44 protein-coding genes (2 of these 44 only partly in view) are annotated in these 57,671 nt (G+C 49.3%); 16 read left to right on the top strand and 28 right to left on the bottom strand.

All coding sequences use genetic code 11. The annotated features are described in order from the left end of the window. Together Pan54_RS19385 and Pan54_RS19380 are read right to left on the bottom strand one after the other, a co-directional pair. Positions 1 to 423 carry the beginning of an alpha-2-macroglobulin family protein gene (locus Pan54_RS19385; protein WP_146505054.1) on the bottom strand. The gene continues 5,781 nt to the left of window position 1, outside the view, so 423 of the gene's 6,204 nt are visible here — the first part of the coding sequence; the start codon lies at positions 421 to 423; its stop codon lies beyond the left edge, outside the window. A gap of 297 nt (positions 424 to 720) precedes the next feature. Next, a complete protein-coding gene (locus Pan54_RS19380; protein WP_146505053.1) occupies positions 721 to 1,716 on the bottom strand; it encodes an acyl-CoA desaturase in 996 nt (331 codons plus the stop codon). Between the two features lie 953 nt (positions 1,717 to 2,669). On the opposite strand from Pan54_RS19380, the gene Pan54_RS19375 reads away from it, so the two are divergent. Further along, positions 2,670 to 3,713 carry a ferrochelatase gene (locus Pan54_RS19375; protein WP_146506500.1) on the top strand — a complete coding sequence of 348 codons (1,044 nt, stop codon included), beginning with the start codon at positions 2,670 to 2,672 and terminating at the stop codon, positions 3,711 to 3,713. A 261-nt stretch (positions 3,714 to 3,974) separates the two neighbouring features. Further along, positions 3,975 to 4,862, top strand: a complete 888-nt coding sequence (locus Pan54_RS19370) for a DUF1571 domain-containing protein (protein WP_146505052.1) — start codon at positions 3,975 to 3,977, stop codon at positions 4,860 to 4,862. 128 nt (positions 4,863 to 4,990) lie between these two features. On the opposite strand, the gene Pan54_RS19365 is transcribed toward Pan54_RS19370, so the two are convergent. Together Pan54_RS19365 and mutM are read right to left on the bottom strand one after the other, a co-directional pair. Then, positions 4,991 to 6,271 (bottom strand): adenylosuccinate synthase, encoded by a 1,281-nt coding sequence (locus Pan54_RS19365; RefSeq protein WP_146505051.1) that lies wholly within the window; start codon positions 6,269 to 6,271, stop codon positions 4,991 to 4,993. Positions 6,272 to 6,627: 356 nt separating this feature from the next. Then, positions 6,628 to 7,470 (bottom strand): DNA-formamidopyrimidine glycosylase, encoded by an 843-nt coding sequence (mutM, locus tag Pan54_RS19360; RefSeq protein WP_146505050.1) that lies wholly within the window; start codon positions 7,468 to 7,470, stop codon positions 6,628 to 6,630. 289 nt (positions 7,471 to 7,759) lie between these two features. Here mutM and Pan54_RS19355 point away from each other — a divergent pair, with 289 nt between their 5' ends. Continuing rightward, entirely contained in the window at positions 7,760 to 9,496 is a 1,737-nt protein-coding gene (locus Pan54_RS19355) for a DUF1598 domain-containing protein (protein ID WP_146505049.1), read from the top strand. Between the two features lie 388 nt (positions 9,497 to 9,884). On the opposite strand, the gene Pan54_RS19350 is transcribed toward Pan54_RS19355, so the two are convergent. From Pan54_RS19350 to Pan54_RS19320, 7 genes are all read right to left on the bottom strand, one after another. Then, positions 9,885 to 11,057: a GNAT family N-acetyltransferase gene (locus Pan54_RS19350; RefSeq protein ID WP_146505048.1), complete on the bottom strand. Its 1,173-nt coding sequence runs from the start codon at positions 11,055 to 11,057 to the stop codon at positions 9,885 to 9,887. Positions 11,058 to 11,381: 324 nt separating this feature from the next. Beyond that, entirely contained in the window at positions 11,382 to 12,392 is a 1,011-nt protein-coding gene (locus Pan54_RS19345) for a DUF1573 domain-containing protein (protein ID WP_242631371.1), read from the bottom strand. A gap of 532 nt (positions 12,393 to 12,924) precedes the next feature. Then, positions 12,925 to 13,971, bottom strand: coding sequence for a Gfo/Idh/MocA family protein (locus Pan54_RS19340; protein ID WP_146505047.1), 1,047 nt, complete (start codon positions 13,969 to 13,971; stop codon positions 12,925 to 12,927). Positions 13,972 to 14,627: 656 nt separating this feature from the next. Beyond that, positions 14,628 to 15,167 (bottom strand): PDZ domain-containing protein, encoded by a 540-nt coding sequence (locus Pan54_RS19335; RefSeq protein WP_146505046.1) that lies wholly within the window; start codon positions 15,165 to 15,167, stop codon positions 14,628 to 14,630. Positions 15,168 to 15,887: 720 nt separating this feature from the next. Further along, a complete protein-coding gene (locus tag Pan54_RS19330) occupies positions 15,888 to 16,514 on the bottom strand; it encodes a sigma-70 family RNA polymerase sigma factor (protein WP_146505045.1) in 627 nt (208 codons plus the stop codon). Next, positions 16,511 to 18,202, bottom strand: coding sequence for an NAD+ synthase (locus tag Pan54_RS19325; RefSeq protein ID WP_146505044.1), 1,692 nt, complete (start codon positions 18,200 to 18,202; stop codon positions 16,511 to 16,513). The genes Pan54_RS19330 and Pan54_RS19325 overlap by 4 nt, the downstream gene beginning before the upstream one ends. 126 nt (positions 18,203 to 18,328) lie before the next feature. Then, on the bottom strand, positions 18,329 to 19,834 hold the full coding sequence (locus Pan54_RS19320) for an endo-1,4-beta-xylanase (RefSeq protein ID WP_165441867.1): 1,506 nt from the start codon (positions 19,832 to 19,834) through the stop codon (positions 18,329 to 18,331). 432 nt (positions 19,835 to 20,266) lie between these two features. On the opposite strand from Pan54_RS19320, the gene Pan54_RS19315 reads away from it, so the two are divergent. After that, a complete protein-coding gene (locus Pan54_RS19315; protein ID WP_146505042.1) occupies positions 20,267 to 21,160 on the top strand; it encodes a phosphoribosylaminoimidazolesuccinocarboxamide synthase in 894 nt (297 codons plus the stop codon). Positions 21,161 to 21,472: 312 nt separating this feature from the next. After that, entirely contained in the window at positions 21,473 to 21,820 is a 348-nt protein-coding gene (locus Pan54_RS19310; protein WP_146505041.1) for a hypothetical protein, read from the top strand. Between the two features lie 46 nt (positions 21,821 to 21,866). Here Pan54_RS19310 and Pan54_RS19305 read toward each other — a convergent pair whose 3' ends face one another. Continuing rightward, positions 21,867 to 22,619, bottom strand: coding sequence for an ImmA/IrrE family metallo-endopeptidase (locus Pan54_RS19305; protein WP_146505040.1), 753 nt, complete (start codon positions 22,617 to 22,619; stop codon positions 21,867 to 21,869). A 551-nt stretch (positions 22,620 to 23,170) separates the two neighbouring features. Here Pan54_RS19305 and Pan54_RS19300 point away from each other — a divergent pair. Further along, positions 23,171 to 24,289 (top strand): HlyD family secretion protein, encoded by a 1,119-nt coding sequence (locus Pan54_RS19300; protein WP_146505039.1) that lies wholly within the window; start codon positions 23,171 to 23,173, stop codon positions 24,287 to 24,289. A 137-nt stretch (positions 24,290 to 24,426) separates the two neighbouring features. On the opposite strand, the gene Pan54_RS19295 is transcribed toward Pan54_RS19300, so the two are convergent. After that, entirely contained in the window at positions 24,427 to 25,317 is an 891-nt protein-coding gene (locus tag Pan54_RS19295) for a DUF502 domain-containing protein (RefSeq protein ID WP_207310180.1), read from the bottom strand. A 438-nt stretch (positions 25,318 to 25,755) separates the two neighbouring features. Here Pan54_RS19295 and Pan54_RS19290 point away from each other — a divergent pair, with 438 nt between their 5' ends. Further along, the gene (locus tag Pan54_RS19290) at positions 25,756 to 26,727 is read left to right on the top strand and encodes a ferredoxin--NADP reductase (RefSeq protein ID WP_146505038.1); all 972 of its coding nucleotides are present in this window, start codon (positions 25,756 to 25,758) and stop codon (positions 26,725 to 26,727) included. A 107-nt stretch (positions 26,728 to 26,834) separates the two neighbouring features. Here the strand turns inward: Pan54_RS19290 and Pan54_RS19285 are convergent, their stop codons facing one another. Together Pan54_RS19285 and Pan54_RS19280 are read right to left on the bottom strand one after the other, a co-directional pair. Beyond that, entirely contained in the window at positions 26,835 to 27,308 is a 474-nt protein-coding gene (locus Pan54_RS19285) for a Dps family protein (protein WP_146505037.1), read from the bottom strand. Positions 27,309 to 27,421: 113 nt separating this feature from the next. Beyond that, positions 27,422 to 28,417 (bottom strand): TRASH domain-containing protein, encoded by a 996-nt coding sequence (locus Pan54_RS19280; RefSeq protein ID WP_146505036.1) that lies wholly within the window; start codon positions 28,415 to 28,417, stop codon positions 27,422 to 27,424. 291 nt (positions 28,418 to 28,708) lie between these two features. Here Pan54_RS19280 and Pan54_RS19275 point away from each other — a divergent pair, with 291 nt between their 5' ends. Continuing rightward, complete coding sequence (locus Pan54_RS19275) at positions 28,709 to 29,194, top strand: hypothetical protein (protein WP_146505035.1); 486 nt, start codon at positions 28,709 to 28,711, stop codon at positions 29,192 to 29,194. A gap of 100 nt (positions 29,195 to 29,294) precedes the next feature. Here the strand turns inward: Pan54_RS19275 and Pan54_RS19270 are convergent, their stop codons facing one another. The 4 genes from Pan54_RS19270 to ypfJ all read right to left on the bottom strand — a co-directional run bounded on the left by Pan54_RS19270 (position 29,295) and on the right by ypfJ (position 35,167). Then, positions 29,295 to 31,160 carry a GTPase gene (locus Pan54_RS19270; RefSeq protein ID WP_165441866.1) on the bottom strand — a complete coding sequence of 622 codons (1,866 nt, stop codon included), beginning with the start codon at positions 31,158 to 31,160 and terminating at the stop codon, positions 29,295 to 29,297. A gap of 355 nt (positions 31,161 to 31,515) precedes the next feature. Beyond that, a complete protein-coding gene (locus Pan54_RS19265) occupies positions 31,516 to 33,546 on the bottom strand; it encodes a DUF11 domain-containing protein (RefSeq protein ID WP_146505033.1) in 2,031 nt (676 codons plus the stop codon). Between the two features lie 297 nt (positions 33,547 to 33,843). Continuing rightward, positions 33,844 to 34,089: a hypothetical protein gene (locus Pan54_RS19260; protein WP_146505032.1), complete on the bottom strand. Its 246-nt coding sequence runs from the start codon at positions 34,087 to 34,089 to the stop codon at positions 33,844 to 33,846. A gap of 199 nt (positions 34,090 to 34,288) precedes the next feature. Then, entirely contained in the window at positions 34,289 to 35,167 is an 879-nt protein-coding gene (gene ypfJ / locus Pan54_RS19255) for a KPN_02809 family neutral zinc metallopeptidase (protein WP_146505031.1), read from the bottom strand. Between the two features lie 555 nt (positions 35,168 to 35,722). Between ypfJ and Pan54_RS19250 the strand changes: the two genes are divergently transcribed. Then, positions 35,723 to 37,360: a hypothetical protein gene (locus Pan54_RS19250; RefSeq protein ID WP_146505030.1), complete on the top strand. Its 1,638-nt coding sequence runs from the start codon at positions 35,723 to 35,725 to the stop codon at positions 37,358 to 37,360. 83 nt (positions 37,361 to 37,443) lie between these two features. Here Pan54_RS19250 and Pan54_RS19245 read toward each other — a convergent pair whose 3' ends face one another. Beyond that, a complete protein-coding gene (locus tag Pan54_RS19245) occupies positions 37,444 to 38,607 on the bottom strand; it encodes an aminotransferase class V-fold PLP-dependent enzyme (RefSeq protein ID WP_146505029.1) in 1,164 nt (387 codons plus the stop codon). Positions 38,608 to 38,884: 277 nt separating this feature from the next. Between Pan54_RS19245 and treZ the strand changes: the two genes are divergently transcribed. Further along, complete coding sequence (treZ, locus tag Pan54_RS19240) at positions 38,885 to 40,717, top strand: malto-oligosyltrehalose trehalohydrolase (RefSeq protein ID WP_146505028.1); 1,833 nt, start codon at positions 38,885 to 38,887, stop codon at positions 40,715 to 40,717. 9 nt (positions 40,718 to 40,726) lie between these two features. Here treZ and Pan54_RS19235 read toward each other — a convergent pair whose 3' ends face one another. The 4 genes from Pan54_RS19235 to Pan54_RS19220 form a co-directional block, all read right to left on the bottom strand. Further along, the gene (locus tag Pan54_RS19235; protein WP_146505027.1) at positions 40,727 to 41,104 is read right to left on the bottom strand and encodes a hypothetical protein; all 378 of its coding nucleotides are present in this window, start codon (positions 41,102 to 41,104) and stop codon (positions 40,727 to 40,729) included. Between the two features lie 369 nt (positions 41,105 to 41,473). Next, positions 41,474 to 41,749 (bottom strand): cold-shock protein, encoded by a 276-nt coding sequence (locus Pan54_RS19230; protein ID WP_390621933.1) that lies wholly within the window; start codon positions 41,747 to 41,749, stop codon positions 41,474 to 41,476. 378 nt (positions 41,750 to 42,127) lie between these two features. Next, a complete protein-coding gene (locus tag Pan54_RS19225) occupies positions 42,128 to 43,192 on the bottom strand; it encodes a DUF3500 domain-containing protein (protein ID WP_146505026.1) in 1,065 nt (354 codons plus the stop codon). Between the two features lie 163 nt (positions 43,193 to 43,355). Beyond that, entirely contained in the window at positions 43,356 to 44,297 is a 942-nt protein-coding gene (locus tag Pan54_RS19220; protein WP_146505025.1) for a rhomboid family intramembrane serine protease, read from the bottom strand. Positions 44,298 to 44,563: 266 nt separating this feature from the next. On the opposite strand from Pan54_RS19220, the gene Pan54_RS19215 reads away from it, so the two are divergent. After that, entirely contained in the window at positions 44,564 to 45,781 is a 1,218-nt protein-coding gene (locus Pan54_RS19215; protein WP_165441865.1) for a hypothetical protein, read from the top strand. 70 nt (positions 45,782 to 45,851) lie between these two features. Here the strand turns inward: Pan54_RS19215 and Pan54_RS19210 are convergent, their stop codons facing one another. Together Pan54_RS19210 and Pan54_RS19205 are read right to left on the bottom strand one after the other, a co-directional pair. Next, the gene (locus Pan54_RS19210) at positions 45,852 to 50,441 is read right to left on the bottom strand and encodes an outer membrane protein assembly factor BamB family protein (protein ID WP_146505023.1); all 4,590 of its coding nucleotides are present in this window, start codon (positions 50,439 to 50,441) and stop codon (positions 45,852 to 45,854) included. A gap of 94 nt (positions 50,442 to 50,535) precedes the next feature. Then, the gene (locus Pan54_RS19205; RefSeq protein WP_146505022.1) at positions 50,536 to 51,531 is read right to left on the bottom strand and encodes a histone deacetylase family protein; all 996 of its coding nucleotides are present in this window, start codon (positions 51,529 to 51,531) and stop codon (positions 50,536 to 50,538) included. Positions 51,532 to 51,662: 131 nt separating this feature from the next. Between Pan54_RS19205 and Pan54_RS19200 the strand changes: the two genes are divergently transcribed. The 4 genes from Pan54_RS19200 to Pan54_RS19185 all read left to right on the top strand — a co-directional run bounded on the left by Pan54_RS19200 (position 51,663) and on the right by Pan54_RS19185 (position 55,312). Next, complete coding sequence (locus Pan54_RS19200; RefSeq protein ID WP_146505021.1) at positions 51,663 to 51,950, top strand: putative quinol monooxygenase; 288 nt, start codon at positions 51,663 to 51,665, stop codon at positions 51,948 to 51,950. Positions 51,951 to 52,639: 689 nt separating this feature from the next. Continuing rightward, the gene (lpxB, locus tag Pan54_RS19195; RefSeq protein WP_146505020.1) at positions 52,640 to 53,806 is read left to right on the top strand and encodes a lipid-A-disaccharide synthase; all 1,167 of its coding nucleotides are present in this window, start codon (positions 52,640 to 52,642) and stop codon (positions 53,804 to 53,806) included. A gap of 105 nt (positions 53,807 to 53,911) precedes the next feature. Then, entirely contained in the window at positions 53,912 to 54,637 is a 726-nt protein-coding gene (locus Pan54_RS19190) for an SDR family oxidoreductase (protein ID WP_146505019.1), read from the top strand. A gap of 291 nt (positions 54,638 to 54,928) precedes the next feature. After that, positions 54,929 to 55,312 (top strand): hypothetical protein, encoded by a 384-nt coding sequence (locus Pan54_RS19185; RefSeq protein ID WP_146505018.1) that lies wholly within the window; start codon positions 54,929 to 54,931, stop codon positions 55,310 to 55,312. Here the strand turns inward: Pan54_RS19185 and Pan54_RS19180 are convergent. Next, positions 55,306 to 56,694: a mechanosensitive ion channel family protein gene (locus Pan54_RS19180; RefSeq protein WP_146505017.1), complete on the bottom strand. Its 1,389-nt coding sequence runs from the start codon at positions 56,692 to 56,694 to the stop codon at positions 55,306 to 55,308. The two genes, Pan54_RS19185 and Pan54_RS19180, sit on opposite strands and share 7 nt — an antisense overlap. Before the next feature lie 518 nt (positions 56,695 to 57,212). On the opposite strand from Pan54_RS19180, the gene Pan54_RS19175 reads away from it, so the two are divergent. Further along, on the top strand, positions 57,213 to 57,440 hold the full coding sequence (locus tag Pan54_RS19175) for a hypothetical protein (protein WP_146505016.1): 228 nt from the start codon (positions 57,213 to 57,215) through the stop codon (positions 57,438 to 57,440). Positions 57,441 to 57,453: 13 nt separating this feature from the next. On the opposite strand, the gene Pan54_RS19170 is transcribed toward Pan54_RS19175, so the two are convergent. Then, positions 57,454 to 57,671: the end of an HYExAFE family protein gene (locus Pan54_RS19170; protein ID WP_146505015.1), read on the bottom strand. It continues 295 nt past the right edge of the window; the window shows 218 of its 513 coding nt (coding positions 296-513); its start codon lies beyond the right edge, outside the window — the gene reads right to left on this strand; it ends in the stop codon at positions 57,454 to 57,456.

Below are 57,671 nucleotides of genomic sequence, written 5' to 3'. Positions count from 1 at the left end.
TTCAAAGGCATTGACATATTCTGCCCCCTGAGAGCGACGACGATTCCCCCGCTGAAATTCGCCTTCAACAACGAATCCATAGTGAGGGATCCGTTGATAGGTTTCAGCGACATGGACTTTGACCTGCCAATTATCCGGATGAGTTTTCAAACAGGATTCCAATGCGAGATCAATCTCATCGATTCGCCCGAGTCGATTCAGACATTCGACGAAAGAATCCAGAGATTCATCGATCTGTTTTGGAGTCGCCTCTTTATTCATAAGCACCTTACGATAATTTTCCTGAGCATCGTTAAAGTTCCCCTCTTTCCTCAGTTTGTCGGCAGTGGATTTGAGATCATCTACCGACATCTCTGCTCCGTATAAGAAGAGTCCAAGAATGGAAACGCCCAAAAAGCCCAACAGAAATCCTGAAATACGCATCGCAACAATCCTTTTATTATCTGCAAGAGTACGACGGCCCGTGTCATACCTGATGTCAATCGGAATCATAACGCCTGAATTGCCCGAGTGGGAACTGAGAGAGCGTATTCGACAGAATAGTAGTAATGTCTGAACTCTCTCATCACTTGGACGTTATCCATGAGAGATTTGTTCCCGGAATTTCCGATCAATACCGCAGGCATTCGCATCATCAATAAAAAAGGAGCGTATTCGGTTTCCCCAAATACGCTCCTGAATATCAGAATCTGAATTCATGAGAACTCAGAAAGTTTCCAGTTAGGCTGCTTTCGCCTTGCTGGACTTATTGGATGGCACTTTGTCTTGAACCGCTTTGGCCAGACCAAGTTTTTTCATAGTCCAGATGACCGCATAGGTGATATCAATTTCCCAGGCACGGTGACCGTGTCGAGCCAGTCGCTGGTAGGCGTGGTGATTGTTGTGCCAGCCTTCGCCATAGCTGAGGAAGGCAACCCACCAGTTATTGCGGGACTGATCACGAGTTTTGTAATTCCGGTAACCCCAAACATGAGTGGCGGAGTTCACAAACCAGGTGCCGTGATACACCACAACCTGTCGCAGGCAGAAGCCCCATAGGAAGACAGAGAGACCTTGTCCGCCCACGACATATTCCCCAAACGCATAAATTGCCGCGCCGGAAGCAATCAGAATGATGGGATAAGTGTAGTGCAGGAACCGATGCATGGGGTCTTTCCACATGTCGGGAGCCCAGCGGGTGAGTAATTGCTGAACTTCTTCATTTGATTTCGCAGGCTGCAACCAGATGAAGTGCGCCCACCAGAAACCTTCGAGTGGAGAGTGGGGATCGCCTTCCTGATCGGAGAGGGCGTGGTGTTTGCGGTGTGTTGCGACCCAGAAAATCGGGCTGCCTTCTCCTGAGATAATTCCGCAGCAGGAGAAGAAGAATTCCAGGACACGTGGAACCTTAAAGCTGCCGTGAGTTAAAAGACGGTGATAGCCAAGCGTCACACCCAGACAAGCGGTTGCGAAGTGCAACACAAAGAAAGTGATGACACCCGCCCAACTGAAGTAGAAAAATGCAAAGATCGCCGCCACGTGCATCGCTGCCAACCACAGGGTTACACCCCAGTTGACACCATGCGGAAAGCGTTTTTTAAGTTGCTGCCATTTGGTTTTTGGTTGAGATTCGACAGGTTCCTCGTCAGCTTTGAGGAATTCTGCAGGAGGAACGATCGGTTCGTTCAGTGGGTCGCTATCCCTGTACTCCGTCGGATCGGTGGTGGTTGAACTCAATATCTGCTCCTTTATGAAACAACCAGAATTTACTGGTCGTCAGATTTCAATGGTTTTGGTGCCCTGTTCGGGCTGGGGATTCTGCAAGAAAGAGGTTACCGCCTGATCCTTAATAAACAGGGCGATTACATTCATCCTTTCTTGCGACTAACGTTCTGGCTCCGCACGGCTTTAATTGATACTGTTTAAATTCACACTGTGGGCAACCAGCTCTTTATCATGCCTGCGGCTTAGACAGGTCGTCCATTAATAGCGATCATCACAGTTAGAATGAACTTTCTCAGATGTCATACTCAAACAGCTGAGTTGAGTGAGGTTCGATTTCAAGAGAGTTTTCGAGGGAATGGTTACAGCTTCCAATAGGCTGATCAAGCATTGACTTCGGAGTATTGGCATTGCCGACACAGCCATCGAAACCGCCGTGACAAACCGAACTTCACAGTCCCGCTTTCTCAGCCCCCTAAGTAATTCAGTCAGAATTCTTGTGCCTCTGCACAAATAACGGCTCAAAAGCAATTGTCTCAAGCGTCTTGGCTACCAATTGTCTTTCCCGACAATTTTTGCATCACTGGAGACGAATGCCATGCATTTTAAGGTGTTCCATTAACAGCATCGTACCCAAAAGTGAAGATTTATCCAAACTCATTTCCTGACATAACGTTACAATGCGTCACAATGACGCATAAATCTTGATCAGACAATACAGATTTCGCCTGCGATTACTGTAAATATGCGAAGATCAGGCCTTCATTTCGATGAATACTCCTCCAGGTGGACCAATTCTCGATGATAGCAATTTCTGACATAAATGCCTTTCATAGTAGGAATTATGGATATTTCGTTTTCCACTGTTCCGGAATTGGGTTTCCACCAGTTTTGGGTACAATCAGGTATTTGTAGCTTTTGAGAATTGGTCAAATTGAGTGGAAAGAGATAGTGTTGTGGCGAGTCAAATCAATCAAGTCAATAATTACGATGCACTCCTGCTGGTCTCTTTTGGGGGACCGGAGGGGATGGACGATGTCATTCCTTTCCTCGAAAATGTCCTGCGGGGACGAAATGTGCCTCGTGAGCGGATGATGGAAGTTGCCCATCATTATGAGATGTTCGGAGGGGTCAGCCCGATCAATCAACAGATGCGGTATCTGCTGGATGCTCTCAAACCCGCGCTCAAAGAGGCAGGAATCGATTTGCCTGTCTACTGGGGAAATCGTAACTGGACACCTTATCTGACAGACGAAATCCAGCAGATGGCAGCGGATGGTGTCGAGTCTGCACTGGCTTTAATGGTCTCTGCCTACAGTTCCTATTCCGGCTGTCGGCAGTACCGGGAGAATGTCTACAAAGCTTGTGATCAGGTTGAATCCGGGGCTGCCCCTCATTTCGACAAATTACGTGTCTTTTACAATCATCCCCTGTTCATCAGTGCGAATCTGGACCGTCTCCAGTCTGCAATTGCGGCATTACCTGAGGATCAGCGAGAGAATGTCCGCATTGCCTACACAGCTCATAGCTTACCAATGAGCATGGCTCAATCGTGCGATTATGTTAAGCAATTGGAGGAGACCGCTCGTCTCATCTCAGAACAAGCCGGCCTGAGGGACGATCAGTGGGACCTTGTTTATCAGAGTCGCAGCGGACGACCACAGGATCCCTGGCTCGAACCCGATATTCTCGATCATCTTGAAACGCTCAAGAAGTCTGGCCACGAAGCCGTCGTGATCGCACCGATTGGATTTTTGTCCGATCACATGGAAGTCGTCTTCGATCTCGATGTCGAAGCCCGCGATTATTGTCAGGAACACAATCTTCATTTGAGCCGAGCCAAAACGGTTGGCATTCATCCCGATTTCATCGCTATGCTCGTCGAACTGATTCGCGAACGACTCGATCCCTCGGTGCCCAAACGAGCCATCGGCAAATATCCCCCCAATCACGATGTCTGCCCAGCCAACTGCTGCCCAGCCGCCATGCGGCCTGCTTCTGCTGTGAAATAACACCCAGTCATTTGTCAGGATCAGTTCTTACCAATACGTAAGAAGTGTATCCAATTCTTGCTGGATGACAGTCACACATTCTGATCGCGAATGACCCAGTCGATTGAAAATTGAGTTCTATTTGAATCAATTACAATCTTCACAACCCGATGATAGGTAGTAGGATACAAAAAGATTTCATTTTAGTGATGGTCAATTTGGCACAGACTTTGCATTTCCCAATATTCATTGTGGTTCAAAGTATCAACCAAGGAGACGATCATGATTGGCTATCATCATTTGTATTATAAATTGGGCGTAGCCCTGCTGGCGCAGGCGATAACCTTTTCATCAATCGGTGTTGTGACCATCAAAACATTGGATGGTCAGGAGCAAGTCACACTGGAAGATGCGGAGCAGGAATTTCAGGTGGCATCCGCGAGGTCACAAGGTCAACCCGAGAAGACTGAACCCGGACAACAGCCCGATTCGCTGGATGTCTTTATGACTCTTCTTCGTGAATCCGAAGATGCGATTCGCTCTATTGATAGCTACAAGGCGATCTTGGAGAAGCAGGTTCGTATCGATGGAGTGCTTCAGGATCCTGAAGAGATTGAATTGAAAGTTCGTCATAAACCCTACGCTGTATATATGCATTGGAAAGGTGACGGACAAGAGGCGCTTTATGTGGACGGCGAGCATGAAAATCATGTCCTGGCGAGAGCAAAAACTGGCCTGGCGGCCTTGAAGGGTGTCTGGAAGTTAGAACCGGACAGCAGTAAAGCGATGGAAGGTAATCGATACCCGATCACGGAAATTGGTGTCCAGAAATTAACGCAACGTGTTCGTGATTTTTTCGCGGAAGGTAAGCGGGCATGCGTTGTCTCTTGCACACATCAATTCGAGGATCTCGATGAAAATCCAACGATCATTGTGCAGATGTCATTTCCGACTCAGGAAGAATCGCAATACTCCACCTGTAAATATCTATTCGATGCGGAATCGAAATTGCTTTATGGCGTCGAATTGTGTGAGTGGGATTACAAGGGAGACCCAGCCGGGATCGCTGAGAAATATATCTATCACGAGATCAACTGTAGCGACTGTCCTGACGACGAAGAATTTGATTCAGAATACTCTGAGTATTCTCTGGCGATGGATGAAGGTTAATGACGATTTCCGTGAGCATAATATAAACAGGCGAGTGAATCTCCAATCGGGATCCACTCGCCTGTGTTTTGACATTCAAGTAGGCACGTCTGTTTCGTCAGGCGGTGCCTGATTTACTGGGGCACTACTTATTCAAGGATCGTCTGCTCTCGATCTGGTCCTACGGAAACAATCTCCACGGGCACGCCCACCATATCGGAAACCACTTTCACATATTCCATTGCTTCCGGCGGAAGGTCACTCATTGAGCGGACGCCGCAAATATCGGATTGCCAACCTTTGAGTGTGCGATAAATCGGCTTGGCTGCAGCCAGATCATCAATCTGGCTCGGGAATGTTTCTGTTCGCTTACCGTTAATTTCGTAGGCTTCGCAGATCTTCAGTTCTGGAAGTTTACTCAGCACATCGAGCAGCATAACTGCCAGACAATCGACGCCACTTACCTCGGCTCCATACTTGGTGGCAACAGCATCCAGCCAGCCACAACGACGCGGGCGGCCTGTTACGGTGCCGTATTCGTTGCCTTCATCGCGAATGTGCTGTCCGGTCTCATCCTTCAATTCGGTGGGACAGGGGCCACCACCAACTCGTGTGGTATAAGCTTTCACGATGCCGATCATCCGGCTGATATGTCGCTCCGGGACACCCGACCCCGAATGAATGCCCGCCCCAGAACTATTTGACGAGGTTACAAACGGGAATGTTCCGTGATCGATATCGAGCAGGCTACCTTGAGCACCTTCAAAGAGTAAGCGACGTCCTGCCTTAATTTGATGATGCAGATAAGCCGTGGTATCCGTAATGTGCTTTTCCAGTTTTTTACCGAGATCGACATACTGATCGATCAGTTCCTTGGCTTGGAAGGCAACGTGTTCAGGATCGAGAGCCGAGAGTAACTGATTTTTGAACGCGACAATCTCGGGCAATTTCTGCTTGAGGACATCGGGACGAATCAAATCACCGACGCGAATCGCATGTGTCCGACCGGCTTTTTCACGATAGCAATAGCCGATTCCCCGCATCGTTGTGCCGATCGCATCTTCCCCGCGGAGTTTTTCGTAGATGATTTCCTCAGCCATATGATAAGGGAAAATCACATGGGCACGATCGCTGATCAGTAGATCTTCGCCAATTTCCACACCTTGGGATTCCACTCCCGCAATTTCCTTCAGCAACGCTTCAGGATTAATGACAACCCCGTTCGCAATGACGGAGGTCACACCCGGACGCAGTACACCAGCGGGCAAGAGAGAGAGTTTAAATGTTTTGCCATCAAACTTGACGGTATGCCCGGCATTATTCCCGCCTAGATACCGCACGACTATTTCGTGCTGATCGGTTAAGAGATCAACAATTTTTCCCTTGGCTTCATCGCCCCACTGTAACCCAACCACAGCTGTTGCAGACACAAGAATCTTCCCGGTTTTGATATGAATTTCACGGCAAAATAAAAACGCCGGTCAGCATTCTGGAATGCCAAATCCGACGTCGCGAACTAACAGTCTAACCAGCCCATCCCTCAGACTCCAGCGTTTCCCCTGCGATAAATACAGAGCTTATGAAATCCGAATGTTAGAAAATTCACGAAATCGAATGAAAACAAGTGCATCAGAGCATTTCCCAATGAAATGCGCCTTCGAATGTGAGTCTTTTGCTCTGAAATGCTGTATTTGTTCAGGCGGAATGCAGAACACCAAATTTGGATCTGCTATCGAATAAAGACAAACATTACGGGTGTGTACACATGGCCACTGGTGGTGGCGGGTTATTGCAGCTGGCAGATGGGGCAAAAGAATGTTGAGCGTTGAGCCTGGACAATTCGCTGGATTTCTGAACTGTGGCATCGCGGGCAAAGAGTGTCCTTCTTCATATAGACGCGATGTTCATTTTGATAGCTGCCATCGCGATTGAGGGCGTTGCGATAGGTGCCATCAGAAAGAGTTGAGCCTTCATACTGAATCGCTTTCTTGAGAATGGACAACGTCGAATTACTCAGACGAGTGCATTCTGCAGATGATAATTGATTCGCTGATTTCTGTGGCGAGAGTTTCGCTCGAAATAAAATTTCGCTCGCATACAGATTTCCAATCCCGGCAACAAGTTTCTGATCGAGCATCGCAACTTTGAGTGGGCGTGAAGTTTTCTGAAGTTGATCTCTCCAGAGTTTGGGTGTCATCTCAAGGGCATCGGGACCGAGTTTCTTGGGGCCAAGCTGTTCGGAATACTCCTGTGCCGTGTACAGTCGAATGGTTCCCAGTCCCCGGCGATCCCAGAACCACAGGTCATGGGATTCGTTTTTTTGAGCAAGCGACCATTGAAATCGAAGATGGTCCTGCGTTGGAGCGTCTGACAGCAGCATCAATCCCGTCATACGGGGTTCAATGACAAACAGATCACCTGAGGAGAGGGTGAGTTTCACTCGCTTGGCTCGGCGGTCGACAGAATCGATTGTTGTTCCGATCACTCGCTTCCGGATATTGTTCAATCCGGGAATTATGGAAATCGGCTTACGAGAACATTTGGGAAGCGTGACTGCAGTAACTGTGCTCCCAACAACGGAGTCACGAATTCCCCGAACCATCGTCTCTACTTCTGGAAGTTCCGGCATAGTCGTGAAACTCGTTGAATAACTGTTAGAATCAGCATAACCGTCGAAAGAGGCTCATCTTCAATGAATTGCCTGAGCGGAGACTCATTCTAGCGGCTGTTCGGTTTCTTTCGAGTCCATCGATTCGGACTGCAGGAAACCGCCGGATTTTCCGGAAAGTGCTTGACGTTGCCCGACTTGTGGACGATCCTATGTGATACCGGTTACCGGTTTAACTCCTGAGCTTACATTCCGACTGAACTATGTTACTGTTTACGGTTGCTTCACGCGCCCGAAGAGGTCTCACATTATGAGCCAAGTCACGTTACCCAAAGTTAACCGCCGTGCGATCTGGATCGCGGCCTGTCTTTGTCTGTTTACCTTTTCCACAAGCGTCTCTCAGGCGGCTACTCCGTCTGAACAGATCGCCGCTCATCTGGAAGCAGGCGAGTTTCAGCCAGCCGTCGAGTTGGCGGCAACTGTGCAAGATGCCGACCTGAAAAGCGAACTGCTTTCTCAGATCGCCATGGCACAAACTGCCGATCAGCAATTTGAAGCCTCACGAGCAACTCTCAATCGTATGCCCTTGAATGCCGATCGAGCCAATGCAACCGCTGCTCAGGCTCGTCAGCAATCTCTCCAAGGTGGTGGAGCCGACTTTGAATCGCTGATCTCTCTGATCGAAACTGTTGTTTCACCACTCACATGGGAAGCAGTCGGCGGTTTGGGAACAATTAACGACTTCGACACCGGCGGCGGAATTTACGTCGATGCCAACGGCATGGTCGCAAAAATGACCACCACCGAACAGAACAATCGTCTGAAAGAACTGGCTCTCGAAGCTCGTCAGGCAAGCTTGAATAATGATATGGCTGCTCCAAGCAACCTGCGAATGGTTTCTTTGACTCGACTCGAAAAAGCAGTTCAGGACCGTATTGCCCAGGGACTGCCCGTAGCCGATTCCATGCAGAATCTGGCTGGGATTTACCATGTTCAACACATCTTTGTTTATCCTGAACAAGGTGAAATCGTCATTGCAGGTCCAGCAGCTGGCTGGGAATACACTGAAAGCGGATACACCGTCAGCTCACAGTCTGGCGTCCCAACTCTGCAACTTGATGATCTGGTCACGTTGCTGCGAACATTCGGTCCAGAAGGCGAACGCATCTTCGGCTGCTCAATCGATCCTCGTCCTGAAGGTTTGAAAGATCTCAAAGACTATGTGGCCAAGTCACAAGCAGGTGGAGCGATTTCTTCGCGAGCTGTCCGCAGCTGGACGAATCAGCTTCAACGCAAACTCGGCGAGCAGGATGTGACCATTTACGGAGTCCCTGTCAGCTCACGAGTTGCCCGGGTGATTGTCGAAGCCGACTTCCGGATGAAACTGATTGGAATTGGCAAGCTCGAAGGTGGCTCAAATGTTCCTGACTATTTCGAACTGATGACCGCTGCTCAAGCTGCAGACATGTCTAGCCTGGATGCCCTCCGCTGGTGGTTGTCACTCAAATGTGAATCGATCCTCATGAGCAACGATTCCGATGCTTTCGAATTGCGAGAGTCTTCAGTTCTGTGCCAGTCTGAAAATCAGTTCATCAACAAAGATGGAGAACGGGTTGCGACGGGAACTGCAGAGGCCAACAATCAGCAGTTCGCTAACAACTTCACGAATCACTATTCCGATCTGTCTCGCGACGATCTCGTGTTTGCCGATCTGCAAAATGTCTTTGATCTGGCTTTGATTTCCGCTCTGATCAATCAGCAGCAGTTGACTCATCAGGTCAACTGGGACATGGGCAGCTTTGCGGCTCACGGCGATTATCAGCCTGCCACTTACGAAGCTCCTCAGACTGTCGATTCCGTCGTGAATCACAAAGTCTTCAATGGCAAAAACATTGTCGTCCAGGTTGCCGGTGGTGTGCAGGTCGACGTCTCTGCCGCTTTATCCAAACTGACCGCGACTGATCGACTGGAAAACGCAGCCGAGCAGGCTCAGGCCGGAAACCTGCCAGCTGGCCGCTGGTGGTGGGATGCGAAAAACGCTCAGTAATCACTACTGAATACATCGATAAAAAGAGCCGGACGCGTTTGCATCCGGCTCTTTTTTTGTGGATTCAAATTTGTAGGACAGGCTTCCAGCCAGTCTTGAATCTATGGTCATCAACTATTTCCATCGAATAATACATCCGCTTAAATATTCGGTAAGCAATTGTCTAGAGCCTATTCAAAAATTACCTGCAGCGTTCAGCAGGAGCAAACTCAGTGTTTTACGGTTATTTGGAGTCCAAGCGACTGCAGAAACCATTTGAAAATGGTCTATTTTAATCGGATGCCGTCTCCTCGCTGACGCTTCGAGTTATGATCCATTGCCAAAATTCAATCGCTTCAGGAATTGTACGAATCAATCTGACAGAAAAGTTTTGAACTTTATTTCAAGTTTAATTCAAAGAGTCATCTGCCCCAAGAGTCGCAGTTTGAGTTAGATTCGCCGCCCAGCGTTTGAGGGATTGCAATTGAGAAATCACTTTCCCCGTACCACGAGCCAGCGTACTCATACTGAGCATTCCGGAACCGATGGCGACACGATCCGGCCATAACTTTTCCAGATAGGATCCCGCACTCGAACAACTGTCGATGCGATCATAAGGCAGTTTCCGAGTAATGATATGGTCGACCAGAGCGACTTCGTGGAGGATGCCGGGACTGCATTTTTCAAATTGATCATTCCAGGCAATTTTGAAGGCAAAGAGTTCTCTGCCGGAACGAAAATTTAAAGCCGTGGCGACGACATCTTCCCCGGTCAGCAGTTGACTGATCACCAGATAATCCGATTTCTTCGCCTGCTGAATGAGTTGACGGATGAATTTCAGATCATTTTGACTGGATTGCAAAGCCGTACCAAGATTTCCCTTCCAACTTGCTTCCTCCAGTCGTAGGAAATGATTGAGAGCAGCTTCAAATTCAGTTCGTTTTTCGACGAGCCGAAATTGAATTGGTCCGTATTTACTCAATCGATTCTGATTCTTGCGAATCGATTTGCGTCGCGAAGATGACCAGAGAGCCGATAAACCTTCTTCTGGCAGCAATTGCAAATCGACCGCTGGTGATTCCGATTCCGGCAGCAAACGAAACGAGCCCCCGTGTTCAGCCGTGTAATCTCGTAGTTCCCGTGCCCATTGGGATTTCAGTCTCAAATTTCGAAATTCGATTCCCAGTAGCTCATCCTGGTTTTGAGTCAGGAAGTTGGTTAATAGTTGGTAGAACTCTGTTCGAGAATTTTCTGCGACCAGCAAACCACTACGAAAAGAATGAGGGCAATGGATAGAAATCCAGTGTGGCAGAGGAAGGGCCTTGGTCGCTTTGACCTGATCAAAAACGCCCAGGCCAATCAGTCGATTCTGTCTTTGATTTCTACAAGCCAGAATGATTGGTTGGTTATGAGCTGGCCTGACATCTGCCATTGAAAGTACGAATTCAGGAGAGAGAAATGCATTCCCACTCAGGCTTTCCTGTTCAAGTTGCTTCCATTCTCTCTGGAAATCGGTTGAGCACAGATCGGGAGTTAATGTGAATAACTTTGTGTCCTGATTGGATTTGTAACGGAATGTCATCGTGCGTGGTTCTGATTTAGACCATTTTCAAATGGTATCTGCAGTCGCTTGGACCTCAAATGCACTGAAAACGCTGTGTTTACTCCTGCCGGACGCGGCAGGTAATTTTTGAATAGGCTCTAGAAGTGGATTCAGCATCGATAGAAGAATTCGTTATCAAGATAACACTATTATTACCTACTTCGAGATAGAGTTCCGTCAATTAAAAATAGATGGGTTCACTGGAAATGAACAGGGGAAACGAACAGATGAACCAATAAAAAAGGGGAAGCGATTTTAACGCTTCCCCTGATTGCAGGAATTAACTGCATTATGACACATGGATTATGTTCCGGCGACAACTTTGCAGAAGGCTTTGAAGGTGACCGGTTCATCGCGGCCATCAATTGTCAGCGTGAATTCTTCGACAATTGTGCCCGTTCCATTCGGAGTTAGGATGCTGATCGGAAGCACGTGAACGATTTTTTCGTCTTCAGGCAACTGGACTTTGAAGGCATTCAGATCGGAATCGCATTCCACTTTGCCGATTCGGAATGGTTTCTTGCCGCGAACAACAACATTGACAGTTTTCTGCTCGCCTGGTTTGAGCATTCCCATGGAAACCATGCCTGGATTGACAACAATATCTGAAGCGATATCGCCTTCGACCAGCATGGGAACTTTAGGATTGGAGCCATCGTCGGTAATTAGATTGACAAGACCACGGAAAGGTCCGACAGGAGCATTGTCAGCCAGAATCATCTTCAACTTGTAATTGGCTCCGGTGGCCGTCCGCGAAACTTCCTGCAATTCTGCAGTCAGATAGGCTGGAAGATTTTCAACATCTCGAATGTGCCAGTCAGCTCGTCCTGCATAAGAGATATCGATTATGCGTTCTGCAGCCATGCCTTTGTCGACAGTTCCGAAGTTAACCGAACCCGGTTCCAGAACGACATCGGTACGGATATAGGCGGAAATTGGGATGCGAACTTCTGCCCGTTGAGGAGCATCAATCGTGATGATGATTGAAGAATCCTTCTGACGAGTGAATTTCTTGGTATCCATCACCACTTCAATATAAGCAGATTCCAGAGACTGTAGCGTATTCTGGGAAGGCTTGGCCGCTGTGCAGCCACAGGAGGTTTTCACGTCGGCAATATGCACAGCTTCCTGATAGACGTTGGTAATTTTGATGCGATGCTGAACATCGCTTCCGCGTGCGACCACACCGAAATCGTGCGAGGATTCCTCGAACATTTTCAGTGCCCATTCGGTACTTTGTCCGAAGGCGGTCATTTGTGAACAGGTTACTAGGACGGCCAGGGCAGCCGCAAATTTCAAAGGATGCTTCGTCATCGGTTTCCTCACTCTGTGAATCACTCCATTCCACGAAACCGCTTGAGGCGATCAATCGCGGGAGTCCAATAGACTCGTAAAAATCAGATTCATCTCCCATGGATGATGAAGAGGAGAAGCGGACGGCTCAATCGGCGACATTTCTTCTCGAAATGCACAGAATACCAGCCTCAATTAAGATCCCTCCCACACACAGGATATTTCGATGTCGAAAATCCGTCAAACTGAATTTCCAGACAGGGAACGAAATTGATTGCTTTCCTCAGTTCAAATCTACCCCTTAAACATGAGTCCGCCAAATTGATTCCGACAATTATCAGGCAAGTAATTACCTATCTCTCCATAAATACTCCGTATTTTCTCTAAGTCACCACCAAATTAACCCCGTGAGCCCGACTTTAAGGAATCTGAAGAAAGTTATTAAAGAAATTTGTTGCAGATCAAAACAGGTAAATGACGCAAAACAGGCAGGGCACAAATGATGTGCCCTGCCTGTAAATTGTCGACTTGAGATTCAACTCCTGCTGCTCAGCTATTTCACGGAAACGATTTTGCCCGTTTCAATACTCTTCTGCTCGGCATGACAAAGTTTCAAGCCATTGACGGCATGCACAATAGAGAGATCGGGAGAGACCTCGCCAGTCTTGAGAGCCTGAGCAGCCGCTTTCATTTCCTCAGCGAAGGCACTGTACCACTCGCTGCCTCCTTTGAGGGTTGGTGTCTGGATGCGACCCGTTTTAGTGAGGACCGTCAAAGGTCGATTCACCACCCATTCCTTGCCATAGGTCCCGGCATCGAATTCAATCGTTGCCTCATCGAAAAACGCCTGAAAACCATGGGCAAACTCGAGTCCACTGGCGGCAATCGCTCCACTGACACAAGTAATGGCGGGCCCTTTGTCGTACACGTAGTTTGTCTGCGTATGATTCACATAGCCCGCTTCCAGCTTGCCGATGGAGAAAACCTTATCAGGCATGCCACAGGTGGCGGAGATAAAATGATTGTCGTGGATGTGCAAATCGATCCCGAATCCGCCGAGTGAGGCGAGATCGTCCGGCAGATTCAACCATTTGGGTGGACTGATAATACGGCGAATATTCAGCGCCTGCAGTTCTCCATATTTCTTCTGTCGCAGGCATTCCGCAAGAAAACGAAATTCGGGAAAGAAGGGGAGCACATGAGCGACCATCAAATGCTTCCCGGCTTTCTCAGCCGCCTTACTCATTCTCTGAGCGGCTGCCACTTCCACCGTAACAGGCTTTTCGACCAGCACATGCTTGCCGGCATTCAGAGCTTCAATGGCGACTTTTTCGTGCTGGGGAATCGGGAGGCAGATATCGACCAGATCAATTTCAGGGTCTTTTAGTAACTCCTGATAATCGGAGTAGATTTTGACATCACTCAAATCGACGTCTTTGCTGCCCCGGGGGCCGAAGTTGCCTTGGATTGAGGACCAGTTTCCCTTTTGCTTCTTGGGGTCTCTGGTTGATATGGCATGCACTTTCGCCGCTTTAACTGAATTGGCGGCTTCGAAATGAGTCATCCCCATAAAACCAAGCCCAATGATCCCAATATTCATATCGCTCCTTTATCGCCTGCAATGTGTCGTCATTCTAAGTTGAAATTCAGCTCTTCATATTTTGCACATCCTTCCCCGGAATTACTACCAAGCGGCGGAAACTGTGAAGAGAACATCATGAATTCCCGGAAGCTGCAAGCCATAGAGTGGATGACCTGCTGAGTGAAAGCCGAAGTCGGAAGGCGTAAAGCCGCAGGTTAATCTTAACCCGAAGCGTCAGCGAGGGGACGGAGTTCTAATTGCAATTCAGGTATTCATGGTTCAAGAGTGTCTTCAATCGCATTTTGAAAAACGTATTGTGAGAAGCATTTGGCATCAATCAGCAAGTCTTGCCTGCCCCTCGCTGACGCGTCGGGTTAAGATGACAAAAAAACGGGCGAGTCTTTTTCAGACTCGCCCGTTTTTGTTTTCGTTTGACGCTCTGCAGGAGCAACTTCAATCGTTTTTTTACCCAAATCGTTCAAGCGACTGCCCCCGGTGGAGCAGTTGTAGGGTGCGTCCTGACGCACCATGCTGCCGAGATGACTTCGCTATTGACTCTCAAATCCAAAATGAAACCTCCGCGATTCACTTATCGCTTTCGAATTGAATTCTACCCTGATTCCGGTGCGTCAGGACACACCCTACTATTCCGCCCCCGGTGGAGCAGAATGCTCCTAGTAAGCCAAGCCGGGGGCCAGTTGTGCGTGGAACTCAAGGATCGTGTGTTGTCCGCAGGGAATCACTTTGAGGCAGGCGACTTTGCCTGAGCACTTGAGTGCGTGAGTCCAGTCGTCTTCGCAGATGATGCGGATATCGTCGAACATTTTGATGACATCGCCAGGAGCAAGGCCCAGTCGGCACGCTTCGCTGTTCGGCTGGATTTCTTTGATCAGCATCCCTTCAGGACACATCACACCGAAAAAGCCGAGGGAAGGGAGTGGAGCCGGGCAGACAGGTTTTTCAATGATGACTTCATGAATGACTGGCTTTTCAATCACAACTTCGTGAACGATTGGCTTGGCGTATACAGGTTTCACATAGTGATCGTTGTGGTAAGTCTTTTTGTAGCCATAGTTTCCGCCGCCGTAGTGACCACCATAATTGCCGCCGTAACCTTTTTTGTAGCCCCCTTTTGAGCATCCACCCGCTTGAGCAGCAGTGGTGAAGGTTGTCAGAGCAGCCAGAGCGATCAGTGTGAGTGTGAAGCGTGACATGGTTTTGTTCCTTGGAGTGATGTTGTTTTTGTTGTGTTGAGGCCGCGTTGTGCTGCCTCTCACTCTTTAAAACGGAAAGTCGGCTCTGGAGGGGACAGGGGGATGGAAAGCCGAGGACAGAAAGCGGAAAGCCGCAGGTCAGGCTTTGGCACTTGTGGAATTCCAAAACATATTGCTGGATTCGCTGCAAAATGTAAGATGGTAGGAAAATCTGTAATTGAAAGAGAGCTAGTATTTCATGCCCAATCAGTACTCTCAGTTACAATGGAAATCATATTTATGCCCTCTGTTATTTTGGGGGACCTTCAGCCTCGTCCTGATGATTTACTGCTCTGCCTGGACTTCAGCACTGGATGAAGTGCTCTCTAAAATGTCAATTACTCTCTTCATGGCGATATTTCAATATGGTCCTTGGCTGGTTTTGTGCCTTAGTTTAATGGTTCTGATTGAAGGTCTCTCATTGAAAACCGCATTAAAAAAGGGAGAGTATCTGTACAGAGCATTGTATTGTCTGTTTAAAACCGTCATTCTTCTGAGTGTTTCCGCTTTGTTTTTCTTGCCATGGGTTTTTCTCGGTCTCTATTTTCTTCCTTGGTCTCATCCTGGACTTCAAGACTAGTGGATGGCAAGCTCTGAGCGTAACGAAGGGCGTGGTTGACGATGCTTGGAACTACGATTCCACACCCATCACTTCGTTCTGAGCGTGCCACAAATCCAGCCTTACCAGTCCATTTTGAATTCCGTGAGGGAATCCATGGCTGTTTTTAGTTTCTTGAGGGCTCGAATATAGCGGATGCTGGCTGCTTTGACGGAGATCTGCAGCGTTTCGGCCACTTCGTTATTGGTCAGTTCTTCGAAATGGCGCAGGGCGAGGACTTCTCGATCGGTCGCTTCCATTTGATTGAGTGCCTGCATGAGCCGGGTGTTCATTTCGTCGCGCTTCATCGACATACTCGGCGAACTGACCTGGGCAATCAAATGGCTGGCGATGCAGCCCGAAGTCCCGGGATCGGTGCGATCTGCCCGCACTTCTCGTTGCACATCCCGCCCTGCGGCTTTGACGTGTTTGCGATGCAGATCGACAATCGTCTGTTGCACAATCAATCGCAACCAGATGAAAACCGACTGAGCAGACGTCGTATCGCAATGCTCGAGTCGCTGAGCAGCAGCCAGATAGGCTTCCTGTAACACATCATCCGTATCCATCCGTGTGGAAAGTCGTGGATTCAGGCGAAAGGAAACGATTTGCCGCAACCGGGAACGGTACTCGTCAAAACATTGCGAGAGCGCCCGGTTATCCTGATTTCGCAATGCCGGCAGCCAGGCAGGTTGAGAGATCTCATTCACGAATCCTGCCCTCCGGGTTGAGGCTCGGCGATGGTTGTCATGCGGGCGGCCATCGGCATGCGGCGACCGCTGCCAAACGCACGGCGTGTCAGTTTGATACCGGGCGGCATTTGACGACGCTTGAACTCATTTCGATCCAGTTTCTGCAGCACCCAGCGAACGGTCTCTTCGGGATAATGTTCTGAAACCTCCTGCAACGAATGCTCCTGTTCAATCAGGAGTTCGAGAATGCCATCGAGCACAGGGTAGGCAGGGAGGGAGTCATGATCGTATTGATCGGGAGCCAGTTCTGCACTGGGGGCTTTGTCAATAATGTTGACAGGAATAATCTCACGCCCCGCCCGTTTGTTGATATATCTCGCGATGGCATAGACATCTTTTTTCAGCACATCACACAGGACTGCAAAGCCACCCGCCATGTCGCCATAAAGAGTGCAGTAGCCAACCGCTAATTCACTTTTGTTTCCAGTGGCCAGCGGCAACCAGCCGTGACGATTGCTGCGAATCATGACCAGGGCTCCCCGTATGCGGGCCTGTAGATTCTGATCGGCTAAGCCTGAAGGTTGACTGGACAGGTCTTCTTTAACGAAAGGAGTCTGTTCATAAGCCCGGTGAATATCGTCAATCGGCACGACAATCGCTTCGATTCCCAGATTCTTTGCCAGCAATTCGGAGTCGGCTACGGAATGATCGCTACTGTGACGTGAAGGCATCATTAAGGTGTGGACATTCTCCGGCCCGAAAGCCGTAGCGGCCAGACAACTGGCAACCGCGGAATCGATCCCTCCCGATAATCCCAGTACGCATTCGCGAAACCCAGACTTTAATCCATAATCCTGCAAACCGAGAACAAGGGCTTCATAAAGCTGTTGGGAACGCGAGTATTGTTTCCAGTCGATGGTTTTTTCGGTCAGTTTCTCAAGCTCAATGATCTCGACAAGTTCCTCGCAATTGGGAGACTGATGCAGTAATTCTCCCTGAGTCCCAAGCACAAAACTGGCACCATCAAAAACGAGATCATCATTTCCGCCGACTTGATTCACAAAGACGCTCGGAATTTTTCCTTTGCGGGAATGGGCTCCCATCAGACGATGACGACGCGTCAGTTTGTCGATTTCAAAGGGACTGGCAGACAGATTGATCAGAATTTCCGCTCCCTGTTCGATCAACCTTGCGACGGGATCAAATTCGCAGGCCGGCCGTTCGTGATAAAACGTTTCCGGTTGACCGAACCAGGCATCTTCACAGATATGCACGCCTATTTTTTTGCCCGCTAACTTCATCACTTCAATCGATTGGGCGGGTCGGAAATAGCGGCGCTCGTCGAAGACATCGTAATTCGGCAGCAGACCTTTGCTGATCGTCTGTTGAACTTTTCCCTGATACAGCAGGCTGGCTGCATTGGCACTCAAGCCGTCCGGTTGATTCCAGTGCGTGGGATGCCCGACCAATACTCCCAGTGAAGCAGGCAGTTGTCTGGCAAGGATTTCGACCGCTCGATCACATGCGGTCACAAATCCGGATCGGAGCAGAAGATCCTTTGGAGGATAGCCACAGACAATCAATTCGGGGCAGATCAGAAGTTCGGCATTCGCACGGGACGCAGCCTGGGCGGCATCGAGAATCTTTTCACAGTTTCCCTGTAAATCTCCCACAAGTGGGTTCAATTGTGCGATCGCAATTCGCATCCGGAAATCTCACTTCATTTCATTGATCAGAGTTAGACCATTTCAAATGGTTACCGCGTTTGTGGTGCAGCTCCTCTTTCTCGATCAAAGCCGTTTAATGATCAGAGAAAGGTTGCGTTGATCGTATTATCGACCACCGATCGCTTTGATATCATACCAAGTATCAGTCCCGGGCTCTCCCGTGAGACTATTCCACAAGGGCTTCGGTAGTTGATTGGCATCGAGTAATCCGGCATGGGCATAGCGATGCAGATAGGCATCACTCAAATTGCCCCAGAAGATGCCGACCACGGGTTGTTTGGCCATGATCATCGAAAGCAGATTTGTAATCCACTCGGCTTGATGGTCTTCCGTACCAACCTGTGAATTCGGGCTGGCATCGACTTTGAATTTCATGCGAGCCAGAGGGTCGACGCCAGAAGCCGAAGGGCAATTCAGTGTGATATGCAAAGGGACGCCGAATGTGCCCCAGGTATCGAGTAATTTGGAAAACCGGAGCAGTCGGCGGGAATCGTTTTCTCCCGGTTCATAACCGAGTGCCAACTCGAGATTAATCCCCGCCAGTCCCATGCCGGAGCGGAGCAATGCGTCGGCCACGTGCCAGGGAGTGAGTCGATGTTTTCCTTTGGCCTGATAATCTCCCCAGGGACGGTCGACGCGTACGAACACCTGGGAGTCATCATCCACCTGACGGGCCACATCGATCATCCGAGCCGTCAATGCGAGCATATTGTCTTCGGTGTAACCATATAGGCCGCCGGTATTCACGTGCGAGGCGACTTCCCACATCCGAATTTTCCCGGAGTATCGCGTGACGACCGTCTCGACATAATCGCTGAGAAAGCTTTGTAAATTGAGAATATCGTGTTTCCAGTTGCCGACCCAGTCGGGTAACCCATCTTCATGAAAATTGAGGAGTGGACCGCCCCTTAGAACCAGTTTGTTTTGTACCGCCCATTCGACCTGCTCATCGTGCACATCCCAGAGGTAAGTTCCTTCTTCAGATTCGATGGCTTTCCAGTCGAGGTAAATCGTCGCGGCTCGAAAGGCTTTCAGGTAGCCTTCAGGAATTTCTGAAACGGGAATTGTCCCGAGATCACATCCCATCAAAGCGGGAGGATGAGCGAACCGCTGCCGACGGACCTGCATCCGCTGTGTGACATAGGATTTGGTCAGGACGTCTTCGGCATGACAAATTTTAGCCAGCGCTATGTTGGCCATCTCCGTCGCGAGAGCAGGATTGTCCTGTTCAAAAGTCGACAGGACAAAATCGCGAAAGGCATCCTTATAAAGTGAATAATACTGTTCGGGCAACAACATGCCCGCATGTTCCCAGGAGGCTGCTTGATCTTTAATTTCGCAAATCTGTCCCCGGGCCAGTTCGACGGCCAGGACATAGGGCACGTCCCGTTCATTCAGCGAAGTGGTTCGCAGGATCGGAGTCCCAAAACCGGAAACGGGCCACGAGATATTCAACTTCCCGGAATCCGACTTTTTACGAATACAATGCAGATGCTGTCCGTGAATCTCGATTCGTGTCGGGAAAACAGCTCCATCATAATTGGTGACAAAAGCGTGCTCGAAGCGCTCTTTGTGCGCGAGTATGGCGTCCGAACCCAGATCGAACCGCATCAAGCCCATGGTCCGTATTCCCCGTCGACACCGCGAAGCGAAGTCTTAATGATCGATAAAATTCCAGAAATTGAAGAAGTGAACTTTCACCTCGCAACTGACAGTATAAACACCAGAAATGGATGAGGGGCCATTCATGAAGGTGATTTGTCAAAATTTCCACTCACAAATTACAATGGAGCAGCAATCAGAAATTGTAGTCTCAGGGTGAGCCTTGTTCAAGAAGGGCAGTGATCGATACGATGGGAATCGTTTTCAAACACTCATCTCGCACACAAAATTATTTCGCGGAATCGATCTGCTTTTAGGGCACACAGCACACAATATTCTTTCTCACAGGGGGAGAGTGTCCAAATGTCTGTATTTTCAGCACCAGCTTGATGAAGCGTTCAAAGTCTGTCTTTGTCAAAAGTATACTGTTCAGGGTTTATCATGACTGCGATTTTCGAAACGGACCTCCCCGGAATCCCGAAGCATCAGGGCAAAGTTCGTGATGTTTACGATTTTGGCGATCGACTCTTACTGGTGGCCACCGATCGCATCAGTGCGTTTGACTGGATATTGCCGACCGGAATTCCGGACAAAGGCCGTATTTTGACGCAATTGAGTCTGTTCTGGTTTGAACTGCTCGGTGGGGCCCATCATCTGTTGTCAACCGATCCCGATACGTTGCCGCTTCCACCGGACACTGACCTCAGCCAGTTTGCGGGGCGGAGTATGGTAGTCAAAAAGACAAATGTCATTCCCATTGAATGTGTTGTGCGGGGGTATCTTTCGGGTTCCGGGTGGGTGGACTATCAGAAAACGGGACTCGTCAGTGGAGTTCCCCTGCCTGCGGGTTTAACAGAAAGCGATCGGCTTTCCATTCCCATTTTTACACCCTCAACCAAAGCCGCCAGTGGTCACGATATGCCCATCTCTTTTGATGAGGTGATTTCAGAAATTGGCGAACAGACCGCCAATACCATTCGCTCCAAAAGTCTCGATCTTTATGAACGGGCCTCCGAATATGCTCGTAAACGAGGTTTGATCCTCGCGGATACAAAATTTGAATTTGGAATCTTCGCACCGGGAGAAAAAGAGGAAGAAATCATACTGATTGATGAAGTTCTCACTCCCGACAGTTCCCGCTACTGGCCGGCTGACGATTATGAACCGGGGCGGACACAAGTTTCATTCGATAAACAGTATGTCCGTAACTGGCTGCTGCAAACCGATTGGGATCGCAATTCCCCCCCGCCGGAATTACCCCATGAGGTCGTCGATAATACCCGTCAGAAATATGCAGAGGCGTATCAGTTATTAACTGGCAAGGAGTTTCATTGAGATTCCTCTGGAATTAAACCCTGTTCCAATTGGAAACCGGATTTCCTTAGACATCTTGATAAGGTCTTCGGGGGTGGCGGGGGCGCTCCGCTTCAGCGGAAGCCCCCGGACGTTTAATCATTCGGGGGCTTCTCTTCGAGAGCGCCCCCGCCACCCGGGTTTGATTGTTTTCTGTTATATCTCTGGCACGAACCAGTGTTCTTACAAATTGTTGAATTTCTCCGGTTTTCATTGGGAACGCGGTATAGAATCTATCAACCACCCACACACTATCGATTTTAATTGTTCGTGTGAATCACGCAGGACAGCATTATGGCACGGCGATCATTCCGAGTTGAGAAATCGCGAGCACCATTGATGGCGACATCACTCGTGCTGATCGGCGGCATCGTGACTTGTCTCGCCATTGCCACACCATTCGCCGATGACATGACAACTCCTCTGCTGATCATCGCTGGCATGATCTTTGTGTTGACGATTGTCCTCAGCCTCCTGCGCCGTCAGACAACAGAAATCTTTGCTGAGTTATACGCGCTGACACTTCAGAAAGAGCAGCCCAAAGTCCGCATGAAACTCAAACGCCTCAAAGATATCGAACAGTCGGAACCACAACGTCCGCCCACTGCGGAAGATATCCGCAAGATCAAGGGTAAAGATTGACTGGAACAAAGCCTGTCGAGTCCGAGCAGATGTGGGTTACCTGAGATTATGTGGAACTCTCCAGTGAATGAATCTCTGCCCTTCGATCAGACTGATACTCATTCACTGGCATCGTCATGACGATTTCTCGTTTCCAGTGCGGTTCGTGGATTGCCCAGCAATGAATCCGCAGGTCCTCATCGGTTCGTTCCAGATCCCGGCATTGCTCGTGCGAGGTCTGCCAGCATTTCTGTTCGATTGGCAAGAATGATCGTTCGCAAGCAAAATGATTGGCCCGCCGCTTCGTAATTCTCCCCTGATCGACAATTGTCAGGCAGCGTGAAGCTTCCTGATCGAGCAGACGCAAGGCAATCAATTCATGACTGGCGGTATGAAAACAAGTCTTCAACACGGGCAATGATTCCCGACAGTTATGGGCCTTTTCAAAGAAAGTCTGACCAGGAAGCAAGAGACGAGCCGCCAGGAAATTGGCGACCTGTTCCCGCATTCCGGGGCCACTCTCATCCGGCTGGGCACCAACATACTGAAAGACATGATGGGCAAAACATTCCCCCAGTTCGTGACAAATCGCCCAGTGGATCCGCTCGGATCGCTGGTCCGGTTTGATGAAGATCGATCGCCGTCGTCCGAACTGCTTGAGTCGTCCCCGCGAAGCCTGTTGCCGATCATAGACAATGTCAAATCCTAGCCGACGGGTCAAAACAGCAGCGTCGACTGCCCCGCCAGCGTATCCCGCCCGGTCCAGGATCTGCCTGGAAACAACATCCGCAGCGGACATCCACTCACTCAATCCCCACATTTCGGCCCTTTCATAACGAGTTTATTCATTTCATAACCCGACGCGTCAGCGAGGGGGCGACGGTGCTTGCTCATTTTCTCGGTCTATTAGCCACCCAGCAGAATTATTAATAAATTAGGCTTTGCAAGCAGTTATTTATTACATCTCGTGCCCTGTTCCAATTAAATGTTGGGGTGCCACTGGCTTTGCCAGTGCATCGTAACTTCAGCTTTAGCCTCAACTTGCACTGGCGGAACCAGTGGCACAAAACCCGAAGTTTTAAGCGGAGCAGTCCACTAGCTTCAATCGGCACCAGGAGAGTGTACATAATGGCACATTGCAGGTCAATTGAATTATGTTCACTATTTTGTAGTTGGCATATCTCAGTCTGTGAAACCATTGCAGCTCCATAAGATTCGAGTCAATCCCTCCCGGCATAACGCCGATAATTTGAATAACCGTCAATCTTTTGCGTCCTTGCGCGCCGGAAAATCACACTTTCGGAAAGAAGATCTGGTGGAGAATTCTACGACTATCCGGGCCGATTAAGCATTAGACTTTGGCAGATTCTCATGGCAGTACCCAAATCAAACGCTCAATTTCGCAATCTTCCTGAAGCGGCCTGTCCGCCCATGCGACTCCTGATGATTGCCATCCTGGCCATCGGAGCTGGTGCGGCAACGAACCGCTATTTGTACGCGACTGCGAATCAGAATTACGTCGGCCGAATCGAAGTCGACTCGATGACTATTCGCGCTCCCGTCGACGGTATTCTGCAGAATTGGGAAGTGACAGAGGGGCAGGTTGTCGATCCACAGGCACTGTTGTGCAATATTGGTGGACAGAATTTGAATCGGCAATTGCAGATTCAACAGCAGGATGTCGAGCGACTCAGTGCGCGTCTGGCCACATTGAAAGCGGAAGTCGATGTCAAACTGAACGAACATTTAAGTACGGTCGAAAGCGACATCTATCAGGCAGAACTGCAATCGGCAGACTTGCTGCAGAAAAAGTACTATTTCGAACTGGAACGTATGGCCTGGCGAGATCAACGGGAGAGTTACGAACAGAACAAGTCCTCTAAGACTTCCAAAAATCAATCCGTGGATGAACTGGATGACAAGTTGATCAACTGTATGCTCAAAGAAGAGTCTGCTCTCAATTCCATTGAAGCTGCTGAGGCTCAACTCGAAATCTGCTCGACTCGCCTGGAGAAACTGCAGAAACAAAAAGAGGAAATGCGGGAACGCGTCCAACTCGCAGTCGGTCTTTCGGAAATCGAATTGCAATACGAGCAGTCCAAGGCAGAACTCGAAAATCTGGAATTGCAACTTTCGCTGCAGAAAGTTCGTGCCGCCAGTGTCGGAACTATTGCCAATATTCGTCGACGCCCCGGTGAATATGTCAAAGCCGGTGAAGTGTTGGCAGAACTGTTTTTGCTCGACGAAGCGTATGCGGTCGCAGATGTCCCAACATCACACTCTCACAATTTCCAAGTCGAAATGCCAGTCCGCTGTCGATTCCCGAATGGGGAAACCCGTACTGGAGTTGTCACTCACATGGCGATTTCCGCCAGTAAAGACGACGAATTTCAAAGCCAAAACGGCCCTGCCATTCCGATGCGAATCGAGCAGACCGGTGCTCTCTGGCCGAAAATACCAATCGGCGGACAGATTACTGTGATTCGATAATCCTCAGGTTACGAATCCAATTTAAGATGTCATTGGAAGACACGCTCAGAACGTAATGATGGGCGTGGTGATTGCACAAGACCACGCCCTTCGCATTGCTCAGAGCGTGCCACCCAGTCCAAGAGAGCAATCGTCATTCAGGACGATGAAATCTCTTCGAGGGAATCGCTGTCCTGTTCGGGCTTCAAGCGTGCCTGAAGTTTTTCGATGGTGAAGCGTTGCTGCGGCGGGACGAGGACGCCGCATGAGACGATGTACTGAAACGCCTGATCGACCGTCAGATCCAGATCAACAATTTCGCTTTTCGGGACCGACATTGTGTAGCCTGTCATCGGCATCGGTGAGGTCGGAACCAGAATCGAGACGCAGGGTTCGCCAGCGACAACGGCAATATCGATCATGCTTTCTCCGGTCACAAAGCCAAGTGTCCAGATCCCTTTACGAGGGTATTCAAAAGCGACGACTTTGCGAACTTCGATCTGATTTTCGGAAAACAGAAAATCGGTCACCTGTTTAACAGAGCCGTAAACAGTCCGGACGACAGGCAAGCGGCTGATAATCAGCGATTCGAATTTATGAACAATCCAGTGTCCAATGCGAACGGTGACCATTCTTCCAAGAATATAAATGAGCAACACCAGCAGTAATACCGCGATGAGACTCAATGGAAACATGCCTGGAAAATGCTTCACCGAGATCAATTCCATGTTGAATGGAACACGGGATTGAGGCATGTCTCCCAATGGAATTTTTCGAGCGACAAGCAGATAGTCTTGATACAGAAATGCGACCTGTCCGACAGGGACATACACATCATCCAGACTCAATGCACTGTGTCGTTGCTCTTCGGTTAACGGCTGAGCGTCCACATCCCACATTTCGATCAGCCTGGACTGATACAGGTCCCGAATTTCAGGACGGACACGATAATCTTCCCGGCAAAATGGGAGTGAGGGTCCATTCGGCAATTCGACCAGCCCGGTTAGGGGGACCGAATGATCGACAAACTGAGCCGCTGCAAATTTCACGAAGGTATTCGTCGGCTTAACAATGTAATTATAGAGCAGACTGCCCAGCCAGATGAGGATCACCAGGGTGAGCACTGTGGGCAGAATGATAGCGAGCCCGCGAAGAAATATTTTTCTAGCAGTAGGATGATGAGACGGTGTTGGCGGCGAATTCGTACTGATCGATCGTCTCCGATTTCGTGATGTTCAAAGATGTCTGAGCATTTGAACTGTATGTTCCATTTAATGGAGATCGCTCTTCAAATTGTAAGACGAAGATCGAAAATGGAAAGGGTGCCCTGTTTGCTCAACATGCACGATCCTCAATAAGCGAAATGTCAACAGAAATTTTGGGGTTCGCATAACCAAACTTTGATGTTATGCTTCCATTCGATTTTCTGTGATCTATAATATTTATGAATAGACTTTCATTCAGGTGCCGATTTTTCGGGAATTCCTATGGCAACCACGACAACCCATCAGATCTCATCGAGCAGTTTCGACAAACTGCGTGAACAGCACTACAACGCCACCGTTGTCAGTGTGAATCGCATTCATGAAATGCTGATGCGCATCCGTATCCATTCGGATGAAGGTCGGTTCGAGTATCAGCCTGGTCAATATACGGTACTCGCATTGGGAGCCTGGGAAGATCGCTTTGATCATCCCACCGAAATTGAAGATGAGACAACTCTTAACAAATTGATCAAACGGGCTTACTCAATTTCCTGCCCACTGCTCAATGAACAGCATGAGTTAGTCACCTGCCAGGATTATGCCGATCTCGAGTTTTATATCACGCTCGTGCCTCGACCAGATCATGAGAGCCCTAAACGGCCGCCACTCACGCCACGTCTGTTCGCCTTGAAACAAGGTGATCGCCTCACTATGAGTCATCACGTGGTCGGAAGTTACACACTCGATCCCGTAGGTCCAGACGATAACGTGATTTTCGCGGGCACCGGAACCGGGGAAGCCCCCCATAATGCCATGGCAGCCGAGCTTTTGAAGCGGGGGCATCAGGGAAAAATCGCCTCGATGACCTGTGTCCGATATCGTCAGGATGCCGGCTATCTGAGCGAGCAGGCAATTCTGAATGAACGTTACGACAACTATTGCTATCAGCTTTACACGACCCGTGAAGCTAAAAATATGGATCAATCGCGTCCGGATTTTGTCGGTAAGCAGTATCTGCAAGATATTATCCGCCCCGAGAATTTTGCACGAGAATTTGGTTGGAATGCAGATCCTCAGAACACGCACGTCTTTCTCTGTGGAAACCCCGACATGATTGGAATTCCCAAGAAAGGCGAGGGTGGCGAACTGGAATATCCACCAAACCCAGGCATGGTCGAATTACTCGTCTCGCAGGGCTTTACCCTCGATCAGCCAAAGAATCCGGGTAATATCCACTTCGAGAAATACTGGTAATGTTTTTCAATCAATTAAAAACGACTCTTCCCAAAATGATTATTGGAAAGAGTCGTTTTCTTTTTGCTCTGTGATCTTTTTGCTCTGTGATTGGTTTTCGAAGGCAATCACACTTCCTGTGACTGCACCATCCACAGATGTTTTTCGAGCCCGCTGGTAATGCCAATCAACATGTCTTCGCTGATTGGGTCCAGATCGCCGAGCAATTTAATGGATTCTCGAAGCCCTCGGACAGTCGTCTGCAAGCGGTCTGCGACGAGGGAAACAGTTGCAGCAGCAGAGGTAAACTCTTTCTCAATCAGCGTCAATGACGTTCCTTCGGCTACCTGTATGGCGCGACCATCCGGCGCAACTCCAAGAGTCGACATTCGCTCTGCGACTTCATCAGATGCCAGTCGGACATCATTGATGATTTCATCCAACTGCAAATGGACCGCACGGAAGTTGTTTCCGACCACGCACCAGTGAGCCTGTTTGAGCTGTAATGCCAGATCGATCAGATCGACCAATCGATCCTGGAGCGTCTCTGCAACTTCAGTATTTCTATCTTCTGGCAAAATCTGCCGTTTGAACTCTGTCATGATTTCTCCTGATGTCGATAATTTGAGCAGTTGCTTTATAAGGTGTCGCAGGCATCGTCAGACGACGAAACCATGTTTTATTTATAAACGGACCATCACAAAAGGCAAGACCCTTAATTCATCGATTTGGACTGTTCTTCAAACCGGGCGATCCAACGTTCAGGCTCTTCTTCAAACGCCGCTTTGCAACCCGTGCAGCAGACATAATAAGATTTCCCCTGATAGCTGACTGTAATGGTTCCGAGTCCCCCCGAAATAATACAGGTCCGCTCGCCGTAACCTTCATCGATTAAGGCCATTGAAGTTCCTTCGCGTTGCGTGGACACTGTGTCGACACGGAAAAAGCGATCGTTCCCGCCCCGTTGCTCATAAACTTCCAGCAGATAGCGATTGTTATTCTGCTGGTTAAACACCAGCCGCTTGGTTTTATCCTCGGGTTCTTTCTCCGTGAATTCAAGTTTATAAGAACGCTGTGGCTTATCATCATCTCCAGGTTCGTCTTTGATCTCACTGGTGAATACGCCAATAAGAGTTGAAGTTTGTCCTTCATCATCCGTCAACTGTAGTTGATACTGTTCCGATTCCGGAATGAAAGTCATGCTCGCATTTCGATAGTACGGACTGGCCTCAGAAGACATGACAAGCGCTGGTTGTTTGGGATTCGTTTTGAAATCCCAGACCCAGTTCGTTTCATCGAGGGCCTTTGAGCCATCAAAATTCTTCTGCGTAATTCCCCGCCAGGTCCCGAGCAGGATCTGCAGATCTTTCAGAGCCGCAATCACCACATCGGCTCGCTTGTCAGCTTCAAAAGTTTCATTCTGCTTTTCGCCAGATTTCATCTCCCCGTTGGCAGATGATGTACTGGGGGCGTCATTCCCGAAAGTGATAACCGGCAATTCATGGGATTGGCTCTCGGACTTTTTTGGGGGAGCTTCGAGCTGAGAGACATTTGAGCTTTCATTCCCTTCAGGGGCAGTTGTATTTGTTTGTGCCGGAACAGCCGTTGGCGTTTCTGATTTCGAGCAACCCAGGTAGAGCATCACAGTGGCGAGAATACAAAGTGAGAATATTGTTTTTGAGAGATATTGCAACTTGTTGACTTGAGACATCAAACCGGATCCTCAGTTGAGCGTTGTGAGTGTGTAATAAATTTATCTTAACCAACTTATGAAACTCGAACCAAGTCGATTGGTCTGCTTTGGCCAAAAAAGTGAAATTGTCGACTTGGCCTTGTTGACTCTGTATTCAAATATTTTGAAGAAATAAAAAGTCGAAGCGCAGATCGCCGTTTCTGTTCCGTAAAGCTTTGTGAACAGAGGAATCAAAGTTTGATTTCCCAATAAACTGTTTGCCTATAACGCCGCAAACCCCAGATTCAAATCTTTACATTGGAGAACACGATGAACACGAAGCTTAACCTCAAATCCATGTTTCGCTCAGCAATCTTTGGCACATTGGGTGCAGCAATGTTCCTGACACTGGGTCAAATGACTCAGGCCGCCGACCACGCTGTGCATACAATTAAGTATGCCGATGTCGGCAACGATATGGAGGATGGTGATAACATCAGTGTTGTCGAAACAAAAAATGTCTGTCCCTCAGACGAGATTGAAATCAAATTGGTACTCGGCTCAGGAGTCTCCTGGTGGAAGGGAGCAATTCTGTTTAAGAAAGACAAGGACAACGATTATTTAAGTCTTGTCGAACTTCAGGATGATAAAAAATCCAAAACGGGTCGTGTTTCCTATGACGACTTTTCCAGCCGTCATTTTGTCCTCAGCAAAGCCAAAGCTTTTGGCGTCCACACCAACATGTACTACATTGAAGATGCACCTCAAAAAATGACTGGCGGAAACCGTTACACATTTACCTGGACCAAAGATTAAATTCAATCGACACAGTGAGAGTATCAAATAAGTGAAGCAGGTGATTCGATATATCGATCACCTGCTTTTTCCTGTACGATGATTGCGTCTGGCAATTAACTTAACTGGACTGCAAAGACAGGTTCCTCAGCGAGACCAACTCTCGCTCAACAGCTTTGAATTCTTCCGTTTTCGGAACATCAGCCGCATTTTGCAGATCGTCCAGGAACGAACCCCACAGGTGTTTCTGCAATTGCTGAATCAGCCAGATCTGGCGGACTTTCACAAAGCTTTGGTGAAACTGATGGAACCAGGCTTCGAGGTATCGCATTCCGGTCGAGGTACTCGAACTGATGGCCGTTTCGCCGACTGCTGCGGTGACGGTACCGGCTGTCACATCACCGGCCACATGTATCGCAGCCTGTAATGCCGTGTCGGTCATCATGGGCATCATTGCATTGCCGACGGGGCCGAAGCCGGTGGCGAATAAGGCAACAGTTACTGCTGGTCGTGCAGCGGCGGCTGCGGTATCGAGTCGCTGCAGGATTTTGAACCAGTCTTTACGATCTTCACGAAAGGACTGCATTTGCAAGCGAACCAACGCCTCAAGTTCTTCTTCAAAGCGGGCGTGCTGATGTTCTTCCTTGATCGCGGCCAGTGTGTTTTCCCGGGTTTGACCAGCCATCAGTTGATTGAGCCGGGTCGCCAGAACAGGGTGTCCATGCTGTGCGAGGGATTCGAGTCGATCATAAATGGCGACCAGTTGCTGCTGAATTGTGCGCCATTCCTGCTGCCGATAATTCGTAATCCACTGCGGCTCGGCCTCGGGATCGTGATGTCGAAACTGACGAATCGGCCACATTATTCCCCGACCGAGGGCATCATAAAACCCATGAACCGAAGCTTCCCAGCCCGTGCGATGTTCTTTCCACCAGTTACGAACTTCCTGAATCACAATCGGATTCGGCACTGCTGGCCAGGTGACAGAAATTTCCTGGAGTCGTTCGGTTAATCGTTTCCAGGCATCTCCATAAATGCCAGATCGTCTGCGGATCTCTGCAAGATAGGCGGGGATCCCTGCCTGCGAATCTGAAAGAGCAGTCACTGCTCCTGCCAACGATTTCAGTTTGATTTCCTCAAACCGCAATTCCGATAAATCGACCATCAGATCGCGAGGCGTCTGCTCGTGGACGGTTTCCTCAGTCACGGGCCACTGACGATGATAAAAGGGCAATTCCTTCTGCTCAGCCGCTCGGCGATCGTGCGGAGCAACATACACATACTCCGGTGAGATGCCGGTTTCATCGCAAAATGTTTTGAGCCAGATTGGCCAGTATTCATCGTCATCGGGGATGAGCAATTGATTAAAGACGACCAGAATGGACTTGTCTTCCTCGGCTGCACTGCGAAAGAATTTCTTGACGGCTGCATCGTTATACTTCTGCTGCGTTAGCACGGCGATCAGCACATCAGCAGAACGGCGGACTTTGTCAGCTCGACTCCAGTTAATCTGAGCATCGGAGTCGATATCCGGCGTATCGAGCAGGAGCAGGTTTTCGGGCGCCGTTTTCGATTCCCGCCAGAACAGAACATCGTCATCGGTTGCCTGGAGAGCATCGTCGGCATCGTCGGAATGTCGGAGATCAAATTCACTGAAAATAGCTTCGAGAGCCGCTTCATTTGCGAACCGTGGAGGAGCCAGGCAAGTTGGATGTTTCGTCCCGGAAGCGAGCGGGCTGGTGGCTGAAACTTTCGAGCCACACAGATGATTAAAGATGACACTTTTACCGATGTTCGTCCCGCCCACGACGGCTACAACCAGAAATGTGCTATCGGAGAGCTGAGGAATCAGTTTCTGCGTGATCAGTTGATACCACTCCGTCGTAGAAACAGCCGGAAGATCCAACTGCGCAGCTTCTTTTGCCAACGCATCCACACGTTGCTGCAACTGCGAAATTGTTTTTCCAACATCCTGAAGTGACTGCACGGACAGCTTTCTTGTTTTGATCTGAATTGGATAATCGTCCCCTGAGGCCTCAAAGCCAGATGCATCTTTGCTGGCAAATCGATTGTACCTGAGCCCCGCGCTGGTTGACCAGTGTTGTACATCTGCAGAGCGGACTGGTGTAACCTGTTCTTTTAGCCAATTTATAAAATTAGAGCAGCCGAGTCGCGGACGACTCGGCTGCTCTCGATCCCCACAATCGTTGACGCATCGTATCTTTTTCAGGGGATCGCTTGAATTCGTTTTGGCTCAGAGAAGGCGGAAGGCTCGTAACTCGGAGGTTAACCGAAATGATTGTTAGCCGCCGTACCCTTGCTTACGCTTCGGGTTAAGATGTTTAACGGACATCACCGTAGAAGCGAGTCAGTTCTTCGAAGGTCAGAGCTTCTGGAGAAGCGGCTGAGGTGACTCGGGCTCTGAAGACCAGGTTGCCATCGACATTACCGACGACAAACACTCGGTAAGTGGCCGACTCGCCAGCGGCAATTGTTGGGAGTGGCTTGAAGAGGATCAGATTCCCTTCAGTCACATACTCGGCTGGGCCACTCGCTTTGACCAGTTGGACACCTTCCGGCAATTCGCAAGAGATGCCGATGTCTTCCGCAGCTGCAGAACCTTCGTTTCGAACTTTGATTTCGTAAGCAGTTTCGTTGCCGACTTCGACAGGATCGTCAAGGTCGACGATGTCCATCACCAGTGCAGAGGCTCCCTCAACTCGGGTGACAACCTGAGTATCGGTGGTGGACCCATGCTCGGAAGTGGCTCGGACATAGTGAGTGAACTCGCCAATCTGGCTGGCGTTCAATTCGACTTCCATCTCGGCGTCTTTACCAGCTTCAAGTTTGCCGACGAACCAGCTGAGGATGCGGGTTGGTGCATCGTAAGTGGCTCCGCGACTGGAACCGATGTATTCGAAGCCTTCCGGAATCTTGTGCATCATGCGGACGTTGCTTGTGCCGATGGTACCATCGTTGACGACTTTGAGTTTGTATGTCGCAGTACGCCCTTTATATCGCAGGCCCGGTCCATCAATCGCAGCGGTCAGGCTGGGAGCGATGACTTTCATCGTCGAAGAGGACGTTTCAAGTAATCCGCCTTCAGCTGAGGCACTCACCTGAATGACTTTGTCTCCACCAGTCATTGCCGACAATGCCAGACGAATCGTACGGGATTCACCAGGATTCAAAGAACCGACGTCCATAATGAGTCGTTCGCCGCGAGTGTGTTCGAGTCCTTCAGGAATCAACGCATCCAAACGAACATTCTTGGCAATACCGTTTCCGGGATTGGTGATGGTCACGCTTTGAGAAGCAGGATCGCCCACCATAACCTGATCAGGTCCAGTGATCGACAGGCCGAGAAGTGGTTCGCGAACCACAAAGCCCGATTGAGCAGCCGCTGTGAAGTGAACTTCGGCAGTCGCGTTCAAAGCTCCACGGTGAGTTGGAACCAGAACAACCTGAATGGATCGCGTTTCGCCGGCAGGAATATTTCCGAGTGACCATGTCAAATCAGGAACAAGTTCTTCCTGAGCGGGGTTGGTGGAAATCAGCTGAACATCCGCCGGGAAGCGGGCATCGACTTCAACATTGTAAGCTGTGCTGCTGCCGCTGTTGGAGACAATCAGTTCGCAGGAACTTTCCTGACCAACGTTGATTCCCTCTTTGGAAGTCCATTCCACTTTCACATTCGGATTCTGAGGCCCGGCTGCCACTTCGATTGCTGGATTCACAGAAACTTCTGGAGCAGCTGGAGCAGACTGGGGTGTGACGACCGGCGTATCGATACGAACCGGAGTGTCAATTTTCAGAGTCGCGGTCGGCATCGACACATTCATCGCTTTGACGGGTGTTGCAGCTGGAGAAGCCGATTTCTCCTGAGGTTTCAAACTCGCTTTGGCTGTTTTTGCCCAGGCTGGAAGATCGTCATACGAATCTGCTTCTTGAGTCGCAGAAACCGGTGTGACAGTGAAGACCTGTCCGGAAGTTGGAGCATATTCATATTGAGCGGTCAGCACGACAGGATTTTTCGGTTCTGTCGGTTCGGTTGGCTCGGTTTCAATGGGTCGCAATAAGGCTGCAGACTGCAATTTATTGGGTGCAGTGGCCGCGGAAGCTTCGGTTTGATTGCCGAACAGCTCCTGATAGTAATTTTTGATCGGAGCCGGTTGGCTGGTCCGTTGATAACGTTCAATGGCCAGGAATCGCTGGTCTTCGCTCTCGAATTTTTCGGGAGTTCCAGCGGGCTGAATTTCCTGTGCACCGACGGGTGCGAGGGTGGTTCCTGAGATAGCCGCAGCGAGAATCCAGTTCGTCGATTGCGTGCGGCACGCAAATTCCGAAAGTCGAGTTAGCAGACCGCTCCGCATTTCATTCTCCTTAACGATAATGCTTGATAGCTTCGTAACAAATCGTGGCTCTCCAGTCCTGGAGACGCCCGAAATGGATTAACCGGTATTCTTAAATCGCTGAGCACATTTCGCACTGAGCTTTTTATCGGTTATGCGGATTCGGTTTCTTCAACAAGATGGGCAAAATTTGCGGATTATTCCGGTTCTGTCGGTTTTGCGGGGAATTACTGGCAGAATTGACATTTTTGTTCACTGCCAATTCGCGGAGTTGGTTTGCTGAAACCAGGCAACCTACTTTAAGTCTTCTGCAATCAATCACACAAAACTATTAGCGATCAGGGCTCCCGAGAATATGCAGAGGTAACCCAGGAAACAGACACTGAATGGCTTCTTCATCAATGACCAGTTTCGACATGTAATCATGATCACTGCCAGAGGAGCAGTAAACGACATGATCGCCGCGAACTTGCTTTGCTGCGAGATCGTTATGGCAAACCAGATTTGTCCAATGGCAAGAATCACCAGTCCTGCATAGAGGAGAATTAGACCTGAGGAGTTCATGAATGACTTTCGGTTCTGATTTTAGAGCACCTGATAATATCTGGTGTTGAATTGATTGCAAAAGTCATGGATACCCGGGTGGCGGGGGCGCTCTCGAAGAGAAACCCCCGAATCGTTGAACTTCCGGGGGCTTCCGCTTAAGCGGAGCGCCCCCGCCACCCCAGATTGTTATGTCTTCATAAGGTATTATTCGATGTCCTTACAGTGATGAATAGGGCATCTCGAAAAACTGATCGAGAGTCGCTTTTGTGGCGTCACCGGACTGGAAACCCTGGCGGAACCAGCGGACGCGTTGGGAGGAGGAGCCGTGGGTGAATTGTTCGGGAACGACGATGCCTCGGGATTTCTTTTGCAGCATGTCATCACCAATTTGCTTGGCCGCATTTAAGCCCTCATCGATATCGCCCTGTTCGAGCACATTGAATTCCTGCTGAGCATGATTGGCCCATACGCCTGCTAAATAGTCAGCCTGAAGTTCGAGGCGGACGGACATGCGATTGGAGTCTTCCTCGGATCCTCCTTGCCGGGCGCGATGGACGATATCGGAATATCCAAGCTGGTTCTGTATATGATGGCCGACTTCATGGGCAATCACATAAGCCTGAGCAAAGTCGCCGGGGGCATTGAGTTCCTGCTGGAGTTGATCGTAAAAACCGAGGTCGATGTAGACTTTTTCGTCAGCCGGGCAATAAAACGGGCCCATCGCGGCTGCCCCATGTCCGCATGCGGTTTGGGTGGAGCCTCGAAAGATTTCCAGATTCGGAGCCACATAAGGCTTGCCGTATTCAGTGAATAGATCGCTCCAGACATCTTCGGTGAGAGCAAGAATTTTGCGGACGAAGACGACCTGTCGATCCTGCTCGGCTTGTTCCTGAGGATTGAGCGGAGCCGGTGCGGGGGCAACATTTGCCTGATTCTGCACCACAAACTTGAGAACATCTCCCAAGTCGCCGCCGGAAAGGAAGATCAACCCCACCATTAACAGCAAGCCAATGACTCCACCAGTCGCCACTTTCTTCGGGCCCATCGCGCGACGGTCCTGCACATTCCCGCTTTCACGGACATCATCCAATCTCATTTGACTACCTTTATCATCGCAATGGGCCCGTTGAAAACTATATTTTGTGCATCGGTTGGTGAAATACAATACCCGGCTCATTTCTTCGTAGCAATGAGTGGAAAATTCTTCTGTCGGAACTTTCCTCGTTTCCAAGGTCCTGCTTGGGAACAATTTGAAATTCGTGAGTCTATACGAAAGACTTTGCTTCGTGGGTGGCACGACCCTGAGCAAAGCGAAGGGCGTGGTCGAGCGCGCATTCCCACTCATCCACTCTGCTCCATTTGATGCTATTTCTCGCATAAAGAATACAATGGGCCTGAATGTTAATCTGGGGGTAATACGCCGAGATGACAAATCAGAATTAAATCCTTCAGACGGTTCAACTGCTACGGTCGATACTCCATTTCAGGAGTGGGATTTATTCGTTTTGAGCGTAAGAAATGCCCTGCTTCGGAAATTTAGACCGTTTATCGCCCTGTGTTCGCATTTGCTTTGCGCGCCATTTTCTGGCAAGTGTGTATCACCTGAAAGCCTGGACAGGCTGACACAAGCGCAGATCAAGAGGATCGCGAAATGACTCGAATTTCAAAATTGGTTGCGAAGACACATCCTGTGAAAATTACCGTGGCATTGGCACTGTCGACGTCAATGCTCGGTTGCATGGGCAATGGTTACAGCATCCCAGGATTCAGCTCCAAGCAGTCCACCAAAGTCGATGCGATCGAAACGGAAGCTAAACTCCCCCTCGAACAGCCTGCCTTGGAAAAAGAAGAGCTGGCACATATTGCCAGTCATGACGTTAATCTTGGGGAAAGCAGCAACGCCGGGCTGGCTAAAATTTCATTTCTGGGCGAGGAAGAACGTCAGCAGGAACTGGTGAATATTTCCAATTCGGTGAATGAAAAACAATCGGGTTCTGAAATCGATGCCGCATTCCTGATTCAGGAAAAGCTCAATCAAAAGTCTGCCAATGCTTCAACAGAGGAAATCCGCAATTACGAAGGACTCATCACGACTGTCGATGGTGGAGCATCGAACCTTGATGCGTTACGACGTAGTTTGCAGGAACTGAATGAAACTGCTGAACTGAGCGAAGACTCAGAAATCGCAGATATTGATGTCAATCTTGCTCAGGAATCCACAGTCCAACCGATGATGAATGAATCGGTAGATTTGGCCTTCGAGTCGACTGCAGAGCAGCCTGCCACGACAGGAGAAGATTTCCCCTGGGCAAACACAGCTGCCAATACTGCGGCTCCCGTTGTGAACCGTGTCAAAGGGATCCTGAATAAGGCAACAACGCTGACTCAGGAAGGCGGACGCATCAGTTCACAGGCAGTGACGAGCACTGCTCGAACCGTCATTGAAAAAACACAATCGGTTTTCACACCCGAACAGGTCACCGCCGAAGAGATTCTCGCAGATATGAAAGCTCGTCAGGAAATTCGACAGAGCCCCATTCAGAAAAATACCGCTCAACAGAATCCCGTCATAACGCCAAATCAGAAAAGCCAGGCGAATGTGACAAATTATGCCAGTTCAAACGAACCTGCTCCGGTCGTGATTGATTTGAGCCGGGAATGGATTAATGCACCGCAAAAATCAAAGCGAAATGTCGATTCGATCGCTCAGTTTGCCGAGTCAACGGTCGTTGCCAATCAACCGGCTCAACTGCCCGTGATCACTCCCGGACGCAGCACGAACCTCGATCAGGCAACCGAAACTCCCGTGAAACAGAAACCTGTTCCAGTAAAAACTCAACCGGCACCTGCTCCGTATCAAAATGAGGTGGTTCAACTGGGAACAGTTCCTGTGTTGGAAGAAGAAACACATCAGATGGTTGTCGGAACTAAAGAAGAGGAGCAGAGCGATCCAGCATTTGAGGCTCAGTCGGCACCGATGATGGTCACCCTTTCTCCTGAAAGTGATGCCGCTCCCTTCGAACAGTATTCCTCAGCTCCAATTCTCATGGCTCCAGGCCTGGTAACAGCAGATTCCGCTGAGGACGAAGAATTTGACGAATTTGCCTCAGCCTTTGCTGATGTCACAGAAACTGGCGGACCTCAAATCGATGAATCACCACTGCTCATCGATGAATCGGAATTGAGTCTGAAGCCAAAATCAAATTCAAAATTTTCAGCGACTCACATCACAATGACCTGCTGCGGAATTGCCTTCCTGGCCATGATGCTGATTCGCTGGCGACGATAACACTCAGGCTGTTCACTCCAGTCGAACTCGAGAGGCTCCTTTAGGATTGAAGGAGCCTCTTTGAACGCGCGGAAGGTCCAGTCTCACGCGCCTGCGATCTGGCGAATCGCATCCAGAAAGGTTTCGATTTCTTCTTCAGTCGTTGTGGATCCAAGACTGACACGAATCGTGCCTCCCAACTCCGTCGTTCCCAGATCTTCATGGACGAGCGGAGCACAATGGAATCCGGTGCGGACTTCAATTTGAAAATGCTGATCCAGAATCGTTCCCACAATTCTGGGATCCTGGTTTCGAAGATTGAAGCTGATGACATCGATCCGGTTATCCTTCGAATAAAACTGCGGATAGATAATTACCGACTCAATCTCTGCAAGCTCCTCCATGCACTTTTTGCTTAATCGTTTTCGCTTATCGAAATCTTCTCGAATCGATTCATTGGAAATTTCACTCAACGCTGCCGACAAACCGAGCAGGGCTGGTACTGCGAGACTTCCGGATTCATATCGGACTGGCAATTCAACCGGCTGTGTTGCCAGTTCACTCTGCGTTCCCGTCCCTCCAAACTGTAGAGGCAGAACGTGCTGTTCCATTCCTGGCCGCAGGTAAAGAAATCCGGTTCCTAACGGAGCCTGCAAACCTTTATGGCAGGGAGCTGCCAGAAAATCGCAATCGATTTTCTGCAAGTCGATTGGAAGATGTCCCACCGTTTGAGCTGCATCAATTAAAGTGGAAACATTAAGCCTTCGAGCCAGCCGACAAAGCTCTTCAATTGGTTGAATGATCCCCGTCACATTGGACGCATGTAGACAACAAATTAATTTCGTCTCTGGTCGACAGGCAGCGATTAATTTTTCAGCCGCTACGATTCCCTGCTCATCAGGATGCACATAAGAGAGACGTACACCTCGTTTCGTTTCCAGCATATTGAGAGGTCGAAGCACGGAATTATGTTCGAGTGTGGAAATGACGACATGATCTCCCTCCCCCAGGAATCCAAGCAAAGCGAGATTCAATGCTTCTGTTCCACCACCGGTAAAAACGATTCGACTTGCGGATTCGGCATTGAGTAAATTGGCCAGCCGGGCCCGACCATTTTCGATTTCACGACCGACCTGCATTGCCCGCTCATAACCACCACGTCCAGCACTAATGCCTTCATTCAGCAGATAATCGCGTACACGCCTTGCAACTCGTTCTGGCTTAGGGGCACTGGTGGCAGCATGATCGAGATAAATTGGTTTCTTCATGGAAAACGGCAGTCTCTACTGCTCTATCGAGTTTGGATTGTTGCAAGAGGTGTGACACTGCTGGCTTGCCCAGCAGTGTTGTATTCGACTTTGTATTTCTGAATAAGGGAGCATTTTGGCCTGGCTCTTATGGTGCGTCTGGACGAACCCTGCTGTTACTGATCGACCAGAAATATTCTCACATCGGGGTTGCCCTTTCAACGTCTGCTGCATCATTTATAATAGTGCTTTGCGACTCGCATCAAACACTTGATAACGTTAAATAGATCACCAAGATATGTCCATTGGCTACATTCCTGAATATCGCGGCCGTCCAGAAACCATAGAGAATCAAACACGCTTTCGAGTCTGGGCTCCTTTCAAATCTTCGGTCGAACTGGTTCTGCTTGAAAATGATGGCTCTCAATCCGCTCATTCAATGCAAGCCAGCGAATGGGGATACTTCGAACTGACCGTGCCTCAATTGGCGAATGGATCTCGCTACGCTTACCGCATGGACAATGGGCCGTTGCGTCCCGACCCCTGTTCAATCTGGCAACCGGAAGGAGTGCATTTGCCTTCCGCAGTTTACGATGCGGCTGCCTTCTCCTGGACCGATGACAACTGGCAACCGATTCCTCAATGTGATCTGGTCTTTTATGAATTGCACGTCGGCACATTTACAGACGAAGGCACCTTCGAGGCTATCATTCCTCGTCTCCAAGCGTTGAAAGAGCTTGGGATTACTGCGATTGAACTACTGCCGGTGGCTCAGTTTCCCGGAGATCGGAACTGGGGTTACGACGGCGTGCATCCCTTTGCTGCTCAAAACAGTTACGGGGGACCGGCTGGCTTACAACGCCTGGTCGACGCTGCTCATCAGAACGGGCTCTCAGTCATTCTGGATGTCGTTTACAACCATCTGGGACCGGAAGGAAATTATCTTGGAGAATTTGGCCCCTATTTCACGGGAACTTACTCAACAGCCTGGGGCGAGGCGCTGAATTATGATGGACCACACAGCGATCCCGTGCGGCAGTTTTTTCTAGAAAATGTCTGGCATTGGATTCATGACTTTCATCTCGATGGCCTGCGGCTCGATGCGGTCCATTCCATCTACGATAACAGCCCGGTTCATCTCCTGACGGAAATCAAGCAGGTCGCAGATGCCGCGGCGAAGGCTCGATCAAGTGAAGCGATCATCATTGCTGAAAGTTTATTGAACGATGTCCGCATGATCCGCCCTCTCGAACAAGGGGGTTACGGACTGGACGCGGAATGGAATGAAGATTTCCATCATGCGGTGCAGGCAATAATGACCGAAGAACGCTCGGGAAAATATTCCGACTTTGGAGAGGTGCGGCATCTGAAAACAATCTTTGAAGAGAATTTCAGTCTCAACGGGCGTTACAGTCAATTTCGACAACAACGCTGGGGAGCCTCTGCAGCCGGATTCGCAGGGGCACGTTTTGTCGCCGGCATACAAAATCACGACCACATCGGAAATCGAGCCCAGGGAGAACGATTCTCCCAATTGATGTCGCCAGCCGAGTATCGACTGGCAGCCTGCCTCTCATTATTGAGTCCCTTCCTTCCCTTGATTTTCATGGGGGAAGAATATGGCGAGACCAGCCCGTTCCCGTTCTTCTGTTCGTTTCAGGATCTCAAGCTGATCCGTAATGTCAGAAAAGGTCGGAAACGCGATTTCGGTTTCGGGCGCAATGTGCTCGATCCCCAAAAGGAATCAACCTATGAAGCGGCGAAACTCCAGTGGTCCTGGGCAGAGAAATCCGAGCAAGCCGGATTCAGGCGAATGTATCATGATCTTTTACAAGCCAGAAGAAACTGGCCAGCACTTAAAAACCCACAAACAAGAACCGCCCACCTGCGACCTGATGAAGAAAACACAACCATCCTGGAATGGAAATACGAATGTGAATCGCAAACGCTTGAATGCCTATTCAACCTGACGCATCGCGTGCAAACAATTGAACTCAATGAGCAAAAGATTCTCTTCCAGTCGGAGGATCAACTCTACACATCGAAGACGAATAACAAACCTTTATCGACAGGATACCTTCGTCCGTTCGAGTGCGTGGTGTTAAGTAACTTGCCTTGGCCAACACTCTGAAAATAATTCTCAAGCGGCTTTTTTCCAAAGCGATTCTATCGCCTGAAATAATTCCGGATACTCGAAGAGTTCACGGACTTGCCGTTCGCTCTCTGAGGGATGAGTTTGTTTCGAATCGACTTCGGAAATATCAGCGGTTTCTTTCTTCTCTGCACCGATGACGACGCGTGGAATGGTTGATTGTTGATCCTCGACGGAATCGGGCATGATGCGGAACTTCGCATTCATAACCAGAATGCTTTCAGCCTGATCGGGAGCGCGATACTGAAACTGCTGCCACGATTTGACCGAAGTCACTTCAGTCCCTTGGGGCGCAAGCACAGCTTGTAAAACCTCTGCGGTTTCAGGTTGTGTATCGAGAACATACAGACGGCGGGGGCTTTGCACGAGTTCCTCCTTGAACTCCAGTTCCTGGTCACACTTTGCCAGATGAGACTTCCATGTCCGGGCAGGTTGGCAAAGAGATGCGGAGAGTACAGCGTCTGCCGGTTTGTGTCAAAAGCAAAATTGAGATCGGAAACCGGTTTCTCTCAGGATATTCAAAAATCATTGCAAGCATCATCAACTGCTGATTTGATTTTCAGAATATCATTGACTACCGGAATACTGCGAAATTGTGGAAGACACCCTAAAAAATGGCGTCCCAGATATTCGGGGACGCCATTTTGACTTGTCGCAAGTCATGTGAGCATCAGCTCTTAAAGATTTCAGCAGGTCGAGTCCATTTTTCCTGGGAGAATTCGCGAGTGAATAAATTTACTCAATAATTTCCACTGCTGTTGCCCGCGGTCCTTTGGGGCCTTCTTCCTCTTCGTAGGTCACACTCTGGCCAACTTCAAGGGTTTCAAACTGGGAATTCTGCAAAGCCGATAAGTGAAAAAACAGATCGCCACGGTCGCCTTGAATGAATCCAAACCCCTTGTCAGTCACCAGCTTTTTAATTTTGCCCTCAGCCAACTTCCACTCTCCCTCCCACAGACCGCACCCATCGCAATTGATACGTGCTGCCTGCGGATGTGGCAGAATGGACAAACACGCACCACGGAAAACTGAATATCTGCTGTTGGACAAATCAACGGCAGTGAATCCGAGTTATCAATTTTTATCCGAGTTTCCTCGAAGCGTGCGTTTGGACACTTAGTCAAACGAGTCACATCGACTTATTCGGATGGATCAAGTCTACAGGTCATGTGAAAGTCCGTCTACGAATTTTTTAGAAAATTCCAAATTTAGGGGATTGTCATTTCATAGGACATGACTATGAGCAGCATCACTCATACTCGTAACAAAATAAAAGTCATTAAAAAACAGGGTGGCAGGGGCGCTCTCGAAGAGAAGCCCCCGAAGGTAGAACTTCCGGGGGCTTCTTTGATGAGTCAGAACTAATTAAGTAGATCAGGCATGCTCCGTTCAGGAACGACGTTGTAAAAGCGGTGTATTCGATTTCACGTCGCTGCTATCGGCAATGTTAACCCAGACGTGGACGTGTGGAGCGCCACGATAATGCCATACGAACGACGGGCCTTCCAGTCGCCAGTTGTCCCACACGCGGTCCTTGCCGATATCTTTATCGGTATAATACGAAAGTGAGCAGGCATCGAGTCCCCCCTGGCTTTTGAGACACTGAGCGACTTCTTCCTGATCGATTTGACGGTACATTTCCACCAGTTTCTGCAAGGTTTTCTGAAGTGCCTCTTTTTGATCGCTCGACATCTCGCTGACTGGCAGGCCGGTCGTGCGACCACTGCTTCCCTGAAATGCGATGGCACCTTCACCCGGAGTGCGGGCGACTTCGGCTTGCTTACGTTGCTTGCCATCGAGCATGGCATACACTTTGTTCGCTTCTAAAGCCTGATCCCAGAAAACGTTCTCGGTATGATTCGGCCCCTCGTTAAATTCTCCCAGTGGATCGTGCCCATAAAAAATGGGTCCGCCAAAGGCAAGATGATCCGAGGAGTTTCCATCGCAACGCAAGGTCAAGTGACGGCCTGTCATTACAAACTCAAACTTGTCACTGTCAGGGTTTCCAAAAATCGCGATGGACTGATTGTCTCCGAAGCCGCCGTTGTCATCTTCGATCTGTTTGTAATAACGGGCATGCCAGTCGGGATTAACGATACCTTCGAATATCGTACGAACCATATCCTGTTGTTCGTCCGTAAAGAATCGGCTGCGAACTTCCGGCTTAGTAATCTGCCAGTTGTTGCTCACATGCGAACGCAATAACCCACGACCTTTCTCGGTATGATCCCAGTCAAACACAATCGCTTTACGCTGCGTTTCATCGAGTGACGAATACAAATCCTTTACGGCTGATTCCGAAACCACTCCCATTTTCTTTGCGGCTTTATTGACGTCAAACAAAGCAGCCGAGATCGTATTCGGCACAACCAGCCCGGCCGCAGCGGTTAATCCGGTCGCAAGAAAACGGCGTCGGTCGCAGTCCGTTATTGAAGTTACGATTGGTTGGGACATCGAAATACTCCTCTGATATGGGGTTGCCGCGGAGATCGAAATTCGAATCAACAGTATACAATATGAAGGAGTCGATTCGAAAGTCTAATGAGGCTGCTCTCGAAGAGAAGCCCCCGAATAATAGTACTTCCGGTAAAGGCTATTGACGTGGCAACTCAGGCCATTACGGTTTCAATCCTCGTTTGATCACCGTGCCAACTCCGGCAATTGCACAGCCAATCATTAGACCAAACGCATGAGCGGCGTTGGCAATCGGGCCGATCAGTCCCGTCATACAAAGGAAGAAGAAACCGATCATCAGATAGATGGTGAACTGAGGCAGCGCGATCCCAGCCTCCGGTTCCAGTGTTCCCTTAATCCAGATGTAGCCGAAGAGTCCGTAATTGACACCCGACATTCCTCCAAACGAAGGATCTGGTCTCCACTCGAGTAGAGGGACGCGAAAATAATATTCGCCCACATTGGAAAGAACCCCAATCACAAGCACCATCAACAGAAACCGCCAGGAACCTAAGCGAGGCTCCAGCATCGCTCCAAATAAATAGAGACAGTACATATTGAACAGCAGGTGAAATGCATCGAAATGGATAAATACAGGCGTGAACAGTCGCCAGATTTCTCCGGCTCGAACTTCCTGGAACCCTGGATACCAGGCGATTTCCGTTGGGCTGATAATACGATATTCGCAAATCGAAAAGTCGGCTCTGGAAACAGAGCCGTAATCATTCTGGTTGAGAATCGTCAACAGAGTGATGATGACACTGGCAATGATTAACAAAGAAGTGACTGAAGCGGTTGTGAGTTGAGGAGGCTGCATTTGACGACGGATTTTCATCCGCTGCCGAATCACTTCAAGCGCCTGTTTCTCCTGTTCTGCTCGCAAACTCGAGGCTAACTGGGCTCCCTTACTGAAATGGTCGGCTTCGGGATTCTGCTGGAAAGCTTCAAATTCGGACTTCGCTTTCGGCAGATCATCCTCATTGACAATCCAGATCTCCCACGCGCTCTCAACCTGATCGACATTCGATTCCACACTCTGGGACAACAGATAATCCCGGAATTTGTTCGCAGCTGACTGTGAGTCCAGCGTTCCGAGCTGTCTCATGCAATATCCCCTCAGTTCTTATTCAATACATCTCACTGGAAAACCAGATCATAGGCCATCCTGCGATGTGAGTATAAGTACTCAAATCGAATTTCTCCAAGTTCGCTCAAAACAGTCGGAAAAGTGCTGAGAAAACGATAATTATTCATGTTCAGTCATTTATGATTATTGTCTTGGATACTATTCGTGCCAACATGTTAGAATCGTTCAGGATCGAATATGTATTTCTGATCGCACGAAGACCTTTGCGGATGATCGAAAAAACAATGTTTAAAACATTTCGAGTACTGTTGATTGTCTGCCTGATTGTTCAACTCGCAGTTGGGCCGATTTGGGCATGTGCATGGGATTACGATACGCTTACCATGGAGCGTCTGGAGTTCCCAGATGCGCTCGAATTGATTACTGGAAAATTTCTGCGGCACTCTTCTGAGTTTTATGAATGGAGAATTCAGGATCGTAAACAGAAACTGGAACAGGATCCCAGTGTTCTCGCTTACTACGATGACCTTGCTGTGGCTTATGACAAAACTGGCCAGCATCAAATGGCGATCGAAACCATGCAGGCCAAGAATGCGATTGAACCGAATCTGTACGAAACTGAAGCGAACCTGGGTACGTTCTACATTCATGCCGGTCAGTTGGAACAGGGAATCGAGCACATTAATAAAGCGATTGCCATCAATCCAGAGGCTCATTTCGGACGGGAAATCTATCAGCAGGATCTGGTCAATTACGTTCGCTTGAGACAGAAAGACGGTAAAACGGTTCTTCCATTACAAAACCAGTTTTCAGAGGAGGATATCTTTGATTGGCCTGTTCTCAATTTCAAGGACTATATCCTCAAAGTTCATGCAGTCCCCGATTCAGATAGTGAACCAGCTGTAGAAAACATCAATGAGGAATTGAGAAAAGCTCTCAAAGGGATTCAGGGGATGATGCGGTTTGGTCATTATGATTCCCCGATCTTACTGGAAGCGTTAGGGGACATACTCAGCAATATTGGTGAAAGGGCATATGGGAGTCAACAACTGGCAGCCAGGGCCTATTTAAAAGCTTCCTATGAAGTCGAAGATGAGGAGGTCAAGCAGGCTTATCGAAAGCTGGCTGAGGAAAGTCTTTCCATGCAATTGGAGTCCACATTAGGAGGCTATGGCAGGCAAGAACTGAGCTTGGATACGCTCGAAAAGTCTTTTCAGCAGGAACTGGCAGAAGCAAAAGCCTGGCACGACAATTTGCATCAAGATGAACTGCAATGGATTGAAACTGGTCAGGACGTCGACGCCGCTTTTGCCCAGAAATATTACGATGAAGTGACGCCCCTTGGCGACTATGCAAACAAAATTGAAGCACCAAAATCCATAAGAATGCTTGAACTATTTTTTGTATCTATGATTTTTTTTATAATTCTTTCAGGAATCGCTTTGGTTATTTTAGGTATTCGTAAATCGAAATATAAGGAAGACATCTTTAAGGGCAAATAGTGAAAAACGAATCATACTGAAGCCGACAATTTCTGCAAAACTCTGGAAATACTGAACAAGTACCGTATGATCATTTCTCAATAGCCTGAATCGAAAGCGTGCCGCTTGTGAATTCCAGGTCGAACTTCTTTTGCTCGAAGTTGTAGTTCTGTTTCACCAGTAAGCCGTTGACCTCCTCTGGGAGATTCGTAATCGTTTTTCCGGTCGCCTTATCGATCACCTGCAATGTCGGTTTGCGGAAGATCTGCTGTTCGCCATTTTCGTCACGAGTGCTGATTTCGACTTTGGCTCCGTAAACGAGAAACGGCAGTCGGGCCGGTTGTCCGGGGATCCAGCGGAGTCGATCGACTTCGGCGTTCCAGAGAACCTGTTGAGTTTTTTTGTCGACTGCAAACATCGGCCCATTGATGTCGGCTCCACTTTCGAAACCGAGATTCTGCGAGACCGATTCTGGTGAGGTCGTGATGTGCACATACCAGCATTGTTCATCTTCGAGGACATATAGCAATCGAGCATTCGTTTGGGGGGCATCCGTTTGAAAGAAGACGGGCGATTCCTGTTTCGGATCGAGGAATCGAACGGAATTCTGACCGACATCCAGCAAGACGAGTTTCTCGGAATCCAAAGCAGCCAGACTGACAGAACCTGAGACATCGAGAGACCACAGAATGGCTTGAGCCTGCAGGTCAAAGCCGATCAGGCGTCCGGATTGCTGGTCGATTCGTTCCCATAAAACGGCGATCGAACCGGAAAGTGCCCGGAGTTCGTCGTGCCGCGGAAGTGCCTGCTCGGTGAGGAGTGCCCCATCGGAAAAACGGTGCATTGCATAAGTGTCGCCGTGAGAATCGATGAGGAAGACGGACTGCTCGTTGGCCCAGACGATGATGTCATCTTCTTCAGGATGCTTAATCTCCCAGCGGGGCTTTCCGTTGATGAGATCATATAAAACGATGCGGTCGCGATCTCGCATTGGCAAATGGAAATCGACAGGCTGTGCCAGATGCCCGGACTCTTCCTGCCAGCCAATTTTCAAAGGCGTTAAGCCGAGGGTCTGCATTGCCGATGTGATCATAAATCCGCGACTGCCAGATGTCGAACTTTCTCCGTAGGTCGCCGACCACATTGGTTTCAATGGTCGGGAAGTCTCACCAGTTAAAGTGTTGAATCCAAACAGTTCGCCTTCAGATTGAAAGATCCCCAGGTGTCCGCAGCTATGTAGAAAATTCTGGCTCGATCGACCGATTTCTCCGAGATTGAGCCGCCATGCAGGATTGTCCTGGACGTTTCGAGCAATCAATTGGCTTTGAATTCGCTCCATGGAAAACAACCAGTACTTCCATGGCGAATCGGACGGGAGTCGCTTCTCAATTGTGACAGGATGATCTCCTCGTGTAGTCGCGGCAGCCTCGGGATCACTTGTCACCTGATAGGAGTAATTGACCGGAGCGAGGCGGTCGTTGGGAGTCGCTTCCCATGCAGAATCGTAGGCAGTCTTCCACTCATTCAACAACTGTTGACCGGTCTTCTCGTTCAGACAAATGGTTTCCTGATAATTACTTGCCAGTTGATCAACATACTCCCGAGCGGCTTCCCATTTCTGATTCTGCAGGAACAGTTCCGCCATGCGGGCCATCACTTCCGGACGTTGTGCATCGGAAGCATGCTGTTCCAGCCAGCTCAAATGTTTTTCGAGTAGAAGAGCATTCAACTGTGGGTTTAATAAACGACACAATTGCAGTCGATAACCGGGCTCCAATGCTTCGACCGCGAACAGTGGAGACAATTTCTGGAGTTTGGCAGCATCTGTCGTTTGTTCGATAATCTGATTCGACTCTTTGACCAGACTTGCCAGCGCATTGGAAGTGCCATCCTCGTGCAATTCCTGAATAAACCCGGTGGCATAGGCCGACAATGTGGCTCTGCGTTCTCCTGGCAGAATCATCAGCGCGTCGGTTTGCTCTTGCGAGACAAGCAGAGAGTGAATCACTCGAAATGCTTCGAGAGGTCGCTCCATGTGCAGCAGCGCATCGACATAACGGAACACGACTTCGGGAGCATGATCGGCTGAGACCATCAGTTCCGCCAGTTCCGAAATTGTGTCGGAGTCGAGATTGAGAACATCGTGGTCGGCATCGAGTAAGGTTTGCGTGATCAGTTTTGCGATCTCAGGGGATTTCTGGATTATGTACGACTGTTGAAGGTATTCGAGCCCCAGTTTTGTATTCCCCTGATGCAACTCCAGTTGACCAGAGAGAGAAAGGCGAATGGCTTCGGGATTCTGCTCACTTTCAGAATTGATTCGTTTTTTTACATCGGCCAGAGACGCGAATGCGATCAATTGTCCTGTAGAAAATGAGAATAACTGATCGTCGACCGCCAGCAGATTTCCGAACTGCAAATCCGGCTCGGGAATCGTTGAGGCCAGGATGTGCCCCGTTTTGACGTCGATCGAAAGCAGTTCGCCATTTTTTAAGGCGAGTTGATAAATCGAATTTCGAAAAACACCTCGCCCGGCTGGTTCACTGGAAATCAAATCCCGTCTCCAGTTTTCGAGGCCGCTTTGAGTCAACGAGCGGATCACCGTATTTCCGACAATCAGAATCTGACCATCAGGTGTGACTTCGGCATACATGCCATCACGACGAGGCTCAACCCAGCGAACCTGGCCTGTCATCACATCCAATGCAATCAGATCGCGACTGTCAATCGGCGTGAGTAACACGGTTTGATCGACCATTAACGGAACCGTTTCCTGCCAGTGAGAACCGTCCATGTATCTCCCACCCGTGAAATCGATCTGGCGACGATCTTCTGAGGGATCTCGATGTCGACGTCCGAATGGAAGGTCATATTCAAGCTGTTCAGGCTTGCGAACGGCATAAATACTGATCCAACCGATTTCTCGCAGTCCGATATCAACCGCCATTACACTGCCGGCATTCGTCGGACAGATAAGATAAGGAGCGGCATAAGTGGGCATAGTTCCGGCGATGCGTCGTGGACGATCCGCAGTAATTTCTAATTCCGGGTGAGCCAGCGGCTGAATCCAAACCGCTTCTCCGGTAGCTGCATCCAACTCGATCAGAAACATTTGAGAGCCGTTTTCCGACTGCACAAACAAACGTCCCTGGACTGTGACTGGTGGCCCCAGGAAGTAATGCCCGGTCAGCAGATTGGCATTCATGTTGTTGGAACTGCGACCAACTTCCCAGATCAATTTCCCAGTCTCGATATCAAAAGCCGAGAGAAGATTCGATTCGGTTGGGATCAGAGCATGATTTTCCGTACTGACCTGCAGGCTCGTTCGCGCGTTTAACGAGGCCAGGCCAGTATTTCGCACGGCAAATACCGTATTCCCATCACTGCTCAGTGTGCCAGTTGTCAAATCACAAAACAGGTGCTGAATCGCATAATGATGCAATTCATTATCTGGTCGGGCATCGACACCAAACCGCCCCAGCATTTCTTCATTGAGCAGAAATTCCAGCGAACGATCGGTGGTCGAGGATTTCCAGAGTAACGAACCATCCTGACGATCAAAGGCAGCCATCGAACCAAAGCCAGCCACCAGAATATGATTCTTCGTTACGATGGGATTTGGAGCAGGTAGCGTGACAAAATTCCGTTCCCGAACTCCACGAGAGACTCCTTTGAGTAATGCTCGAAATGCCTCCGTATGCCGGAGCGTGTCGTCGAGCAAGACCTCCGAGGCATCAATCTTCCAATCGATGAGAGGCAGCATATTGAATTCGGAAGAATATCGATTGCGTTCAGCCGTACGACGAAAGTTACGCCACTCGGGATCCTCCGCAATTTGCGGTGTATCGGGGGAAGAGTTGATGGATTCAGCCAGCATCTCCTGCAGTTTATCAAAGGTGATCGGCTCTCCGCCGACATTCATTGGCGATTGTTGCACATGCTCCTGCAGGTATTGGATCGCAACTTTTGCAGAGTATAAATTCGCCAGACAGATCGATGTCTGTAACTCCAGCCAGGGTGAGAACTGATTGGCGTGCCTTTCGACTTCCTGCAGTCTCAAATAATAAAGACACCCCGTTCGAAAATCTCCTCGATCGTAGTAGTGACTGGCGAGCCGGAATGTGGCGATGCCTCCGGAATTGGTGTGCAGAAATCGACGCGATGCTTCCAGCAGATAATGTAACTGACCAGACTTATCATACTGCGCAATCAAATGCCGGCATTGAGGATCGTATTTCAGATTGTAAGCTGCCAGTATTGAATTGGGCAGTTCTTCAACCCAACTCAACATCTGCAATTTGAGGCTATCCGATTTTCCAGACTCTTCCATGATCAGGAAATCAGCCGGGTTATCCAGAATCGCCTGCAGAGCGACCGCTGCATCAATCGCACGATCTTCAGAAATTAGCGTTTCCAGCGATTCGAATTTTCGACGAAATTCATTGTCCGCCTGCACGAGATACCACATCGAGGCATCATCGGGATCTTCTTCAGTCTCCGAAAAAAAGTCCGGGACATTTTCTTGTGGTTGTGCGAAACAAGCATTTGATGAAATGGAAACATTCAAGCCGCTGAAGATCAGCAGCGCGACACATAACCAGCAGATTCGGGAGAGAGCAAAATTCAACGAACAGGCAGTACGTTCTTTCGTTAGCGAATTGAGGATCTCAATAAATGACATTATGCCTGCTTCAGGTGGGAGCCGGTGTAACCGATCAGGAGGTTTCTCTGCGAGCAACAGTACACATTGATTTTAGCCGGAGACGCCCTCCATCTCAATTGGGGAACTGGGAAACGGAGCTGAATTCCTCCAGATGGATTTTCACCGATTCCCCCAGCGCTTCCAGATGATAACCCCCTTCGAGCAGGGATACGATCCGACCTTGGGCAGAGGAGTTCGCGATTTCGTTCACGAGTCTGGTCAGTGAACGGAAATCTTCCGACTTCAATCCAAGTGAGCCAATCGGATCCCGTTCGTGGGCATCAAACCCGGCACTGATGAGCACGAGTTCCGGGCGACACTCTTGTGCGAAGTCGCCTAAAGTTGCCGAGACGGTGTCAAAATATTCTTTCCTGCTGGTGTTCACCGAAAGCGGAACATTGCAGATGGTCCCCAGGCCTTTGCCGGAGCCTGTCTCCTCAGGATGCCCTGTTCCCGGATAAAAGGGATGTCGATGGACCGAGTAAAACCAGATCTGCTCATCCTCATAGACCAGATCCTGAGTTCCATTTCCGTGATGGACATCCCAGTCGACAATCAGGACACGACGTAATCCATGATGTTCGACCGCTCGCCGTGCCGCTGTCACGATGTTATTCATCAGACAAAAGCCCATCGCGGTATCTGACACCGCATGATGCCCCGGCGGTCGAATTGCACAGAAGGCCCGTTTTGTTTCTGTTGTCAAAACCTGATCGGTCGCCAACATCGCCGTTGCAGCGGCCAGTTTCGCCACCGCATAAGAGTCTGGAGAAACAACCGTATCGGCATCCCAGCGCCCTCCGCCGTGAGCAGCGAACTGATCCAATTGATGCAGATAAGCAGAGTCGTGAACTTTGTTCAGAAGTGATTGAATTTCTTCAGGCAACAGTCCGGCTTTTTCGACCGCCTCAGCTGCGGATCTCTTTTCCAGTCCGTCAATCGGCTGCGACAATGCTTTCTGAATAGCAACCAATCGCTGCGGACATTCCGGATGACTTCCCGTGCGGTGCTCCTGAAAAAAGTCATCCTGATAGAGCAAACACTGTGGCTTCTGCTTTGTAGGAACCATGTTCGACCTTTATGCTCATGGAAATCTTTTCTGTCCAAATCCTATCATACGAAATTTTGAATCAAATCGTGCGATGCCTGGCCTGATAACCATTAAATAACCATTAAATAACCATATCCGTTGGAGACACCATGTTTTGTATCAATGTCGTGCTGAGAGTTCATGAGGAATCAAAAGCCAATGAAATCACAGATTTGCTCCGAAAAGCGGGTCAGCTCTCCCGGTTAGAGCCCGGCTGCCTGCGTTTTGAAGTTTATCACGACAACAACGATCCTCAGAACCTCCTGCTTTGCGAACACTGGGAGGACAAGGAGGCCTGGGAGGTTCACAAGCATGCCGAAGCTTTCACCACCATTTACCAGCCCCAGGTACTCCCTCACGTAGACCGCACCCCCTATTTCTGCAGTTTAGTCGAATAATGCGACGCTCTGGGGGGCTACACAGAGCTCCGACCCCAGCCACCCAGATAGGAATTTTCCCGGTTTATCCCTTTTCCGTGTCCCCTGAATCGTTCGGCTTTCGCTGTAAGAGTATGAGACATAACTGAATGTCAAAAACAAGTACTTTTCAATACGAAAGCGAGCAGGACGATGAACACACTTACAAGCACAACAGGAATGAAACTGGTTAAAGAAGTCAGCAAATTGCGATCTGCCAAGCAAGCTCCACAAGGACGCTGCTGCAGCTCATGTCGATCTTGCCGTTCTTGCCGAAGCTGCCGCTCTTGCCGTAGCTGTAACAGCTGCCGCTCATGCCGCGGAGGCGGTTGCCACTAGAGCGTTCCGCTCTACCGGGTGCAGTCGCTTGGACGTGAATAATGAATAGGACGTCCCATTTGCTCTGGCAGAAAATGAAATTGAAGAGTTAATCATCTGTCTTGCACAGCCGGAAGGACAATTGCGTCTGACCGGCTGTTTTTCGTTTGAGGCGAGCCGAGCCAGTTATGGCTCGGGTATTCCCATAATCATTGTCTCCCCAACGACAACCTGGAGCACATCAGTAAAATGTGATGTAACCTCCGCTAAAACAAGGCCATCTTGACCTGAAATGCAGAATGCCCGATAGTTCGCGATTGAGTTAATATTCTGCCAGCGAAGGGATTCAAGGCATGGAAGTCTATTTTTCAGTCGGCGAGCCAAGTGGCGATGAACATGCCGCTGCGTTAATACGTGAAATCAAAAAACGAAATCCCACCTGCCGATGTGTCGGCTATGGGGGAGACGATATGCAGGCCGCGGGCTGCGAGGTCTTTTTTCCGCTCACCACAATGGCCGTCATGGGCATTATGCAGGTCCTTCCGCTTCTCCGAAAATTCTGGGGACTCGGGCAGGCTGCTAGGAAATACTTCCGCGAAAATCGACCCGATGCGGTCGTCCTGGTCGATTTCCCCGGCTTCAACTGGTGGATTGCTCGATATGCCAAGCAGGCGGGAATTCCCGTTTACTACTACATGCCCCCCCAATTGTGGGCCTGGGGTGGCTGGCGTGTGAAACGGATGCATAAGTATGTCGATCATGTGCTCTCCGGGCTCAATTTTGAGACGGAATGGTATCAGAAACAGGGTGTGAATGCTCAATTTGTCGGGCATCCCTTCTTTGAAGAAGTGGCTCAGCATCCCGTCAGTCCCAGTCAAATCAAGCAGTTACGACAGAACCAGAAAAAAGTCATTGCCTTACTTCCCGGTTCTCGCACGATGGAAGTGACGATGAACTGGCCTGCGATGATGGCGGTTGCGCAGCGGATCAATCATCAGCATCCGGAATGCAGCTTTCTGGTGGCCAGCTATAAACCACATCAGCGAGAATTCTGCGAAGAGGAACTGGCAAAATTCAATACTGATTTACCGATCGAATTTCATACGGGCAAAACCTCAGAAATTATAGCAGCTGCAGATTGTGCGCTGATGGTCTCCGGTTCCGTCAGCCTCGAACTGATGGCCCGTTGTCTTCCGGCAGTCGTGCTCTACAAGGGTGGTTATGTGATGGGCACGCTGGCGAAATATCTCGTCAAATGCAAATACATGACTCTGCCCAACCTGATTGCCGGTCGGGAAGTGTTGCCCGAATTTCCTTATATGAACGGCGAGAATGAACGCGTGACCAAAATGGCCAGTATCATCAACGGATGGTTGAGGAACCCGCAGGAATTGGCCAGTGTACGCCAGGATCTGAAAGAGCTCTCGGAGGGAATTGCTGCCTCCAAAGCGTCGGTCACAACTGCCGAGTATTTGCTCGAATCGCTGGAAATTCAGCCTGAATTCAAGCAAGCCGCCTGATTTCAACAGCCCCTCATGCCGTTCATTCGACATGCCGACGATTCTGAGTTAAGTTGGAGTGTGACTATTGAATCACTCTCCAACTTAGATAATCGTAGGCTCACAATGTCATTAAAGAATCAGAATGTCGTCATTACAGGTGGTGGATCGGGAATTGGAGCAGCGACTGCTCGGGCTTTGGTCGATGCAGGAGCCAATGTCGTCATCGCTGGTCGAAATCTGGACAAACTCCAGGAAATTTGTAAGTACAAACCGGAATCCATGTTTGCGGTTTCCGCGGACGTGGCTGATCGATCGAGTGTTGACCAGTTATTTGCTGCAGCTCAAGAAAAGCTCGGCTCGATCGATATCCTGATCAACGCAGCCGGTATCAATGTTCCGAAACGCATGATGCACAATCTCGATCCCGCCGACTGGGATCGCATGATGGACATCAATGCGACTGGCACCTTCAATTGCATGCGACTCGCGTTGTCGCAAATGCGGGAACGTAAAGCTGGAACGATTATCAACATCTCCTCCGTGGCTGGGATTCGAGCGGCCGCCTTAGGTGGAGTTGGTTATAACGCATCGAAATTTGCCGCGACCGCACTGGGGATTTCAGCCGGCGACGAAGAAAAAGAGCACGGGATCCGCATCACGAATATCTATCCCGGCGAAGTCGATACACCAATTCTGGATAATCGTCCGAGCCCTGTGACCGACGAACATCGCGCAAGAATTCTGCAACCGGAAGACGTCGTAGCAACGATCATGCTGGTCCTGCAACTCCCTGCTCGTGCCCGCGTTCCCGAGTTAACCATCATCCCGACAACACAGTCATTCATCTAAAACTTGCGCCAAATGAAAGCCGGATTTCCGTTCATGATATCCGAGTTTATCATCGGTTCATTTCGTACGTTGGGTTAGCGGATCGCGTAACCCAACAACGCGGATTTCAATTCATCACCCGGCATCTTCGCATCGACCTTTGCTATCTGCCAGGAATTAATAAGGAAAATATTTAACCGGGTATTCCATCCTTAGTAAAGTAAAGTTCTTACCTCTTATCCAGACATAATTGTCTCATAGGTTGCCCGCCCTAAGACGTCCCCACCCTGCGAAAAAGTAAACAAGCTTCTCATGTTCTGGCAAAACAAGAACCCTGCTGATCAATTCAGCAAGGCGAGTTCATGGAGTTTCCTGCTCGCCATTTGCATTTCTATTACACAGTCCATCGGTTGCAGTAATGGCAATCCCAATGGTGTGAATGCGATTCCTGTATCCGGTGTGATTACCTGGAACGGCGAACCTCTGGCGAACGCCAATGTGGTATTTCGACCAGCAGAACCGGTTGGAAATGGTCTGATGCAGGCGACCCGAGTCAGTTTTGACTCTGGTGATTTCCTGATCATTTTGCGCGAGTCGCTGGTGTCGCAGCACCGCAAAGCCCCCAGAACATTCATGGACTCTGCGTTGGACAATGTCGGTTGGTTTGTTGGTTTCTCTGAATTTGATCTTCATTGATCAAGTAAGTTTTGACCACTCTCTGGAGAGCGTGATTTCTGAGCCTGCTGATTAATTTCTTTCGACTCACTGCTCAAATCGCCCTCAGCGGCATTGCTTTGAGAATCTGGACTTTTCCCTGAGGGTTTCTTATTTGAGGCTTCAGATTCTTTGAAATGCTGACTGGAAATCATGTGAACGGGGACACCATTGGGAAAGACTACTTCCCGGGCTTCATCTGGCATTGAAATGCCTGCTTCATCAAATGCCTGCTTGACTAATCGGATAATAGCGGAATTCACTTTTAGCGAGCTGTATTTTGCGATATCTATCCAGAAATAAATGCGCAAATTCACCGTTGAAGCCCCTAAGTTTTCAACGAGCACAAGCTTATCAAGCTCTTGAACGATGGCGGGATGCTTTGACAGAACCGACATGGCCACCGACTGAGCCAGCTCGATGGAATCGTCGTAACCAATTCCTATCGTAAAATCGAAGCGGGCACTTGGATTAGCCGTGAAGTTCGTGATCGTCTGTTTGTAGATTGTTGCATTGGGAATTTGAACGTGATTTCCCTCCAGTGTCATCAGTAAGGTCGAACGTGTGTTTACGCTTTGCACATATCCTGTATACCCAGCCACTTCGATCAAATCACCACTGGCGAAGGGATGCTGCATACTGATCAAAATACTGGCCAAAAAGTTTTCTGCGATGTCGCGAAAAGCAAACCCCATCACCAGTCCGAGGATTCCTGTTCCCCCCAGAACAGTCATCGCCAGACGTGATAGTCCTGAAACCTTAAGGACCAGATAGAGTCCCAACAGAAAAACAGGAACCGCTATCGCTCGAGCGGTCACATCTCTCAACAGGCTGCTTTTCATCCGCCACTGCAACAAATAAGAAGCTGCATGAGAAGACCAGGACGTGACAAACCAGGTGACAATAATCAGGAGCAGGTTGACAGCAATTAATGGGCTGCTCTGTACTGTAGTTTTTCCCAAATCCCGCAGTTCTTCCCACGCTGGAGAAAGATCCCACATCGATCGTTCAATCAGCTGAATCCGATTGACAACGGCGACAACGTCCTGCGTATTGCCTGCCAATTGACCCGCCCATTCTCTATGTGACTCACTTCGAGTTTGACCACTCAGAAAGACAACCCCTTGATCGACTTTCACGTCTGGTTGCTCAAACCACTGTGTTGCCTGCAGGATTCTCAAGAGTCGTGTAGAAATCTCTGGGTCCTGAGCAAGCGGCTCGACATCGACTTTATCAGGAATTGCCGGAGCAACTTTATCCGTCGCTTCTGCGGTATCGACTTCGTTGGGAGGATTCTGTGCATTCACCACGTCTGAACTGACGAGGAAACCACATAAAATTGCGAGCCATACAGACTTCATCATTGAACAATTCAAATTGAATTTCCCGTGTCTTCCAAGGGGCAATAAATGATATTTATAGCAAATCCGCACTTCAAATGAAGGAGAATTCTTGGTACGGACTTACTCATCCAGGAGCAGGACTTATGGACAGGTCGGAGCCATACACATTGCAATGACCGAAATCATAACACGATTCGATGATGGTTTCCCGCAATGTTTTCCATTTCTATTTCACCACAAATTCTTGAAATGCAATACCGGAAACGGATTTCACCGATTCAAAATATTCGATGGAAATTGGAGTCAGAATCTCAAAATAGACTGAGACAATGACAGGTTGTGAGAAATGATTTCGTTGTAGAGGATCAGGTTTTGATCGAGCATAATCAGTGACTCTGTGCCTGAAGGTTCAACACCAAAAAACATCACGATCAATCACTGCTGACAATCGGTCTCATTTGCATCGATAACGGGAATGAGTATCCTGTGTATTAATGTTTCGTAGAACACTATACCCACTCACTCACAATCGAGCTCTCATGCCAGATAAGCCACTCGCACCCAAATCGAAAGTTCCTTTCATCGACTGGCTGCTGTTCGTTACCAACTTCACGTGGGCCTTCGGCATCTACCGGCTCATGATGCATCCGGCTGCCAATCCCGAAGATCGTACCGCTCAGCAAAACCTGGTCTGGTTCGGACTGATCGCGACCGTCATCGTCTTCGGTATCAGGATTTATCTGAAACGAAATACCAAAACCAGCTGAGGGAACTCTGCAATCAAACAACCGTCGACGGATCGATCAGTAGTTGGCTCAGCGGAAAACGGCATTCCCGATACGCAGCATTCGGAACCCAGACCGTTTGCCAGCGTGGCGAACGCTGCTTCATCACCTGGCGATAATCGTCGACCCACACTCCGTAGAAGTCGTAGCGTTTTTTGCGAAACTGGAGGAACGATTTCGATTCCGGATGTTCTGCATCAGCTGCTGATTCAT

It is taken from the genome of Rubinisphaera italica (genome assembly GCF_007859715.1).
Classification (GTDB): Bacteria; Planctomycetota; Planctomycetia; order Planctomycetales; family Planctomycetaceae; genus Rubinisphaera; species Rubinisphaera italica.
The sequence above is the reverse complement of the archived record's forward strand: the minus strand, read 5'-3'. Positions and strand labels throughout refer to the sequence as shown.

Coding starts and splice junctions, on each gene's coding strand:
- Pan54_RS19370 (WP_146505052.1), top strand. CDS start 3,975: ATGATTGGCTATCATCATTTGTATTATAAATTGGGCGTAGCCCTGCTG.
- mutM (WP_146505050.1), bottom strand. CDS start 7,470: ATGCCGGAACTTCCAGAAGTAGAGACGATGGTTCGGGGAATTCGTGAC.
- Pan54_RS19355 (WP_146505049.1), top strand. CDS start 7,760: ATGAGCCAAGTCACGTTACCCAAAGTTAACCGCCGTGCGATCTGGATC.
- Pan54_RS19350 (WP_146505048.1), bottom strand. CDS start 11,057: ATGACATTCCGTTACAAATCCAATCAGGACACAAAGTTATTCACATTA.
- Pan54_RS19345 (WP_242631371.1), bottom strand. CDS start 12,392: ATGACGAAGCATCCTTTGAAATTTGCGGCTGCCCTGGCCGTCCTAGTA.
- Pan54_RS19340 (WP_146505047.1), bottom strand. CDS start 13,971: ATGAATATTGGGATCATTGGGCTTGGTTTTATGGGGATGACTCATTTC.
- Pan54_RS19335 (WP_146505046.1), bottom strand. CDS start 15,167: ATGTCACGCTTCACACTCACACTGATCGCTCTGGCTGCTCTGACAACC.
- Pan54_RS19325 (WP_146505044.1), bottom strand. CDS start 18,202: ATGCGAATTGCGATCGCACAATTGAACCCACTTGTGGGAGATTTACAG.
- Pan54_RS19320 (WP_165441867.1), bottom strand. CDS start 19,834: ATGCGGTTCGATCTGGGTTCGGACGCCATACTCGCGCACAAAGAGCGC.
- Pan54_RS19315 (WP_146505042.1), top strand. CDS start 20,267: ATGACTGCGATTTTCGAAACGGACCTCCCCGGAATCCCGAAGCATCAG.
- Pan54_RS19310 (WP_146505041.1), top strand. CDS start 21,473: ATGGCACGGCGATCATTCCGAGTTGAGAAATCGCGAGCACCATTGATG.
- Pan54_RS19305 (WP_146505040.1), bottom strand. CDS start 22,619: ATGTGGGGATTGAGTGAGTGGATGTCCGCTGCGGATGTTGTTTCCAGG.
- Pan54_RS19300 (WP_146505039.1), top strand. CDS start 23,171: ATGGCAGTACCCAAATCAAACGCTCAATTTCGCAATCTTCCTGAAGCG.
- Pan54_RS19290 (WP_146505038.1), top strand. CDS start 25,756: ATGGCAACCACGACAACCCATCAGATCTCATCGAGCAGTTTCGACAAA.
- Pan54_RS19285 (WP_146505037.1), bottom strand. CDS start 27,308: ATGACAGAGTTCAAACGGCAGATTTTGCCAGAAGATAGAAATACTGAA.
- Pan54_RS19280 (WP_146505036.1), bottom strand. CDS start 28,417: ATGTCTCAAGTCAACAAGTTGCAATATCTCTCAAAAACAATATTCTCA.
- Pan54_RS19275 (WP_146505035.1), top strand. CDS start 28,709: ATGAACACGAAGCTTAACCTCAAATCCATGTTTCGCTCAGCAATCTTT.
- Pan54_RS19265 (WP_146505033.1), bottom strand. CDS start 33,546: ATGCGGAGCGGTCTGCTAACTCGACTTTCGGAATTTGCGTGCCGCACG.
- Pan54_RS19260 (WP_146505032.1), bottom strand. CDS start 34,089: ATGAACTCCTCAGGTCTAATTCTCCTCTATGCAGGACTGGTGATTCTT.
- ypfJ (WP_146505031.1), bottom strand. CDS start 35,167: ATGAGATTGGATGATGTCCGTGAAAGCGGGAATGTGCAGGACCGTCGC.
- Pan54_RS19250 (WP_146505030.1), top strand. CDS start 35,723: ATGACTCGAATTTCAAAATTGGTTGCGAAGACACATCCTGTGAAAATT.
- Pan54_RS19245 (WP_146505029.1), bottom strand. CDS start 38,607: ATGAAGAAACCAATTTATCTCGATCATGCTGCCACCAGTGCCCCTAAG.
- treZ (WP_146505028.1), top strand. CDS start 38,885: ATGTCCATTGGCTACATTCCTGAATATCGCGGCCGTCCAGAAACCATA.
- Pan54_RS19225 (WP_146505026.1), bottom strand. CDS start 43,192: ATGTCCCAACCAATCGTAACTTCAATAACGGACTGCGACCGACGCCGT.
- Pan54_RS19220 (WP_146505025.1), bottom strand. CDS start 44,297: ATGAGACAGCTCGGAACGCTGGACTCACAGTCAGCTGCGAACAAATTC.
- Pan54_RS19215 (WP_165441865.1), top strand. CDS start 44,564: ATGTTTAAAACATTTCGAGTACTGTTGATTGTCTGCCTGATTGTTCAA.
- Pan54_RS19210 (WP_146505023.1), bottom strand. CDS start 50,441: ATGTCATTTATTGAGATCCTCAATTCGCTAACGAAAGAACGTACTGCC.
- Pan54_RS19205 (WP_146505022.1), bottom strand. CDS start 51,531: ATGGTTCCTACAAAGCAGAAGCCACAGTGTTTGCTCTATCAGGATGAC.
- Pan54_RS19200 (WP_146505021.1), top strand. CDS start 51,663: ATGTTTTGTATCAATGTCGTGCTGAGAGTTCATGAGGAATCAAAAGCC.
- lpxB (WP_146505020.1), top strand. CDS start 52,640: ATGGAAGTCTATTTTTCAGTCGGCGAGCCAAGTGGCGATGAACATGCC.
- Pan54_RS19190 (WP_146505019.1), top strand. CDS start 53,912: ATGTCATTAAAGAATCAGAATGTCGTCATTACAGGTGGTGGATCGGGA.
- Pan54_RS19185 (WP_146505018.1), top strand. CDS start 54,929: ATGTTCTGGCAAAACAAGAACCCTGCTGATCAATTCAGCAAGGCGAGT.
- Pan54_RS19180 (WP_146505017.1), bottom strand. CDS start 56,694: ATGATGAAGTCTGTATGGCTCGCAATTTTATGTGGTTTCCTCGTCAGT.
- Pan54_RS19175 (WP_146505016.1), top strand. CDS start 57,213: ATGCCAGATAAGCCACTCGCACCCAAATCGAAAGTTCCTTTCATCGAC.